This is a genomic window from Archangium violaceum (assembly GCF_016859125.1).
GTDB lineage: Bacteria > Myxococcota > Myxococcia > Myxococcales > Myxococcaceae > Archangium > Archangium violaceum_A.
The window spans coordinates 7,060,656-7,118,326 of record NZ_CP069338.1 but is presented as its reverse complement, the minus strand read 5'-3'; the positions used below and the strand labels follow the sequence as shown (position 1 = coordinate 7,118,326).

Sequence of the window (57,671 nt, the reverse complement as noted above, 5' to 3'; positions counted from 1 at the left end):
GGGATCCCTCCGCACGCCCACCACCGACTGGGAGGACGCGGACCTGCGGACCGACGGCTCCGAGCTGGCCCCCGCCCGCATCTCACGCGACATCACCGGAGCCCGGCTCGCCGCGGAGGGAGGAGGCACCGCCTTCCCGGCACTGGAGGGAGGGGGACCGAGCGCGGGAGGACGTGGAGGAGTGAGCCGTACCGGACGCTCGATGAGACCCCGGGCCGCGAGCCGCTCCAGGTCCGTGACGATGTCCGTGCGGCCACCGTCGCCCCGGGTCGTCGGCCTGGCGCGCTCCTCGCGCACCCACTTCGTCACGATCTGCCCGAACTCACCGCGGTGCTTCTCCACCAGACGCGATGCGAACTCGGCGGACTGGGCCACGCTCGCGCGCGCCAACCGGTGCACCCCGGCACCACGGATGGCGGCGGCCAGATTCTCCAGGCCCCCATACTGCGCGAGCTGCGCCCGGGCCTCGTCCTCGGCGAGCTTGCGCGGGGCATTGGCCGTCACGGCCCGCGTGGCGAGCTGGCGCAGGTGGGGCGGGAGCACCACGAAGGCCGGCTCCCGCTCGGCGTCCGGCACGCCCGCCAGCGCCGGCCCCAACACGCGCGCGCCCAACCGGTCACACACGGTGAGCAGCTCACGCGTCTGCAACAACAGCACGTCGGTGAACTTGAAGGGCACGTGCGACGAGGCGTCGCGGGAGAGCCGCTCCTCCAGCTTCCAGCGCACGATGTCCAGCACCTGCGGCCGCACCTCGCGCGTGAGCTTCACCCGGCCCGTGGACGGCAGGTGGGAGCGCACCGCGTCCGCCAGGGGCGCCGGCAGCGCGCGCAGCACCACCTCCACCAGGGCGGCACGCTCGCGCTTGAGCAACCCCGCCAACCGCTCCGGGTCCGCGCTCCACAGCTGCCCGCGCCGATCCTTCACCAGCCGCTTGATCTCCTGGACCAGCAGCGGGATGCGCTTCTCGCGCGGAATCTGGAGGATCTCCTGGGCACGGTGTTGGAGCAGCTCCGCCTCGTCCTCGGGCAGATGCTCCAGCGCGGCGACGCCCTCCTGGCCACCGAAGGTGATGGCGGTCAGGAGCATCATCGTCTGTCGCTTGCTCAGCGAGGTGAAGAACTGTTCCAACGGTCACCCCGCGGGTGGACAGCGTTCCAGGGAAACGACGAACGAAGCGAGCATCACTCCCGCTTCGGGCGGGCCCGGGCCGTGGCGGCGGCTCCACCACCGCCCCGGAGCATCGGCCACACCGCCAGACCGATGGAGGCCAGGATGAGCAGCACGGCCACCGCCGCCATCATGCGGAACTGACCCACGCTGGAGGCCGTCATGCGCATGCCGAACACGTCCTTCAGCATGCTCTCCGAGCCCTCCTCCTCATCGGGCGCCAGCGCCGGCGTCAGCAGCACCGTCACCGCCTCCGGCTTCAACTCCGGCACCGCGGTGGAGACGAACAGCTGCACGTCCTCGCGCTTGATGGGCGGCTCGCTCTTCGGCCCCGGCCGGTACTTGATGAACACCGACGCGGAGGGCCTCGGCTTGTCCTCCGGCTGGGTGAGATCGTTGTTCTCCGGGATCATCACGATGGCCTGGGCCTCCAGCACACCGTCGATCTTGTTCAACGCGTTGGAGACCTCACCACCGAGCGCCTTGAGCAACATGGCGCGCTCCTCGGTGGCGGTGGGGACCATGCCGCCCTTGGCGAAGTGGCTCAGGCCCTTCTCCATCGGACGAGGCAGCGAGTACGCGCGCAGCAGCTCCGCGGCCTGGGCGGCATCGGCCTTGGGCACCTGGATGCGGAACTTCAGCTCGTTGCCGCCTTCCTCCTTCAACTTCGTGGCGGCGATGCCTTTCTTGCTGAGCAGGACGTAGATCTCATTGGCGTCCTGCTCGGACAGGTCGTGCTGCAGGTCGATGGTGCAGCCAGTCCCCATCGCCAGAGCGAGAAGGGCGGCGAGCGCGTACGGTCGGAGCGTCATGGGCGCGCCTAGCTTAGATGCGCGGCGTCGGTCCCAACAAGGCCCAACCCCGACACAGCCCGGAAAACGAGGAAGGGCGTCCCCTCGCGATGGAGGAGACGCCCTTCGAAGAGCCGGCCGAGCCTGGCTGCTCGCTACACCTGGGTCTTCAGGGTGTCCTTGAGACCGCTGGTGGCCTTCTCGACGACCTTGCTCGTCAGGTCCAGCTCCTGCGTGTACTTGTACATGCCGGCCTGGAGCGACAGGAGCTCGGCGTTGGAGAACGTCTTCCCGGAAGCGCCGGCCTGGATGAGCTTCTCCATGTTGACCTGGCCCTTCTCCAGCTCGCTGACCACATGGCCCAGCATGCTGCCCGTCTTGCTGGCCTCCTGCTTGCCGGTGACGGCCTCGGCGCCGCGCGCGGTGGCGGGCTCCTGACCAGAGGTGTTCACCTTGTTGAGCGCCGCCTTGTCCGTCTTGTTGACGGCCTCGGCCTGACGGACCTGATCAGCACGCTGCGTGGCCTGCGCCTGCTGCACCTGCTCCGGACCGCCAACACCCTGCGCCTTGTTAGCGAGGGCCGCGTCGAACTTCGAGGCCCCCTGCTTGTTGACCTGCTGCGCGCCCTGATCCTGCAACTTCTGCTGGGCGATCTGCGCCGCCGAGACGCCGGCCATCGGACCCGCCATGTGACTGCCTCCTTGAATTCTCAGGGGAGGACGATTCCTCCTCGTTCAACAGTTCCTTGAGCCGTTCGATCGCCCGCGCGTGCAGACGCGACGCCCAGCTCTTCGACTGCCCGATTTCCGCCCCCGCCTCTTCCAGCGTCTTGCCCTGGAAGTAGTAGCCCTGCAGAAGCCGGCGCTCCTTCTCCGGCAGCTTCTCGATGGCCGCCCTCACCCGCCCCCGCTGCTGCTCGAGCTCCAGCCGTTGATCCACCGGCAGGGACTCGTCCGAGAAGCCCAGCGACTCCGAACCTTCGAGGCTGGTCGCGAACACCATCGCCAGCCCCGCCACCGCGTTGGAAATCTCCATGACATCATCGTCAATGGACCCTCCGCGGTTGCCTCCTCCCTGCTCGCGATCCGAAAGATTTCCCAAATACGCCGTCGCACGCTCGCCCATGTAGGCGGAACGCGCATCTCCACCCTTGAGCACCCCCATCTTGCGCAGACCATCGTAGATGGCGCCCTTGATGCGGTAGTGGGCAAAGGTGAGGAAGTTGGCCCCGACCTTGGGATCGAAGCGCTCCGCCGCCTCCAGCAGACCAATCTGGCCGTAGGCGATGAGCTCATCGAGCTCGAGCTGGGCGGAGAACTGCCTGCGCACGGTCGACGCGAGCGACCGGACGTAGGGGCCGTACTTCTCCAGGAGGACCTTCTTGTCTTCGCCGAGAGCCAAGAGCGACGCTCACTCGGCCTTCGACCACAACCGCTCGAGGGCCTGATTCAAACGAGGGTCATCCTGCAGGGCGTCGGCGATCTTGGTGGTCAAGGCCGCCGACTTCATCCTCAGCTTCTCCTTGAGCACCTCGGCGACGAGCTTGCGCGTCGCCTCGTCCTTGCTCTTGAAGTCGCCGTTCTTCAGTTGCTTGGCGATGGCGAGCGCCTGGGCGGTGACGGGCTCCATCGCCTGGGGTCCCTGAACGTTGCCGGAACCCACCTGACCCGACGGTCCCACCAGTCCGGCGGTGCGATCCACGCCTCCGCCAAACGTCGCCGCCCCTGCCTTGCCGGCTGGCGCCTTACCGGCGGCGCCCTTGGCGCCTCCGGCGCGTCCCTTTCCGCCCCCTCGTCCGACTCCACCGACCGACATCGGCATCTCCTCCTATCAAGGCATCCTACTTCTTTGACGCGGGCGGTGGCAGGGCCCCCGCCTCCTTCGCGTCGATGAGCGCCCGGGCCAGCCGCGCCCCATCCCCATCCGGATCCAGCTCGATGGCGGCCTTCAACTCCTTCATGGCCTCGGGAACCTTCCCCATGAACAACAGGGCCTCGCCCACATGGGCGCGTGGCAACCCGGAGTTGGGGGAGAGTCGCTGGGCGGCCCGGTAGGCCTGCAACGCCTTGTCATGCCGGCCCTGGGCGAACTCGAGCGAACCGAGCGCCAACTGAGGCACCTCGCTCCTGGGCATCAGCACCGCCGCCCCCGCGAAGACTTCACGCGCCTTGTCGAACTGGCCCATGTCGAGCCAGAGGTAACCCGCCTCCAGGAGGATCATCGCCTCACGTCTGGCGAGCGGAACGAGGCTGCCCGAGATCTCCGAAGTCTCCGCCATGTGACGTCTGCTTCCTTTCCCGGCCCGGACCTGGCCCGGGGAGGACGCGACCTCGTCCTCTCCCGGGGGGCCGGACCCATGAAACCACCAGCGCCCGAGCGCTAGCGGATGTTGCCGATGGAGTTCTTCGCCGAGTCGTGCCGCGTCTTCAGCACGTTGGAGATGGTGGTGAACACCTGGTTCTCCTTCTGCATGGAGACCTGCAGACCCAGCAGCTTCTTCTGCTCGGCGAACATGCTCTGCATCTCGCCGTTGAACTCGGTGCCAACGCCGCTGCTGGTGGCCCCGGTGTTGATGGAGCCGTTGTTGGAGACGGGCGAACCACCCAGGGTGGAGATGCCACCCGCGCTGTTGAGCGTGGTGCTCATGGGCGCGCCGCCCGTGGACAGGGCCGCGCCGTAGTAGGGCGCCGCGCCGGAGCCGGAGGTGTTGCCGAAGGTGGTGAGCGAGGACACCGCCGCGGACACCACGGAGCCGCCGGGCACCATGTTGGCCACCACGCCCACGCCGCCGGCCACCGCGTTGGCCGCCGTGCCCACACCGGACTGCACGCGGGCCGAGAAGCTCGTGTCCGGGGTCACGCGCGCCGTCGTCAGGTTGGTGGACATCCGGGGCATGTTCAGGTTGCTGTCGATCTTCATGGTTCCTCTCCAGGCGATGGAACGGCCAAGGTCTCGGAGCACGGGGTCCTGCGCTCCATTTGCTGAATTATCGGTGATCGCCCGGCACAGTTGCGTGTGATCCGTCGGAAAGCGTACCAGAACCAAAAAGGCCCGTCATTTCCGGCCCTTGGCCTCGGCCACCAGTCGCTCGCGCGTCTCCAGGAGCACGCCGAGCAACTCCTCGGCGCGGGAGATGGCCGCATGGATCTTCTTGGCGTGCTCCGCCTTGGGGCCCTTGAGGTTGGCGAGCTCGTTCTTCACCGGGGTGAAGAGGGAGCGGACCTCCTCGGCGGTGGCGGTCTCGATGAAGGACTCGATGGCGGGGAAGGACGGGGTGGGCAGGGGCTCTGCGACGGGCGCGGGCTGCTGCTTGGACGGCGGGCGCATGGTGGAAGACGACTCCTGTCAGTGCCGGCGCCAGGGCCGGCGCGGTCGGGCGACTCGACGGTAGGGGAAAAGCCCCACCCGGTTCAAGCCGCTTGCCCACCAGGCATGGCGGCGCTCCAGGAAGAGACGCCCGGGGAGGGAACAGGCGCGCGCGTTTCTCATTCACTCCCTGTCCGCGACGGCAGGCGCACCTAGGTTTTTCCCTGCGGAGGGCACGGCCATGGGGGGCACGGCCACCGCCTACAGGAGATACATCCATGACCAAGAAGATTGTGGGGCTGTTCGCGTCCGTGGCGCTGGTGAGCTCTGGCCTGGCTCTGGCCAACGACGACAAGAGCAAGAGCCAGCAGACCCAGAGCAGCCAGCAGATGGGCGGCGGCGCCACGGGTGGCTCTGGAAGCCAGCAGGGCCAGATGGGCGAGAAGCAGATTACCGGCACCGTGGTGAAGAGCGGCTCCAACAAGCTCAGCCTGCGGACCGATAACGGCATCATCGACTTCAAGGTCGACAAGCAGACCCGGTTCCAGGATCCCAACGTCAAGCAGCTGCGCGACATCAATGAGGGCCAGCAGGTCCGCACCAGCTTCACCGTGGAGAAGGACAGCAACGTCGCCAAGAGCATCTCGCTGGACACCAGCATGGGCGGCAGCGGCCTGGACTCGGACACGGGCATCAACCAGGACATGGGCGGCTCGGGCCTGGACCAGGGCGTCGACAAGGACATGGGCGGCGCGGGTGACGTGGGCGGCGACGTGGGCGGCTCCGGCTCCATGGGGGGTGACGTGGGCGGCACCTCCGGCGACCAGGGCGGTATCCACTGAGCCGACATAGATCCCCCGCTGGGGACGCATCCAACGCTCGCGGCATCGACACCGATGCCGCGAGCTTCTCGTGACGGGCACGGCGAACCGGGAGCCGGCCCACCGGGTAGGACATCAGTCCATTCAGTATTGACTGAACATACTGATGAAAGTAGACGAGTGCGCGACTCCTGGTCCGGGGTGGAGCAGCGCATGCGTCGGGATGGTGTGAGCGCCGAGGAGGAGCGGTTCATCGAGTCGATGGGCCTGTTCTTCGAGCGCCAGGGCATACCGCGTATCGGCGGGCGCATCCTCGGACTGCTGTTGTTGGCCGAAAAGCCGCTGGCGCTGGGCGAACTCGCCGAGCTGCTGCGGGTGAGCCCGGCCTCTGTATCCACCAACATCCGCCAGTTGCAGGCCGGTGGCCTCGTGGAGCCCGCCAGCATCCCCGGGGACCGGCGGCACTACTACGTCTTCAACAGCGCGGGTTGGGACCACCGGCTCGAGGTGGCGATCTCCGCCATGGACGTCCTGGGACAGCTCTGCCAGGACGCGCTCGGTCAGCCTGGGCTGAAGGGACGCCACAAGCTGCGCGAGGCGGTGGAGTTCTGTGACTTCTACCGCCAGGAGATGTCCGGTGCCGCCGAGCGATGGCGCGCCCGCTTCGCCCGCAGGCCCGGCACCCAGACGCCTTCCCCTACCCCGTCCGCGCGCCAGCGCCGGAACGCCACCCGCTAGCCTCCTCCCTTCTTCCGGTTCGCAGAAAGGACCGTCCCCGCAATGAGCCAGCTCTCCGCTGTTACCGGTGGCGCCATGCCCATCGTCTCCCTGACCGACGTCACCAAGACCTACACCCTGGGTAAGGTGGAGGTGCCCGCGCTCCGGGGCGTGACGCTGGACGTGTTCCCGGGGGAGTTCATCTCCATCGCGGGCCCGTCCGGCAGCGGCAAGACGACGGCCCTCAACCTCATTGGCTGCGTGGACACGGCAACCTCGGGCATCGTGAAGGTGGACGGGCAGGACACCAAGCAGCTCTCCGAGCGGCAGCTCACCCACCTGCGGCTGCACACCATCGGGTTCATCTTCCAGAGCTTCAACCTGGTCCCGGTGCTCAGCGTCTTCCAGAACGTGGAGTTCCCCCTGCTGCTGCAGCGCAAGCTGAGCACGGACGAGCGCCGCCAGCGGGTGATGACGCTGCTCGAGCAGGTGGGCCTGGAGAAGCACGCGAAGCACCGCCCCAACGAGCTGTCCGGCGGCCAGCGTCAGCGCGTGGCGGTGGCGCGCGCGCTCGTCACCCGGCCCAAGCTGGTGCTCGCCGACGAGCCCACCGCCAACCTCGACTCCGTCACCGGCCAGAACATCATCGACCTGATGAAGGAGCTCAACCGCAAGGAGGGCACCACCTTCATCTTCTCCACCCATGACGCCAAGGTGATGAACCACGCCAACGCGGTGGTGCGGCTGGCGGACGGGAAGATCCTCGATCGCATCACCCCGGCCGAGGCCCAGAAGGCCATGGCCTCGGGCGCGGAGGGGCACTAGATGGGACAGCTCTCGCTGCCGATGCGGGTGGCCTCACCCTGGACGAGCCGATACATGATGTCGTGAACCCCAAGGAGGACCCATGCATCGCAGCCGACTCTGTGCCCTCGTCATTGACTGCAAGACAGACGACCTCGACGCGGCAACGGCCTTCTGGAGCAAGGCCTTCGGCAAGCCCGCCGCGCCACCTTCTCCGGACAATGGAAACTACCGCGAGCTCACGGTGGGGGAGGACGAGCCGATGATCCTCCTCCAGAAGGTGGACCATCCGAGCCGTGTCCATCTGGACATCGAGACCGATGACATCGAGGCCGAGGTGAAGCGGCTCGAGGCGCTCGGCGCGAAGCGGGTGGAGTTCGTCAAACGCTGGTGGGTCATGGAGGCGCCAACGGGGCATCGCTTCTGTGTCGTCCGCCCCCAGCGTGGGCCGCTGGAGTCCCGCGTCAACACGTGGAACGACGAGGGCTGAACGAACTTCTGGCATTGCTCCAGAGTGGGACCGTGGCGACACTGGGCTCGTCACGTGCCCTTCTGGAGAGACGCTCATGGCCATCGATGATGTGCAGCGCCCATCCGCGCAGGAGTTGCTGTCCCTCCCCCGCCTCGCGCCGCTCGTCCCCATGCTCTACGTGGCCTGGACGGACGGAGAGCTGACACCCGATGAGATTCGCGCCCTGGGCGCCGCGGCCCGCTCGCAGCGCTGGTTGGACCTGCGCTCCAACGCGGTGCTGGCCCACTGGTTGGACCCCCAGAACCCGCCCAGCCCCAGCGCCCTGGCCCAGGTGGGCGAGCACATCCGCCGCACCGCCGAGCGCCTCTCCCACAGCGGCCAGAAGAGCCTGGTGGAGCTGGGTGCGCAGCTCGCCGAGGTGATTGGCGGCAAGGACGCCCTGCCCGCCCCCATGCCCGAGCTGGCCCGGGACCTGGCCCCCCTGGAGTCGGCGATCGGCATTCCCGGCGCCGAGGCCGTGCGCACGCTCGTCCCCGGCCCCAGGCTCCGCCTCGTCGAACCGGCCGAGCCCCGCTCCTTCAGCGTGGACGCGATGCGCGCCGTGCTGGAGCGCACGTATTCCGCCGAGCGCGCCAGCGTCCGCGAGTGGCTGGCCGATCCCCTCTTCCGCTACGAGGACGAGCGGAACACGGACGCCTATCGCGCCCGGGTCCTGGAGTGGCTGAAGCACCTGGCCGGACGCGGACTGGGCAGGCTCGCGTACCCGGACGACCTCACGAAGGTGGACCTGGGCCGCTTCATCGCCGCCTTCGAGACGCTGGCCTTCTTCGACCTGAGCCTCGTGGTGAAGGCGGGTGTGCACTTCGGCCTCTTCGGCGGGAGCATCTACTTCCTGGGCACCGAGCGGCACCACCGGGAGTACCTGCCCCGGGTGGCCTCGGTGGAGCTCCCCGGCTGCTTCGCCATGAGCGAGCTGGGCCACGGCTCCAACGTGCGGGACGTGGAGACGCTGGCCCGCTACGACGCGGAGCGCGGTGAGTTCGTGGTGCACACCCCCTCGGACGCGGCGCGAAAGGAGTGGATCGGCAACGCGGCCCTGCACGCGCGCATGGCCACGGTGTTCGCGCAGCTCGAGGTGAAGGGCGAGCGCCACGGCGTCCACGCGCTGCTCGTTCCCCTCCGGGACGAGGAGGGCCGGTTGATGCCCGGGGTGCGCGTGGAGGACTGCGGCCTGAAGATGGGGCTGAACGGCGTGGACAACGGGCGGCTGTGGTTCGACGGCGTGCGCGTCCCTCGGGAGAACCTGCTGGACCGCTTCTCGCGAGTGAGCCCCGAGGGCGAGTACACCAGTGCCATCCCCGGTGTCGCCAAGCGTTTCTTCACCATGCTGGGCACGCTGGTGGCGGGCCGGGTGAGCGTGGCGTGCGCGGCGCTGAGCGCGGCCAAGAGCGGGTTGACCATCGCCGTGAAGTACGGAGACGAGCGCCGGCAGTTCGGCCCGGCCGGCGCGGAGGAGGTGCGGCTGCTGGACTACCAGGCCCACCAACTCCGGCTGCTTCGCCCGCTGGCCACCACGTACGCGCTGGATTTCGCGATGAAGCACCTGGTGAAGCGCTACGTGGGGCGGACGGAGGCGGACGCGATGGAGGTGGAGGCGCTGGCCGCGGGCCTCAAGGCCTATGCCTCCTGGCACACCACGCGGACGCTCCAGGTGGCGCGCGAGGCGTGCGGGGGCCAGGGTTACCTCGTGGCCAACCGGCTGCCCTCGCTCAAGGCGGACACGGACGTCTTCGCCACCTTCGAGGGCGACAACACGGTGCTGATGCAGCTGGTGGCCAAGAGCCTGCTCACCGGCTACCGGCAGCAGTTCGAGGATGACCGCATCTTCACGGTGATGCGGCTCATCATGGACCGGGCGGCGGGCGCGCTCATGGATCGCAACCCCTTCACGGTGCGGCGCACGGGCAGCGAGCACCTGCGCGACGGGGACTTCCAGCTGCGCGCGCTGCGCTTCCGGGAGTCGGATCTGCTGGCCTCGGCGGCGCGCCGGCTGCGCAAGCGGCTGAGCGCGGGAGTGGACTCGTTCGAGGCGTTCAACCAATGCCAGGACCACCTGCTGGCGCTCGCGCACGCGCACGTGGAGCGCGTGGTGTTGGAGCAGTTCGTCCTGGGCGTCGCCGAGGTGGAGGATCCGGCGCTCAAGGCGGTGCTCGGACGGCTCTGCGACCTGTACGGCCTGGGGTGCCTGCAGGACGCGAGCGGCTGGTTCGTGGAGAACGACCACATCGAGGGCGCGAAGGCCAAGGCCATCCGCAAGGAGGTGACGCGGCTGTGCGCCGAGCTCCGGCCCAACGCGGTGGCGCTCACGGAGGCCTTTGGCATCCCGGACTCGTGCCTGGCGGCGCCCATCGCACTGGGCAGGCCCTCACCCTGAGGCATGCCGAGGCACGCGGCGGGTTGCTCGCCCTGGAGACGAGCAACCAGGGGCTCTTCGGCTCCCGGGTGCCGGTTCGTCCTCCGGTGGACACGTTTCCAGGGATGAATGGTTGGCTCACACTCTCCCTGTCCCTGTTGCTCGGCCAGACGACGCCCACGTCCGCCGCCCCCACGGAGGCGGCGGCGGAACGCGCCGTCCAGGAGGCCGAGCTGAACGAGCTCCGTGCCGAGCTCGAGCTCCTGCAAGCCCAGATGGAGGCCCAACGGCAGGAAACCCAGGGCCGCATCCAGTCACTGGAGCAGGAACAAGCCCTCGAGGATGCCCGGGCCGAGGAGTTGGAGTTGCTCCGGCGAGAGCAACTGGAGAGCCTCTCACGCGGTTACGACTGGCTCATCACCGTGGATCAACTGCTGGAGGTCGGTGACTTCGACATCGGCCCCGCCGTCACCTCCGCGCTGCGGGAGATCTCCAGCGCCCGCGCCACCGCCGCCGAGAGAGGCAGCGGAGATACCGTCCTCCTCATCGAGAGCGCCCTCAACCGGCTCGCCACCATCGATGACCTCGTGGGGCAGCGCAACATCTACCCGGCCCGCCGGCAGCTGGAGACCGCCGGCTTCGAGTTGAGGCGCGCCTGGCAGCTCGGCCTCGAGCGCTCAGGCACCACGCTCGTCAATCAGTAGTAGTGCGGCGTGACGGATACCGGAGGGCTCGCCGGCTTCGCGATGAGGTAGCCCTGCACGAAGTCCACCCCGTGCTCGCGCACCCACCGCAGCTCCTCCGGGGTCTCGATGCCCTCGGCCACCGTGAGGATGCCCAGCTTCTGCGCCAGCTCCAGCAGCTTCTCCGTGATGGACGCCTTGTAGGGGTCCTGGTGGATGCCGCGGACGAGCTCCATGTCCAGCTTCATGATGTCCGGGCGGAGCTGGTGGATGAGGTTCAGCGACGAGTACCCCGCTCCCAGGTCATCCAGCGCCACCCGGAAGCCCGCCTGCCGGTAGTAGGCGATGAGCGACTTCAGGTGGTTGGCATTGGGGGCGTGGTCCGACTCGATGATCTCGAACACCACGTTCCCCGGCGGGATGCCATGCTCGGAGATGGCGGCCACCGTGGAGCGCAGGCAGAACGCCGGATCATAGATGGCCGTGGGCGTGAAGTTGATGAAGAGCGGCACCTTCAGCCCCAGGCGCGAGGCCTCACGCACCGCCGACAGCCGCGCCGCCAGATCCAGCTGGAAGAGCAGATCCGCGTCGCGAGCCAGCGTCAGCATCTTCCCCGGGAACACCAACGACCCATCCGGCTCCAGACCGCGCAGCAGCGCCTCGTAGGCGTACACCTGGCGCGTGTCCTTCGCGTGAACGATGGGCTGGTAGTGGCTGGTGACACGCTTCTCGGCCAGCATGTCCACCAACCACCCGGCCCGGGTCATGGTGAAGAGCTGCGGCAACGAGCCCACCCGTGGGAAGTCGCCCAGCCCCGGCTCCCCGTCACCCTGGAGGAAGAGCGCGCGCGTGGAGCGGGACTCCTCGCCCGTCAGCGCGCCCATGACGTCGGCGACGAGGGCGCTCAGCTGCGAGCTCCGCAGCCGCACCGCCACGCACTGGGACTCCGGGATGGCCTGGTGCTCGCGCCCGGCGTCTCCCAACAGCCGGACCAGCTTTCCGTAACTGTGGCCCAGGGGCATCCAGAGAAAGAGGCGGCCAGGCCCCTCCAGCTCCAGCTTCTCCGGAAGGGACTGGCACCGCTCACACGACTTCGACACGCTCTGGCTCATGCAGACTCACTCACGGCTCTCGGAAGACGAGCAGTCCACGCGACGTCTCGGTGGCGTAGATGAACCCGTCTCCGGGTACCACCACGCCATTGAGACCATCGAGGAACGCCTGTCCCCGTCCTGAATCCGTCTCCCGCCAGGTATTGTAGTAGGCTAGCTGCCGGGGTGTACTGGGGTTGGACATCTCGAGGATGCGCAGGCCATCCTGGTTGTGAGCCACGTACAACTTGGAGCCCACCAAGGTCAAACCACCCACCGTGGTCTCCGGCCCCATCTCGAATCGGCCCACTTCCGAGATATGCTGGGGGTCCGTCACATCCAGCGCGCGGAGCATCGACCCCCATCCCTCGCTGGACTCGAAGGCGATCAGCCGCTCGTCAATCTGGCCCACCGCCACCGGGCGGCTGGTGGCGTTGTCGTATTTGAAGCTCCCCAACGACACCGGCTTCTTCGCGTCCGTCACGTCCGCCACCGCCAGCCCGTACCGCCAGTGGCCGAGGTAGAGCCGGTTGTTCACGACCACGCCCTCGACGGGGATCTGCCCCATGCCGACGACGCTGTCCTCCACGAAGTAGCGCGACTGCAGCGAGGGCTGCGTGGGCGTCGAGATGTCGTAGATGTACACCTCGGCGTTGGGCGACGGCGACACCAGGTAGAGCCGGTCCTGGTCCAGGATCAGCCCCCACCCCTGCACGCTGGGCCTCGGGAGCGCGGTGAGCCGCTTGGGCGCCTCCGGTCTGGTCACGTCATAGACGAGCAGTCCCTCGTTGTAGCTCGAGACGTAGAGCACCGAGCCCTTCACCCGGGCCCGGTACCAGATGTCGTTCGTCGGGGAGATCTCCGCCACCTTCTCCGGGTGGGCCGGGTCCTTCACGTTGTAGATGAAGAGGCCGCTCGACAGCGCCGTCACGTAGGCGAACCCGTCCGCCACGAAGACGTCCGTGGGCTGACCGCGGGGAAGGGCCGTCTCCGACACGAGCTCCACGCCAGACGCCTGCTGCTCACCCTCCGCCCACTTGACATGGGCCGCCTCGAAGGTGCCCCGCATGTCGGCCTCGCCATTCACGCACCGCCGGAACTCCCCCTTCACCCGGTCGGGCGAGAGCGCCTGACAACCCGCGAGCGCGAAGCGCACCGGCGTGGGCGTCGACGCGGTCTGGAAGTCACTGGCCAGGAAGAAGGTGTCGCCCTCCACCGTGCTCACCGTGAGCGGAGTCCCCAGGAGCAGCGGCTTGTCCTGCAGGAAGCGGATGGACCCCTGCGTGTCGACCCCCTCCAGGGTGATGTTCAGGTTCCAGATGCCTTCCCCCTTGACGGAGGTGAATCCCGACCGATCACAGGCGGACAAGTCGAAGGCCTCGGGCTCGCAGTCGTGCTTCTCTTCCTCCGTGCGCGTGCACCCGGAGGCCGTGAGGAGCAGGACTCCCGTTGTGGCTACCAGTAAACGGTTCATACGCCATCCATACCGGGCACCGGGACGAGACGAAAGCCCCGGCTCACCCAACACCCCGAGCGGCGGCGACGTGCACCGCTGAGCAATCGTACAGAAGCGCCCGCCTGCCCACTCGTTAATATGGGGGGGCCTGCCTAGGTTCGCTCCGTCCCTCGTCTCCCCACCCGGGAGGTCGCCCCTGTGAATCGACGTCTATTGATCGCCACGCTGCTCACCTTCGTGCTTCCTGAAGCGGCCCTGGCCCAGGTCTATGTGATCCCTCGCCGGGCCTACCGGGCGCCGGTGCACACCTATGAATTCGATTGGCGGCACCTGGACATCCTGGTCGGCCCCGAGGCCGAGGGGGTCGCCGCCCCACCCGCCCACCGGGCCCACCAGCAGACGCCTGGCGCCCCGGGTGGACCCACCCCCGCGTCTCCGCAGATGCGCTCGCCGGGAGTCCCCACCGCCGAGGCGCCGAAAGCTTCCCCGCAGGAGCAGGGGACGGGCGGCAGCCCGGTGGAGACCGTCGAGCCGGGCAACCCCACGCGCGTGGTGGACAGGACGGATGGCGGCACGCCGGACCCGATCACCTCGGGAAGCTCGCTCTACGTGCCCATCGCCCTGTCGGCGGATGGAGGCACACCGGACGCGGGCCCCAGGTACGCCCAGTCCCTGGGCGACAAGAGCGGAGGCGTGCGCTTCTACTTCTACGAGAACGAGCGGAACGTGGCCCAGTACGCCGCGCCCCAGCTCGAGGACACCTACCGGTACCTCGTGGACCGCTTCAAGTTCGTCCCCACGCAGACGTTCCCGTACATCCTCTACAGCAGCTACCAGGAGTTCCTGCAGACCAACATCACCGCGGTGTCCGAGGGCACGCTGGGTGTCACCAGCACCCAGGGCCACCTGGAGCTGACCCTGCCCTACCTGGGTGACCACCGGCAGTTCGGGGAGATCAGCTCCCACGAAATGGCCCACCAGTTCACCATCCAGAAGGTCCGCTTCCTCGCCGAACAGGCCAAGGTGGCGGGGGATCCGCTCAATGCCATCCCCCTCTGGTTCATCGAGGGTCTGGCCGAGTTCTACGCCAAGGGCGGTCTGGATCCCGAGGGAGAGATGATGGTGAGGGATCTGCTCATCAACCCGGATCTGATGCGCGGCTACGCCTTCCTCGACTTCTGGTCGCCCGGGCCCTACGGCTTCGTGTGGATCTACAAGATGGGCCAGGCCCGCTGCCATTTCCTCGAGGAGACGTACGGGGCGGGCTTCATCCAGAAGGTGTTGGACAACTCCCCCAAGCTCGTCTCCGGCACGGGCATGACGCCCAACCTCCAGTTCGAGGGGCTGCTGGAGATGCTCACCGGGGATGATCCGCAGAAGCTCGCCGCGAAGTTCGAGAACTGGCTGAAGCAGCGCTCCTACCGTACCTACCTCAAGGCCGAGCAGTACACGCCCAGCCTGGAGCTGCTGAGCGAGCGCAGGGGCGTCGTCACCGCGCTCAACAGCTCCAACGACGGCCGGGTGATCATGTACCGGAGCATCATCCCGGAGACGGGCCAGAGCCAGCTCATCCTGGTGGACCCCCGCGCGCCCAACGACAGCGTGAAGGTGCAGGGCGACGGCGTGCCGGGCTACGAGTCGCTGCACCCCATCTTCGGGCGCAACTTCGCCCTCACGGACTCCCGGCTGGCCTTCGTGGCCGAGTCCATGGCGCGTGACATCATCTACGTCCAGGACTACAAGCACGACGCGAAGTCCATCTCACTGGGCGGGGCGCTGCCGGCGATGGGCCGCAGCCCCTACGTGAACAACCCCTCCGGACTGCGCAAGGATCCGCCATTCCGGGTGGACTTCGACCTGGGCAAGCGCGAGGCCTACAGGCTCGCCGACCACGGACTGATCGCCGCGTACTCGCCGGCCTTCTCTCCGGATGGCAAGCAGCTGGCCTTCATCGGCCTGAGCGAGGCGGGCACGCGTGACGTGTACGTGCTGCCGCTCGATCGGGGGCTCGACGTGGAGCCGACGCAGATCACCCATGACGTGTACGCCGAGCGCAGCCTCGCCTGGGGTCCGGCGGGCATCGTCTTCACCTCGGACGCCACCTCGCACGGCTACTACAACCTCTTCCGCGTGAAGCCGGAGGATCCCAGCAAGGTGGAGCGGCTCACCACCGAGGCGCGCGATCACGCGGATCCCACGGTGCTGGCGGACGGCCGCCTCTTCTTCGTGGCCTTCGAGAACAGCCGCTCGGACCTGCACGAGTACACCGGCGGCGGAGCCATCGTGCGGCGAACGGACGTATCCACCGGTCTCTTCGAGCCGAGCCCCGGCCCGGATGGCAACCTGTGGCTGCTCTACCATCTGTCCGGAGAGCGCAAGCCGGCCCTGCTGCGCTCGCAGCAACTGCTGAGCTTCGAGGTGTCCCAGGTGTCGAAGGAGCTGGCGGGACCGCCCAGCCCCCTGCCCCAACGCTCGCTGCAGGGCGCCGAGGCCTACAGGCCCTTCGCCCTGGAGAACATCGACCTGGGGCCCATCATGGGCTTCGCCGGCGGCGGTGGCGGTGGCTTCTACGGCCAGGTCTTCGCCTCGGCGATGGATCGGCTGCGCAACCACGCCATGCTGCTGCAGGTGGCGGTGTACGGCTCGTTCGATCTGACCGACGGCTACCTGCTCTACCTCAACCAGGCACAGCGCACGACGTGGGGCATGGGTCTCTTCCAGTCCCTGCGCTTCCGCGTGGACCAGTCCCTGCGCGAGGCCGCCGCCGGCAGCAACCTGCCCTACTACCTGCTCATCTCCGGCGAGCGCTTCTTCGGCGCCACCGGCATCGCACGCTACCCGCTGAGCACCTTCACCTTCCTGGAGGCCAACCTCAGCATCGGCGGCTCCTCGTACTTCCTGGATCCGACGACCTCCTTCTACCTCAACCTGCCGGAGATCAACGGCGTGGGAGACCTCTACACCCAGTGGCGCCAGAACCAGCCCGGCCTGCGCTTCCAGACGGAAGGCTCCGTGGCCTTTGGCTACAACACCCTGCGCTACCACTACACGGGTGTGCCCATCTCCGGCACCTCGTTCATGAGCGAGCTCACCACCGGCGTGCAGCCCTTCCACGGCGAGGTCTTCGGCAACGTGCGCCTGGACGCCGAGCGCTACTTCCCCGTCCCGCTGGGCAGCACCCACATCATGCTGCGCGGCGGAGTGGGCACCTCCTTCGGCGGACGCTTCACCCGCTCCTATTACCTCTCCAGCTTCGACACCATCCGAGGCGTGCCGTTCGGCAACGAGGAGTGGCTGCTGGGCCAGCACTACCTGTACTCCACGCTCGAGCTGCGCGTGCCCCTGGATGCGCTCATCCGCGTCGCCTTCCTCAACACCCTCATGGGCGTGGCGGGCTTCGACCTCGGTGGCGTGGGGGGCTCGGCCCGGGACATCTGGAACCGCCGCGTGCTCGATGCGGCCGTGGGCATCAACCTCGGCCTCGGCCCCCTCCTGCTGCGCCTGCACTTCGCCTACCCGTTCGACATCAACGCGCCCGCGGGCAGGCCGGCCAACGAGTGGGTGACCCAGTTCTCCATCGGCATGGCCGGACTCGAGGGGTACCTGTTCAAACAGCCTGGCTCGGCCAGGAAGAAGAAGGAGGCGCCCCAGCCGCCCGTGACGCTCGGCGGAATGGGGATGCGCGTGGGCGGCGCGAACTGACGGGTTCGGCCTGAAGTCACCGAGACCCCCACCCCGTCCCTCCCGAGGGAACGCGGTGGGGGTTTCTCATGTCAGGACTGGGCGGCCACCAGGGCGGCGTTGGCTCGCGCCAGGGGGCCTCCCTCGTGCGGAATCCGCTCGAAGTCGCCTCGCAGCGCCTTGAGGGCGAACTTCTCCAGATCGATCTCCTTGCGCGTCCGCACGCCCAGCGCCCGCACCAGTTCCGACAGCGGGCCGAAGCCGAAGAGGCCATGCTGCAGCAGCAGTCCCGCCGCCACTCCGCTCACGATCTTCCACCCCCGACCGTCCTTCGCCGCCAGCACCAGCCCGAGCACCGAGACCGCCGACGCCGCCACCGTCACCACCCGGTTCAGGTCCCACTCGTGCTCCAGCTTCCGCAGGTACTCGCTGATGGCCGGGCGATCCATCTGCTCCGCCATCGCCTGGACACACTTCTCCACCCGCGCATCAATCTTCCGGTTCACTCCGTCCGGCGTGTGCGAGCGCACCGAATCGGTCGACATCCGGTTCCAGGATTCCATCGCGACTCACCTCCACTCTGGCTGGCCCGCTTCGACCACAGGCCATCTGTCCGAAGCTAGGGATGGGTGCGCATACGGGTGAGGACATGCAGGCGGGCCCGGCCGTCCGCCCGTCCCCATCCCACCCCTGCGCGGCGCGCGGTCGGATGCCTAGCTTTCCCGGTGTGAATCGTCTTCCGAGCCTCCTGCTCGTCTGCCTCCTCTCCGGCACGGCGTGCATTCATCGCGAGCATCCCCAGAAGCTGCGCATCCACGAGGACCTGCCGGGTTCGGGGCCGGGGCTCTCGCTCGCCCTCTATCAGTCCGTGGGCGTGGGACTGCGGCCGGGTCACGAGGTGCGGCTGGTCCAGGACGAACGCATCCTCGCCACGCTCGAAGAGGAGAGCCGCCAGGCGCGCGAGTCGCTCCACCTGCTCGTCTCCAGCTGGCAACCGGGCGAGGCCTCGGAGCGTCTCGTCCGCGCGCTCTCCGAGCGCCAGCCGGGCGTGGTCTGCCGCGTCCTGGTGGATCCACTCCACAGTCCGGGCTTCCAGGACGAGGTCCAGCCGCGGCTCGTCGAGGCGGGCTGTGAGGTGCGCGACTTCCGTCCCTTCGTCGGAGAGGAGGTGGTGTTCGCCGACGAGCGGCTGAAGGCGCGCAACCATCGCCAGCTCGTCGTGCGCGACGGCCGCAGCGGCCTCACCGGAGGCTCCGGCGTGGGACCGGCCTGGCGTGGCGAGCAGGGGCCCAGGGACGCATGGCGGGACACCTACGTCCACGTGGAGGGTCCGGCCGTGCGACAGCTGCAACAGGCCTTCGCCAGGGACTGGCTGGAGGCGGGCGGAGGGCTGCTCCCGGAGTCGGCCTTCCCCTCGCTCGAGCCCCGGGGCGAAGCGCGCGCGGGTTTCGTCGCGAGCACCGGCTCGCCCTCGCTCAGCCACTCCGAGCGGATGGTGCAGGTGCTCATGGCCACCGCCCGGCGCCGCCTGTGGCTCACCAATGCCTGCTTCATCCCCACCGCCGCCACGGTGGACACGCTCATCCGCAAGGCCCAGGAGGGCGTGGATGTCCGCGTCCTGGTGCCCGGCCGCCAGCCCGAGGGCAGCCGTGGAGTCCTCGCCGCGCAGCGCGCCACCTATGAGCGCCTGCTCGAGAATGGCGTACGGCTCTGGGAGTACCAGAACGCGCCCCTGCACGCGCGCACCCTCGTGGTGGACGAGCAACTGGCGGCCGTGGGCTCCAACAACCTGGAGCCCAACTCGAACGCGCTGCTCGAGGAGGGGGCCCTCGTCGTCGAGGATGCATCGCTCGCCCAGGAGCTCGCCGCCAGCTTCGAGAAGGATCTGACGTACGCGGTGGAGATCCGCCGGGACGAGTGGCGGGAGCGTGGGCTGTTCCAACGCCTCCGCATCCGGCTCCCCCCGTCGACCACCGGGTGCCGCTGAGCGGGTACCGCGACGCCCAGGCCGGACACCGGCAGCCCCTCCCAGGAGAGTCCTCTTCCCACCGGGCGGGCCCGTACCATCGGGCAGTGAACGGAGCGGCCCAGGTGGGTCAGGCATCCGCCTTGCTCGGACGAAGCGCGATGAGAATCGCGCGTTTGATCTGCACCCTCTGTGTTGCCTTGTCGTTCGCCTGCGAATCCCAGGGCACGGCTCCGTCCAAGGTGAACGATGGGCAGACCCCCATCTCGGACGAAGACGTCACCCCGCCCGAGCCAGCTCCCACGACGGAGCAACCACCGCGGCCCGAGCCCCCCACGCAACAACCTCCCCAGCAGCCCGACCCTCCTCCCCTGGAGCCCGAGGAGCAGCGGACCTTCGTCCTGCCCCCGGTGCAGGAGTCCCTGCAGGAGTACGAGCTGATCCTGCCTCCGGGGGTGCTGGAGAAGTTCCTCGCCGATAAGTACACGCCGGAGCAGGACGCCGTCTTCCGCCACAATGGCGTGAACCATCCGGTGAAGGTGCGCCTGCGCGGGGCCTCGGCCCGAGACTTCCCCAAGAAGAGCTGGAACGTGAGCTTCGAGGACGGCGTGCGCTTCGAGGGACGCACCTCGCTCAACCTCGTCGCCGAGTACCAGGACGCGTCGATGCTGGCGGAGAAGCTCGCCTATGATCTGCTGGCGGCCATGCGCGTACCGGCACCCCGCGCGAAATACGTGCGGCTGAGAATCAACGGCCACTACGAGGGTGTCTTCCTGGACATCGAGCAGGTCAACAAGTCCTTCCTGCGCGCCCACGACTTCGCGGACCGGGACGCCACCATCTACCGCGCCGGGTGGAAGGATACCGAGCTCAAGCTGCGCACCTGGAAGGTGCCCTACCAGGGCGACTGGCAGCAGAAGACGAACGAGAAGACGCCCCACGACGACGCGCTCGACGAGGTGCTGTACATCATCAACCGCACGCCCGAGCCGGAGCTGCCCGACGCGCTCGCCCGGCACCTGGAATTGGAGGCCTACCTGCGCTCCATGGTGATGGACGCGCTCATGGCCAACAACTACATCGAGGACTCGGAGAGCTACTTCATCCACGACGAGGTGACGGACCGCTGGGTGTACGTGGCGTGGGATCTCAACAACGTGGACGCGCGCTGGTGGCACGAGATACCGCTCGTCGAGAATCCGGAGCCCCTCTACAAGCACCCGCTCTTCCCCTTCACCCTGACGGACGGGGTGGTGGCCAACCGATACGAGAACCGGAAGACGGTCCACCCGGGCTACCTGCCCGTCTTCTCCAACCTGGGGACCCGCGTGGTGATGAACCCGGAGCTGCGCGCCCGGCTGGTGGCCCGGATCGACAAGGCCATGAACGAGCTCTTCACCCTCGAGGTGTTGGGAGCCCACATCGACGAGCTGCACGCGCTCCTGGCCCCGCACATGGCCGATGACCCGTACATGGACCTCGCGAAGTTCCAGGCGGGCCGCGCCTGGATGAGGGACTTCGTCCGCCTGCGGCGCGCGTTCGTCCTGAAGGAACTGGAGCGCTACCGCACGAGCAGGCCCGGGCTGGTACTGGAGGCACTGGATGCCCGTGAGGGTTGGGTGGAGCTGGGCAACCGCGGTGACGCGCCCGTGGCACTCGGCGGGATGGTGCTGACCACGAACCTGCGGCGGAGCATCCCCGCGCTGCTGAGTCCCGAGATACCGGCGGAGCCACCCGCGCAGACGCCAACGTATGGCCCACCCCAGGGGGTCGTGCTCTCGGAGCGCACACTGAGGCCGGGCGAGCGCGTGCGCTTCACCGCCTCCGAGCTGGGCCTCACCTTCACGCCTGATGGGGAGATCGGCGTCTTCGATGGCCAGTCGGTGGTGGGAATGAAGGACGTCCTCTTCTACGGGACGCTCCCAGCCGGGAAGCACTACGAGCGCGCCGGGGATGGAGCCTGGGAGGTGCGCTGAGCCAGTCGAAGAGAGTCCCTACAGGTGCTGCCGGAGGTCGCGACGGAGAGAGGAAGCCCTCACGCGCGGCGGCTCAGCGTGGCGCTCCGGAAACCGATTGCAGCACCGCCTCCGCGCAGGCCTTGCCGCCCCGGACGGCGCCCTCCTGACTGCCGAAGAAGGAGGAGCGTCACCGAGAAGCCCTCGTCCACGAGGTACTTCGCGCACGTCAACCCCGCCAGCCCTCCGCCCGCGATCACGACCCGCTTCGCCATACCGTTCCCTTCTCTAGGCCCGCCGTGGGACCAGTGGTTTGTGAGGAACGGAGGGAACCGCCACGCCCCGGGGCCGGGTGTCCTCGCGACCCGCCCGCACCAGCAACCAACCCACGACCACCAACAGGACGCCGAGGAGGAGGAAGCCCACGTCCCAGGCGAGCTGCCCCGCGCCGGGGTGGACATGGTGGATGCCGAGCAGATGGTGGTCGATGAGCCCTTCCACCAGGTTGAAGACCCCCCATCCGATGGAGAGGGAGCCGACGAAGGTGCGAGTCGACCAGGGCACCTCGGGGCGCTGCCCCGCGCGCCACAGAAGACCAATGCCAATCACCGTCATGAGCCAGGTGAAGGCGTGGAAGAGGCCGTCCCAGACCATGTTGATCTTCATCGAGACCAGGTCCGTGGGTGGCAACCGGGACGAAAGCATGTTGTGCCACTGGAGCAATTGGTGCAGCAGGATGCCGTCGACGAAGCCGCCCAGGCCCGTACCGATCAGCACCCCCGCCGAGATGATCGCTCCCTGATGCCGTGGAGTCTCCGCCATGGTCTTCCCCTCCGCCGCGGTCACGTTTCGGCTCCTGGCTCGTTCCTGTCTCGTGCGGCGACCGCGTCGCGTGGCGGCAGCCCCACCCGATACAGCAGCGCGCTGAGGGAGCCGATGAGAAGGAACGGCACGGTCATCGTCACCAGCAGGCTCCAGAAGTCCTCGCCCAGCACCGAGGCCCTCACCACCTGAGCGGTGGTGCAATCCGGGCAGGCGAACGCTGCCGTTGTCACCAGCGAGCCCGCCAACGCGGCGAAGGAATGGAACCGACTGTGCCTCATCGAACGACCCCCGGATCGATGCTCCGCAGCGAGGGTAAGCACGGCAAAGAAGAGGAACAGGAGACGAGGGAACCAGACAGCCAGGGGAGGGATGGAACGCCAGGTCCATCGAACGGGACTCCGGATGCGAGGCGCTGGATGGAGAGAGCGCGCAAGTGCGCCAAAGGACTAGATCCGGCGTACGGCAAGGAGGCGGCAAAGAGGCGGCGCGACTCCCATTCGCAGGAAGGAACCTCCCATGCGTCGCTCGATGTCCGCCCTCCTCCCTCCTCCTCGTCGTCATCTCCACCGGCTGCGTGAGCACGACGGTGATTCGCTCCGAGCCCAGCGGTGCCACGATCAAGTCCCGCTCCGGCGAGGTCCTCGGCAGGACGCCGTACGAGTACAGCGATTCAGCCACCGTCAATCACACCGAGAGCTTCGTCCTCGAGCTGGAGGGCTACAGGTCCGAGTACGTCACCATCCGGCGAGACCAGTGGAACGGAGCGCGCACCGCGGGCGGCATCATCGGCGGGCTGCTCGTGTTCCCCGTCTTCGCCACCCTGTTCTGGGCCACCGACTACAAGGACGGCTACTACGTGGAGCTGAGGGAGGAGCCGGAGCAGTCGCGGGACGAGGCGCCACGGGCGTCCGGCCTTGCGGCTCCCGAGCGCCAGCGCACCTCGCATCGCTGAACCCCTTCACCCCCAGGCTCCTCACCGGCGCTCGCGGACCTCCAATGTCCTGCGAGCGCTGAGCCCCCGGTCGTCCGAGACGAGGATCTCATGGGTACCCACCGAGGGCGCCCACCACACCCGCTCGTCCGCTCGCGCCGAGGCCAGGAAGACCCCATCCACGAACCACGTCAGCTCCCGGTCCCCTTCGGCCTCGGCCTCCAGTGGGACCTCCTGTTGGTCCGCCGGGACGCCCGGGATGAGGAGCGCCACCTGCCCCTGTCCGGGCGAGAGGATCTCCGGAGCCCGCTGTACACCCCCGGGCTCGCAGCCAGGCGCGGGAGCGGGAGGCTGGGGCAGCAGGCGGTGTTGCTCGGCGAGCCAGCGCCGGATGCTCGCCGGCCAGGAGAGGTACACGCGCGACTCCGTCTGTCGCCCGGCCCGGCACGAGGGGGTCACCGCCAGCCCCGTCTTCACGTCCACCTCCACCCGCTGGTGGTACGGGCAGGTCTCGGTGGGCACGTGGCTGCGCTTCGCGAAAACGAAGCGCCGCTGGGTACAGGCGTCCGTCGGCAGGTAGCCCGAATAGGCGCATACCTCCACCTGGGTGAGCTCCGAGGGCACCACCGCGTCCACGTCCTCGAGCCGACCCCGGGGCCCCAGTCCCTCCAGGATGTCGAAGAGGAGCGGCCCCGCCGCCTCCGCGCCCACGAGGTGCACGCTGGGGGTGTTGTCGAAGTTGCCCACCCACACCACCGCGGTGTGCCGGGGCCCCGAGCCCGCCGCCCACGCGTCCCGGTGACCGAAGCTCGTGCCCGTCTTCCAGTGCACCCGGGGGGGCAGGCCCGTCAGCCTGCGACGCGCCGGGAAGTCCGGCCGATCCCTCAGCGACAGCGCGCGCCGGGTGAGCCACGCCGCTCCGGGAGAGAAGATCGTCTGGGCGCCCGCCTCGGGCCGCCCTTCGTCCAGCAGCTTCAGCGGGCGGGCGTGGCCGTCCTCGGCGATGGCCAGATAGACCCCCGCCAATTCCAGCGGCGTGAGCTCGATGCCTCCTACCGACGCGGACAGCCCGTAATGGCCCGGATCCGGGTGCAGGCTCGTGACGCCCGCCAGCCGCAACGCCCCCAGGAAGCGCTCCACCCCGAGCCGCTGCAACAACTTCACGAAGGGCAGGTTGAGCGACTGGGAGAGCGCGTCCTCCAGCCGCACCAGCCCCTGGAAGCGTCCGTCGAAGTTGCGCGGCGCGTAGGTGCCGTAGAAGGTGGGGATGTCCGGCACCAGCTGCTCCGGCCCGGCGATTCCCTGATCGATGGCCAGTGCATGGATGAGCGGCTTGAGCGCCGAGCCCGGCGAGCGCGTCGTCGCGAACCCCGGAATCTGCCCGCCATGCGCGGTGTCGAAGAAGTCGAAGTTACCCACCAGCGCGATCACCTCCGCGCGCTCGCGGTCCACAACCACCGCCGCCCCGTTGTGGATGCCCTTCGCGCCCAGCTCCGGCGCGGCCTCCCGCATCATCCGCTCCACCAGTCGTTGAGAGCCCGCCTCCAACGTCGTGCGCAGCCTCCCCCGTCCGGGCCGTTGGGCGCGCAGCCACACCGCCGCGTGCGGCGCTTCACGAGGAAAGGGCGTGAGTTGGGAGGGCACCGCCGTGGCACGCACCTCCGCCAGCGCCGCCTCCGGTGACACCCGCGCCCCCCGTGGCCCGAGCCGCAGAGCCTGCTCGTCGAAGAGCCGCTGCGCCACCTCGTCCCGCGCCAGCTTCAGCCGCGCCGCGTTCTGCGGCGAGGGGTAGCGCCGGTTGGGGTTCTGCGGCACCGCCAGCAGCGTCGCCATCTCCGCCGGACTCAGGTGCGTCGCCCGGTGCCCGAAGTACGCCAGTGACGCCGCCTCCACCCCTTCCACGTTCCGCCCGTAGGGAACGAACTGCAGGTAGGCCGCGAGGATCTCCTTCTTGGACAGCCGCACCTCCAGCTGCACGGCTCGTAGGGACTCGATGACCTTGGACGTGAGGGTACGCGGCCGGGGCTCCAGCACCCGCACCAGCTGCATGGTCAGCGTGGACGCCCCGGACACCCGCCGGCCTCGCAGCACGTTCGTCACCGCCGCGCGAACCACCGCGAGGGGGTCCACGCCCGGGTGCCAGAAGAAGCGCTTGTCCTCCAACGCCAGCAGCGCCTGGACGTAGGCCGGATCCACCTCCTCCACCACCGTGGGCACCCGCCACCGCTCGTCCGGCGCCAGGAAGACATGCGCCGGCGAACCGTCCCGGTACTCCACGACAACCGAGTGTGACTGCGAGAGTCGCTCGGGCAGGGGCACCCACCAGACCGCGGCGAGAGCGACGAGCGTGAGGCCCAGAAGGACGAGGGCGCCCTGGAGGAGCCTCTTCCTGGAGAGAAGAAGTGACGGCATGGGAATCCGGTTTCCGGCCAGACCTTACCAGCTCCGCCGAACGGGGAACGCTCGCGGAGCCATCCTGCCCGGTATGATGGGACCGTGCCTTCCGCCCCCGTGGAACCGACCCCGCGCATACTGCTCGTCGAGGATGATGAACGCCTGGCCAGTCTGGTCCAGACGTTCCTGCGGAGTCAGGGCTTCGAGGTCAGCCGGGTAGGAGACGGCCAGGAGGCGATCAACGCCATCCGGAACGAGCCGCCCGATTGCGTCATCCTGGACATCCTGCTGCCAGGAATGGATGGCATCGAGGTCTGCCGGCGGGTGCGGCCGACGTATCCCGGTTGGATCCTCATGCTCACCGCCCAGGATGAGGACATCAACGAGGTCGTCGCCCTGGACACCGGCGCGGACGACTACCTGACCAAGCCCGTGCGCCCGCACGTCCTGCTCTCCCGCCTGCGTGCACTGCTGCGGCGGGCGAGCCGCGGAATCCCGAAGGTGTCCGAACCTTCCCTCGGCGAGGGCAAGGTGATCGCCACCCAGGAACTGCGCATCGATGGCGACCGCCGCACGGTGAGCCGCGCCGGGGAACCGATCGTGCTGACCGATGCGGAGTTCGATCTGCTGTGGCTCCTGGCCAGCCGCGCTCCCGCCATCCTCACCCGCGACGACATCCTCTCGGAGCTGCGCGGAATCGAGCACGACGGCCTGGACCGCTCCATCGACATGCGCATTTCCAAACTGCGCAGGAAGCTGGGAGATGATCAGCCACCGCATCAGCTCATCAAGACCGTGCGAGGCCGGGGCTACCTCTTCGCCAGGAGCTGAGGCGCCGCCGTCACCATGAGTCCTCCTGCCCGCTCGTTCCGCCGCCCGTTCCATCTCATGAGCAGCCTGTTCGCGCGCATGTACATCGGGATCATCGTGGCGCTCGTGCTGGCCGCCGCCGTGATGGGCATCATGGCCACCCAGCGGTTGACCTCGAAGGGGCCGGACGAAGCACAGGCCGAGCAACAGGCCGAGGACTCCGCCCGGGAGTTCGAGCAACTCAACCAGGGCCTGCACTGGCTCCTCGAGAATCAGCTCCGCTCCCAGCCTCGCGAGCGCTGGGCGGCCATCGTCGACGAATGGCGGACCCACTTCAGCCACCCCATCTCGCTGCGGTCGAAGGCCGAGGTGTTCGCCCAGGAGCTCCCGAAGCGCACCCGGGAGCGCCTGCTCTCGGGCCAACCCACGGCCTGGATGAGACCGCCCGGGCTCACCGGCGAGCGGGTGGACCTGCTCCTGCCCCTGCCGGACTCGGAGCTCGTGCTGGTCCAGGAGGTGCTGTTCGGTCCCCCTCGGGAGCTGGTGCTGGAGTTCCTCGCGCAGGAGCTGGCCATCCTGTTGCTGGTCCTGGGCCTGGCGGTGCTCGTGCTCACCTTCCCCCTCTACCGCCACGTCACACGGCTGGCCGCCACCACGAACGCCTTCGGTCGCGGAGAGCTCGGGGCCCGGGCCGACACCCGAGCGCCGGAGCCCATCGGACATCTGGCCCGCACGTTCAATGACATGGCGGAGCGGATCCACCGCATGACCCAGGAGCAGCAGGCCAGTCTGCAGGCCATCTCCCACGAGCTGCGCACCCCCATCGCCCGGCTGCACTTCGCTCTCGACATGGCCCGGCATGCGCGAGGCCAGAGCGAGTGGGGGTCTCAGCTGGCTGACATGGGCAAGGACGTGGAGGAGCTCGATGCCCTGGTGGAAGAGCTCCTCACCTACACCCGCCTGCACCGGGACGCGCCCCCCCTGGAGTGGGAGTCCATCGAGCTGGTGGCCCTGGTGACGGAGCTGATCCAGCAGCTCGCGCTGTTCGCGCCCCACCTCCGAATCCAGCTCGTCGCCGATAGTCCGATGGAGTGCCAGGGCTCACCCCGCTACCTGCGCCGGGCCATCAGCAACCTCATCCGCAACGCCCAACGTCACGCCCGCGCGGAGATACGGGTCCAGTTGGAGAGGAACGACTCGAGCTATTCCGTGCTCGTCGACGATGATGGCCCCGGCATCCCGCCTCGAGACAGGGAACGCATCTTCCTGCCCTTCACCCGCCTGGATGACAGCCGCAACCGCAAGACGGGTGGTCACGGACTGGGGCTGGCCATCGTCCACCGCATCATGCAGGCGCACCAGGGAAGCGCCCGTGTAGCGGATGCGCCCCTGGGCGGCGCACGCATCATCCTGTCCTGGCCCCAGCGCTGAGCGCACAGCTCGGAGGCCCGGAGCGCCGGCTCATCTGTTCACGTTGCCGTTGTACAGATTCCCGCCGCCAATCCTGACATCGCCGGAGGCCGTCGTGCCCGTGGTCGCGCTCGTCGCATACACCACGTATCCCGGAGCATCATCCAGGTCGACGGTGTTGTTCTGGAACCTGTTGTTGACGCCCGTCGCATAACCGCTGCCGTGCGTACGGACCTGGAAGGCGTCCACCACGGAGGCATTCCCGTTCCGGTAGCCTTCGTTGTACCGGATGAGGGTGTTGACGCCCTTAACGTCCACGAAGCTGTCAGCGCTGTTGGCCCCGGAGATACCCGTCCCGTCGAAGGTGCAGTACTCCACGACGGTCCCGTCCGCGCCTTCCTTGATGTCGATATGCTCCGCGGTGATGCCACCGGCGAAGTTCGTGTATCGAATGACATTTCCCACGACGACGTGCTCATAGGGCGAGCTGGCATCGGAACCGACATAAGCGCCTTCGCCGTATCCCGGCTGGTAGTTGCCCGTGTCGTGGATCTTCGAGTGCTCCAACGTGTTGTAGGAGCTGCCATCACGGAAATGGACGCCTTCGTCCCCGATGAGGTGAACCTCGACGTGGCTCAGCACATTGTGGTTTCCGTTGTCGATGATGATTCCCTTCTGCGCGTTCGTGATGATGAGGTCCCGGATCTGCCAGTAGTCCCCGGTCAGATGGATGCCGTAGGAGCCATCGTTGACCGCGACGCCCTTCAGGATGGCCGGATTGCTCGGATCGCAGCTCTTCAGGGTGATGGGGCTGGAAGCCGTGCCGCTCCTGCCCGAGTAGAACAGCCCCTGGCCGCCCGGATCTCCGCTCGTGGACCGGTTGCCGGTATAGGTGCCCGAGGCAATGACCAGGGTGCTGCCCGGTGCGGCGTTCTTCATCGCGTTCTGGATGTCGGCGGTCGTCGCCAGCGCATTCGCACAGGAAGTCGTGCCGCCGCTCGTCGTCGCGAGGGCCGTGTTGCTGCCACTGGAGACATTGCCCGCCGCGTCCCTGGCCTTCAGTTGATAACTGTAGGTCGTCGAGGCCGTCAGGCCGGTATCGCTCGTCGAAGTGCCGCTGACGCTCTTCAGGAATGCGCCGTTCCGGTAGACGTCATAGCCAGTCACCCCGACGTTGTCCGTGGAGGCGCTCCAGCTCAGGTTGATCTGACTGCTGGACACCCCGGTGGCCGTCAGATTCGCGGGCGTCGAGGGGGGCTGGGTGTCTCCGCCCGAGCCGCCATTCGCAGTAATCTCCAACTGTGGAGGGTTCGAGGCGTTCTCGCTGCTGTTCAGCGTGGTGTATTTGCCCACGCTCTCCTGCAGCACGAAAGAGACCGTGCCGTCTCCGCTCGCCTGGGCGCTCACGTAGGACGTCACATCGATTTCGTTGTACTTCGCGGTCGTGTTGATCGACACGCTGCCCACCTGGCTTCCCACGGCCGGCTTGTTGGCCCAGGTGATGGCCGACTCCGTCCAATTGTCCGTCGTCTCGTAGGCCACCAGGGTCGTGGCCGACGACGCGCTGCCGTACACCTTCAACCTGGCGCTCGTCACGCCAGAGACGCCGCTCACATTGAACTTCAAGTAGCCATGACGGCTCGTGCCCGGATCGGTCTTCAAGTACACCGACGTGCTCGAACCGTAATTGGAGGATGAATTGCTCTCGTGGACGTAGGAGTCATCCGACGGAGTCACGACGGTGAGGGCCTGCCGCGTCGTGCCCGAGCGCTCCTCCGGCCCACCCGGGTCCACTCCGCAGGCCACGAGCGTGGCGGCCATCCCCGCGAGCGCCAACCGCCGACCCCTCATCCGCAGGACTTCCTCTCGACGCGTGTCCATGGCTCCGGTCCCTTCCGTGAGGGCTCTCCCTCCCAGCCTGACGGACGGGACCACGGGCGTGAGAGGAACGAGCGTTCCGGCCTCGCCTTATAAACAGGTTTTCCGGTTCTGACGAGGACCCTGATTCCAGGGTCCCCAGGACGGCCGCCTCCGCGGTGACGCCACGACTACAGCAGGAAGTCCTTCCAGGGACCGGAGACCTCGACCGAGCCTCCCGCCTCGCGCGCCCAGATGCGGGGGTCGTACATCGCCTCCGCCTCGACCGGCGGCAGCGTGAACTTCCCGGACGTCACCGCGCGCACCGCGTAGACCACCGTCTTCGTCTCGCCCGCCTCCAGGCTTCCGAAGACCTCCATCCGGTCGTCCCGGATGTTCACGTAGTCCGCGCTCCACGGCTCCGCGTTGGAGATCCACTCCACCGCGCCCCCGCGCCCGAGCCGCGCGTTCTCGATCTCCCAACCCGCCGGCAGCCGGTCCACCAGCGCGATGTTCTGGATGCGCTCGCGCGAGGTGTTCTTGATCTTCACCTCCACGTAGACGAGGTCCGCCAGGCCCACGGACCCGCCCCGCACATCGAGCACGTCGCCCGCGAGGTTGCGGTAGCGGCGCTCCAGGGAGAGTCCCTCGCCGCCCGTGCGGTACTGGCCACCCGAACGCACCCCCTCGCTCGCGAGCACCAGGTAGAGCTTGCCCTCGCCCTTCTCCGGGACATTCAGGGTCAGGCCCTTGCGCTCGCTCGCGCGCACCAGCGCCCACGTCCGGTCGGAGGCGCGCTGCTTGACGCCCTCCCGCGTCGCGACCTCCTTGCCATCCGCCGTCAGCACCGCCGGAGCGAACTTCGAGGCAGCTCCCGCCACGCGCTTGCCCAGGCCGGTGATGCCCCAGACCAACTCCTGCGTGGTGTAGTAGCTGCTGCGCTCCTGCTTGAGGGCCTCGGCCACCCGCTGCGCGAGCGGCTCGCCCGCCGGGTCATCCCCGAACAGATCCTGGAACGTGCTCAGCATGAAGCCACGCCGGCGCCGGTCCGAGTAGAAGGACCAACCGTTCCACCGCTCCTCCACCACCGCCGAGACATCCGGGTTGCGCAGGTCCTTCTCGTAGCGGCGGTCTCCGGCCTGGTACAGCGCGGCCTTGAGCATGAACTCCTGCTCCGCCCGCTGACCGTTGCTCCAGAACTTCTGGCTCCCGAGCTGGTCGATGAGCTTCTGCACCCGCGCCTTGTGACCCTTGCCGGCCATGGCCAGCACGTAGTGCATGTAGGCCTCGGAGCCATCGTTGTAGGAACCCTGACCCGAGCGGCCCTCGCGGCGCGTCACCTGCTGGTTCATCCAGTCAATCGCGGTGTCGATGCGGTCCTGCGGCACCGCGTACTTGCGCTTCTGCGCGTCCAGCAGCATGTGCGTGGCGTAGGCCGTGCCCCACTCCACCGGCTCGGTGGCGCCCGGCCAGTAGCCGAAGCCGCCCGAGGGCGTCTGCATGGAGAGCACCCGGTTCACGCCCGACATCACCATGCCCTCTATCTTGGCGTTGGCCGTGAGCGTCGGGTCCACGCTGTCCACGAGCTCGGAGACGTAGAGCAATGGGCGGGTGGAGGACGTCGTCTGCTCGATGCAGCCGTGCGGGTACTGCACCAGGTACGAGAGGTGCTGGAAGGACTCGGCGTAGGGGTTCGTGGTCACCCAGAACGTCGAGCGCTCACTGGTGGGCAGCCAGCCCTGCAGGTACGGCGACAGGTCCAACGTGCCAGCGGCCAGCTCGATCCGCTGCACCTTGCGCTCGCGCGGACCCGAGGGGAGGAAGGGCACGTCGAGCTGCTCGAAGGAGGTGTGTCCGCCGCCCTCCGCCGTCACCTTGAGGCGAGCCGCGCCCACGGCCTGCACCGCCTTCGCCTGGAAGACGAGCGTGGCCGCCTTGCCCTCCTCCAGCCGCACCTTGCCCTCGCTCTTGCCGAGCAGTTGCAGCGGCGAGGCCATGGACGCGGGCATCGCCATGCCCGGCACCGGGAGGTTCTCCGCGGTGAGGGACACCTTCACGTCCTGCGCCTTGCCGGAGAGGTTGGTCACGAAGACGGGGATTTGAATCTCATCCCCCTGGCTGAGGAAGCGGGGCAGCGTGGTCTGCAACACGAGCGGATCCCGCACCAGCACCTGCGCGCTGGCGTGGCCGATGCGCCTGGGGCCGCTCGTCACCGCCATCACCCGCACCGCGCCGCGGTACTGCGGCAGCTTGAAGGGGACGCGCAGCTTGCCGTTGGCGGGCACCGGCAGCACGCCACTCCAGAGGGCCACCGGCTTCACCGGCTGCACGCGGCCCGAGGCATCGCCCCCGCCACCACCACCCGTGGAGCGGCTGGCGCCAGCGGGAGGAATCAGCAGCGTCCACCCGAGCGTCTCGTACGTCTGCACGCCCAGGGCCCGCCGGGTGAAGAGCTCCGCGAGCGGGTCCGGGCTCTTGAAGCGTGTGAGCGAGAGGACGCCCTCGTCCACCACCGCCACCGTCGCGAAGGTGCCCGCCTCCACCGAGCCCAGCTCCAGGTCCACCGTGAGGGTGTCATTGGAGCGAACCTCCTTGGGCACGTTCAGGGTGACGGCCTGCGTGAAGTCCACCGGCTCCAACGTCATGCTGGCCACACCGAAGGCCCGGTCCGGCATGAAGGCCTGGGCGGACTCGAGGTGCGGATCCTTCACCAGGAACGTGCTGACGTAGACGTTGGGCGCGAAGGCCGAGGGCTTGAAGGTCCACGTCACCTCGCCCGGCTCCACCGCCTTCCACTCGGCGGCCTGCACCCCATCCGTCTCGGCGGTGAAGAGCATGCGGCCACGGTAGGGCGCCTTCACCTTCACGGTGATGGAGTCCCCCACCTTCGCCGAGCGCGGCAGCTCCACCGAGAGGGACGTGGGCCGCGCCGGCCGGGGCGTCTGGTCCACCTGCGCGGAGGACGCGTCCGACCAGTAGTAGCGGCCGTGGCCCTCGAGCTGCAGATCCGTCTGCGCCGCGCCGGACTTCACCCGCACCAGGTAGCCCGCGGCGTCCGAGGACGGCGTCACCTGGAAGGAGAACTTCCCGCCCTCGGGCTTGACGGTGGTACGGCCCTCGCGCACGGGACGCAGGTGGCGCTGGTAGCGCTCCTCGCCCGAGCCCTCGTCGTAGAAGTAGCCGTACTCCTCGTCCAGGCGCAGGTACTCCACGTCGAGCGGTTTGACGGCCTTTCCATAGGGGGCGCCCTGCCAATCCACCACCACGCCGGAGACGGTGAAGGGCTGGTTCGCCTTCACCTTGTCCACGTTGGCCTGGAGGCCCACGTAGTACGCCTCCGGGTGCACCGGCACGGTGGCCTCGCCCAGCGTGGAGCGGCCACTGCCGGCCTCGAAGACGCTGGCCTGCGCCACCAGCTTCGCCGGACCCTTGAAGCCGCCCGCGTCCTGCTGCGCCGGGCAGCGCACCGACGTGCGGCCCTTCGCGTCCAGCTCGGCATTCACCTGCCCCAACACGGTGGCCTTCGCGTCCGAGCCCTCCGGACGCCACACCCCGTAGGCGTACTGCGCGTTGTCCTTCGGGCGGAAGACGGACGGCTCCAGCCGGCACGTCACCTCCACCGGGCTGTTCTCCGCCGAGCCCCCGAAGAGGTACGCGGCCTCCACCGTCAGCGGAACCTCCTCGCCCTGCACGTAGCCGGACTTCTCGGCACGGGCCGTCACCTTCATGCGCTCGGGGACGAACTCCTCCACGTTGAGACCGTACGAGGCCACCTGCTTGCCGGCTACGCTCAGCACCACGTGGTAGGCGCCCGTGTCCTGGTAGGCCTCGAAGGGCACGTCCAGCGACACCAGGCCCGCCTCGTTCGTCTTCAGCGTCACCTTCTTCAGGTCGCGCTCGCGCGGGTCCACCACCTTCAGCTCCACGGGCATCCCCACCGGCGGCGCCATGTCGTCCTGGCCGCGCAGCACCGCCACCACGTGCGCGGTGTCACCCGGGCGGTACACGCCCCGGTCCGTGTAGACGGAGGCACGGTAGGGCTTGTCCGAGCGGTACGGCTCGCCCTGCACGTCCGAGTTGGCGATCTCCGTCTTCAGCTCGTTGTACTTGAGGTAGGTGAACTCATCGCCCTTGCGAGCGAGCAGGGCGAAGGGCTCGGCGGTGTCCACCCCCGGCGCGGGGACCGTCAGCTTGCACCCGTCGGCGCCCCCGGTGGTGCAGCGGGCCACCACCTGGCCGCTCTTCTTCACCAGGGAGACCTCGACACCCGACAGCGGCTCGGTGCTCTCCATGCCGAGCGCCCACACGAACACCTCCTCCTTCGCCTCCGAACCCCGGGGCGCCAGGCCGCGCTTGGCCACCAGGCTCAGGTCCGTGAGGAGGATGCGCGAGGCGGACGACTTGTAGCTGCCCGAGGCGGTGATCTCCACGAGCCCCCGGGTGCTCGCGGGCACGAGGCTGCCCACGTCCAACCAGGTGGTGGCCAGCGTGTCCTGCGCGCCCTTCAGGGCCAGCGTCTTGCGCAGCAGCACGTTGGAGGTGCGCTCGTCGGCGGCCTCCTGGCCGTCATTGCTCATCCAGAAGAGGAGGTTCTCCTGGGGCACGTGCCGCACCACGAGCTCCACCGAGTCCAGGTTGAGGTGGTTGAGAGGCAGGTTGCGCCAGGCGCTGCGTGGCAGGTAGCGGCCGGTGGAGCCGAAGCTGATCTGCGGGCTGCGCGCGGAGATGGAGAAGGACTTCTCGTAGGTGGACAGCAGCGTGCCGCCCTTGGACGAGGTGGCGCCCGCGTCGATGCGCATGGAATAGGAGCCACGCTTGAAGTCACCGAAGACGCGGAAGCCCCAGCGCGAGGGCGACACGGAGAACTTCACCGGCGGGTTGAAGTGAAGGGTGTCCGCGGCGGAGTCCTCATCGAGGCTGCAGCGCTCGCCACCTTCTCCATAGTAGTAGTCGTAATCCTCCTCGCCCTCCGGGTGGCTGGGCGCCGCGTCACCTTCCACCTCGCGGCAGCGGACCTCGATGTAGTGACCGGAGGCGCCCTCCTGCGCGTAGGCGTTGGTGATGTCGAGACGCTTGCCCACGTGCAGCGCGAAGGAGCCCTCCCCCGCCGCGGCAGTGCCCCCATTGCGGCCGGTCGAGGCCAGGCCCTGCTTGAGGGTGAACTTCACCTCGGCGCCCGGACGGAGGCTCGCGCCCCCCAGGGCCGCGGTGACGCTGTGACGGTCCGTGGGGTGGGAGCGCAGCTTCACGTCGGACAGCGCCTTGCCATCCACGGAGAAGGAAGCGAAGCGGCGCACGTTGGCCACGTCCACCGGGCCGGAGAAGACCAGGTCCACCTCCACCTTGCCCTTGCGCACGTCCATCTGCCGGGGCGACAGGCGCAGGAAGGCGAACTCGGGCGTGGTGAAGGTGCGGCTCCATCCTCCCGCGGCCTGGGGCTTCACCACGGTGCCGTCAGCCAGCTCGAGCGCGTCGAGCGAGACGGTGTACTCGGTCTTGAAGGCGAAGCTCTCGCGCGGGGTGAAGACGAGCGTGGAGCCGCCGCGGAAGCTCAGCGAGCCCGGCACGTTCGGAGACACCGTGAAGACGGTGCCCTTCTTCACCTCCTGGTTCTCGGGCGCCACCGAGCGGGGGAACTCCAGCACCACCTCGCGCGGCACCATGCCTTCGGGGCCGATCTCGTGGATGACGGGGGCGAGGGAGTCCGCCGAGGCCGGGGTACTCGGGGTGCTCGTTCCAGATGGACCGCTGCCGCTGGCCGGGGCTCCCGAGATGGGGGCCGGACCAGACGGCGCCGGGGTGCTCTTGGATTCGTCCTTGTTGCAGCCGGCGATCGCGCCCACCAGTAGCGCCGCCAACAACCAGCGCGCCCTGGCCGTGCGGAACGGCTTCGGCGTTGGAACGGACTGCGGACCCATGATTCCTCCGAGGAAAAGACTCGGGTTGTTCACGCGGCGTGCCGGAGGTCCGGACGCCGAGCTGGAGGGGAGTTGTGGTTGGAAGTAAGGCCCGATCGCGTCCCCCCACGCGGTCGGGCGCCCACACGGTGGCTAGCGAGCCGCAGCCCGTCTCCGGTCCGGGTGGGACCTTGGAATTGGCCGGAGACGCTAGGGCGGCTCGTGGTCGCGGGTCAACGATGCTCGGCGTCCAGGTCCCATTGCTCCGGCGAGAACATGCACACGCCATTGCCCGCGTCGTCGGTGCTCACGCAGAACCGGGTCCCACACGGGTAGGGACGCAGCAACGAGCAGCGCAGGCGGCAGTGGCCGTGGAAGCAGACGGAGTCCTCTGGACAGCTCGCGGCGCCTTCGTGTCCACAGGTCTGGACGCACGACCTCCAGGCCTGCCCCTTCAAGGATAGGAACGGCTCCGTCACACACACCTCTCCGTCGGAGCAGGGTTCACCGTCCTGGCATGAGCGTCCCTGCACCTTCAGGCACACCGACGCGCCGCCCTCCAGTTGGAGGCACTCCTGGCCCTCGGGGCACGCGCGGCCCTCGCACGTGGGCTGGCACACGGGCCCATCGGGGTCGCCGCGGGCACAGAAGAAGCCCTCCGGACACGTCCCCTCCTGCCCGGGAACACACTGCCGGCCGCACCAGCCGGAACCGGCGCAAACGAGTCCCTCCCCGCAGGCCCACTCCCGCAGGGCCGCCTGAGGAAAGCGGAGGCACCGCTCCCCCTCCTTTCGCGTGCCCTCGAGAGCACATGCGCGGAGAGCCATCCTCTGCCGCCCTCGCATGGGAATGGACCGGCAGGCCGTCTGGGTCGGGCACCAGGAGTCCGACTCGCAATCACTGGCCGTACACCACCGTTGCTGATAGCGCGGGTCATGGAAACACACGAACGGGGGATCGCACTGTTCGTCACCCAGGCAGGGCTGGAGGAGGGTGGGCCGCTCGCGGGCCTCCCCGGGAGACACCCATGGAACGAAGCGCCACCCCTCGACCACCCGCTCCGGGGGCGCCCGGCTCCACAGGACGACGAGTCCCACCAACGGGAGGACCAGCAGCGCCACGGCGGCGAACACCAGCAGGGCCCGCCCCTTCTTCCGCCCGACCTTCCGCAGCATGCGCGCCATGCTACCCGCGCGGTGGGCCCGGCGCACGAGTTCACCCGCCAATACCGGGAGCACCGTGCGGTAACGTGCGCTCATGCCATCACAGAGATGCGGCTCTCACCCCAGCGGCGCCGGGCTGCGGTTTCAGGTCCTGGACCGGAGTTGGAGCCGCCCTGTGACTCAGCGCGCCCGACCCACCGAGAGACTCAGGATGTGGGTGCTATCTCCACTGCTCATGCTGAGCGTCAGCGTTGGCAGCAGCGGTTGTTTCGATGCAGGCGACTGCACGCCAGCGGATAACACCCATAGCTGCTGCGTGAAGAACCACCCCATGAACCCGGGGGCCTGCGACGCCATCGAAGGAATGGAAGGCGTGACCTTCCGGGTCGTCAAATCCACCGCGAAAACACCGATACCTGGTGGGAAGGTCGCGCTCACGGCCGCTGCTGCACTGGTGCTGAATGATATCGATTCCTTCCGAGCGGCTCGGGCGGACATCGAAAAGCTCCTGGAGGAGTGCGCACGCCACGCGGAAGAGGAGATCAACCGGAAGCGGTTGGGAGGAAAGAAGCCGGGAAAAAGCGACTGTGGCCAGGAAGTCGGAAAGAAACCCAACGGGGATCCAATAACCCAGGCGATGATCTGGGGATTGGAAAAACACAAGGCGGCGCGACGTCGTCATCCACGCAGGTGACCCATTGCAACCCTGGGCCATCTATGACTTCAAGTTTCCCTGCCCGGAGAGCAACCTCCCCACGTGGAGCAGGTATCCCAAGGGACATCCGTATCAAGGGCGCACTCAAGGGGAAATGTACCGGCGATCCCTGGGACGCTCTCCTTCTCGTGTGACGCCCTTGGACGGAGTCATTCCGGATTCCATATGGTGAGCGAACGATATCCAAGGCTCAGACAAACCTCGCCTGATGGTCGATTGCTGGTGCGAGAGGGCATCATTCTCTGTTTCTTCATGCGGCGTCCGCACGAAGAACTGTCGGCGGCCGTCACACGCGCTCTAGACCTCTATCTCGATGCCGCGGGGCACGAGAAGCCGGGCTGGTACGTGGACATGGGAGGCGACCACGACCCCGAGGAATACAAGGGCTGGGCGGGGGGCATGCTGCCTCTGGATGAAAGACTCTGGGCGAAGGTTCGAGACGAACTGAACTCTCGGCATAGCTGCATCCTACGCTTGGAGGAGCACGAGAATCAGGTAGGTGGGTTTCACTTCGAATACCACGGTAGGCCGCGTGAAGACCTCGACCTGCCGGATTTCGTCAGCGCGGTGTCCTTCTGGTTACCCACGGAGTATCTGGAGCAACAGGGTCCCGACCGCGTCAAGGCCCTGGCCGTGGCGCTCGCACGAGAACTCCCCCTTACCTCTGGCTATGCCAGCCTTGCCTTCAACTCTCTCTTGGAGAGCAAGCCGGTGATGCAGTTCATTCGCGAGCACTGCTTCCTCCATCCTGGAATGGACGTACATCACATCGGCACCACATCCACGAACCTGGGTGATCGGGTGCGGGGCGCCTACTGGCTGAACTTCTACGGGCAGCCCTTGGTCGATCGAATCGGAGGCGAGGTAGGGCTTCGAAAGTGGCTGACTCTTCCAGAGGTGTCCACCGAAGAGTTGGGCGCCCAGAAGGTTCTGGTATCGCTGGGGAAATGGCCTGAATCGGGAGATGTGGATCAAAAGAGAGAGATGAAGCCGTATCGCGCCCTGGCTCGGGTGCTGGAACCCTACTTGTACGAGGAGCCCGGTACCCAAGATGCCGTACGACGCTGGCAGCGCCGCTTCCTCGACTGACCGCACCACCTTGAAAGTCACCCCATTGGCCTGTCCCATGGGGTAGAGTATCCGGGCCCGGAGCCCTTCCGCCCATGATCCTCGCCATCGCGGGCTTCGCCCGTTTTCCCCCTGAACTGCTCGTCGTCCTCGTGGCCTCGCTGCTGCTCTGGCACCCGGTGCATCGGCTCCTCCTGCGCCTCACGGTCTGGTGCTTCGGATGGGGCGCCTTCCGCGCGGCCCTCGCCCTCACCCGTGTCCTGGAGTGCCTCCCCCTCGCGGCCTGGATGAGAGCCTTTCTGTGGCGGGAGGAGTTCTACGCATACTCGGCGCTCGGCCACACGGAAACGGCCGTCGCGGGCGCCCGCCGGCTCGCGGTCCATGCGAAGGCGGACAGTTGTCTGTCTTGCGCCAACTGCGCCATCAATATCTTCATCAACGCGGGCCTCTACCTGGAGGCACTCGACATCGAGCGGGGCTGGCAGGGGCCGTCCAACCCCCCGGACCCCTCCGCGGCGCGCGAGTGGGCCCTGGTGCGGTTCAACCTCGTCGAGGCCGTCTACAACCTCGGGAGCTGGGAGGCCGCCAGCGCGCGTCTGTCCAACCTGGAGGAGGTGGCTCGTGGGGATGCCTTCCTGTGGAACTTCTTCCCCATCCAACGCGCGTGGATCCTCGCCCACACCGGACGCGGAGAGGACGCGCTCAGCGCCCTCGCCCAGGTGGACTGGCGGCGCTTGCCCCGGCTGTACCGGAGCGAGGCGCATTTCGCCCTCGCCGCCTCGCTGCTGGCGGTGCACCGGTACGAGGAGGCTCGGCGGGAAGCACGCACGGGGTTGAAGCACGCTCGCCGGGTGTCGAGCACTCGCAACGGGCTGTTCCTGCTCGGGCGCATCACCCTGGCGGCGGGGCACCCGGAAGAGGCCCTGCGCTTCTTCGAGGCTGGCGCCACGCACCCCTACCAGGGTCAGGGAGGAGATGGCTTGCTCGCCTGGGGGGATTGCCTCGCGCGACTTGGCCGTCATGACGAGGCCCGGGAGGCCTGGCGGCTCGTCCTCACACGAGACAAACAGAGCGGTGCGGCCTCGCGGGCGGCCTCGCGGCTCGGGCTCCACGGACCGGTTTCTTCCAACGACGGCCTCCGCTCCGCCCGGTGATGGGCAAGCCGGGTCCTCGCGAGCCGCGCTAAGGTGCGCGGCCGATGCCTCTGCCCATCCGGCTGGTGCTGCTACGCCCGCGCAACGCGGAGAACCTGGGTGCCGCCGCCCGGGCCATGAAGAACTGCGGGCTGTCCGAGTGGACCTGGGTCCACCCCGAGGCCGAGGATCTCGCCCCCGCGCGCCGGCTCGCCGTCCACGCAGAGGACGTGCTGGAGGCCTCGGGCCGCGCGGACTCGCTCGATGCCGCCGTGGCGGACTGTGTCTGGGTGGTGGGCACCAGCTCGCGCAAGGTGGAGGGCAAGCGGCGGCTGTCTCCCCGCGCCGTGGCGGAGGAGATGGTGCAGCGCGCCGCCCAGGGGCCCGTGGCCCTCGTCTTCGGTGACGAGCGCAGCGGGCTCACCAATGCCGAGGTCGAGCGCTGTCACGACCTGTCCGCTGTCCCCACCGCGCCCGAGCAGCCCTCCATCAACCTCGCCCAGGCCGTGCTGCTGTACGCCTACGAAATCCGCATGGCCACCCTGGCCGCCTCGCCTCCTCCGGCCGCTCCCCTCCCCGTGGCCGCCACGGACACGGAGCTGACCCTCGTGGAGTCCGCTCTCGAGGACGCGCTCGTGGCCGGTGGGTTCCTCGTGGATGCGGATTCGCGCGGGCGCACCGGGCTGCGGGACCTGTTCGCTCCGCTGCGCCGCTCCCGGCTCACTCGCAAGGAGGCGAAGCTGTGGCTCGCCGCCCTGCACACGTTGGCCAAGCGGCTGCGCTCGGGGCACAGGGGGAGATGACCCTCACCCCGGCCCTCTCCCAGAGGGAGAGGGAGGCTCAGCGCCCCAGCAGCCGCTTCATCAGCTTCGGGTCGTCCGGCAGCAGCCCCGACTTCGGCAGCCTCTTGAGCAGCTCCTTCCAGCGCGCGTCCGCCTTGTACGTCTTCTGGAGCAGCGGCAGCGCCTCGTCCACCTTCCCCACGTTGACGAGCGACACCGCGTGCCAGAACACCATCTCCGCGTTGCCCGGCACCAGCGCCTCCGCCGCCGAGTAGGCCTTCAGCGCCCCCTCCGTGTCGTTGCGCTCGATGGCCAGGTCCCCCTCGTTCATCAGGTTGTAGGCGCGCTGCAGCGTCACCAGCCGGCGCAGCTCCTTCAGCGGCACGGGGTGGTCATCCACCCGCAGGTCGAACTTGCGGTCCATCCAGGGCCGTCCCGAGGCCTTCCCCGACACCACGATGAGCCCCGCCGACTGCTTGCCCCGAATGTCTCCGCCCTGCGCCTCCGCCGCCTCGAGCGCCGCCAGCATCCGCTCGGCCAGGTCTCCCTTCGTCTCCCGGAAGGCCCTGGCCATCGCCGGCCACACGGTGTCATTCTCCATCATGTTGGCCTGCACCGAGAAGTTCTCGCCCACGATGTGGCCCGCGGCCGCCACGCACTTGTCTCCCGTGTGCGCCGCCACCCGGCCCTTCGCGTCGATCATCGCCACCTGCCGCACCTGGCTCGCGGAGTCCGCGGCCAGCAGTCCAGCGAGTGCCTCGGGGGCGCCGCGGCCCACCCGCATCAACTCCAGGCCGAGCTTCCCGTAGGACGGATCCACGAAGGACTGGGTGGCCACGGCGCCCACGCCCGCCTCCGCCCAGGGCACCGTCGCACCCACCGAGAACCAGTGCGACTGCACCGCCACGCCCATCTCTCCCGTCTCGGGATCCCTCGCGACGATGGAATAGGTGTGGACGGGCCGCTTGGGCGGCGGGGCCGGGGTGGGAACGGGTTCGGCGGCGAGCGCCGGCAGGGCGAGCAGGGTGAGCAACAGGATGGAACGCACCATGGATCCTCCAGGAAACGGAGCGGGAAGCCTGGGCGAGCGGGCATCCAGCCGCAAGCGCTCTCCGTCCCCCGACCGTCCAGCGGGCGACCTGGAAGCCACCCCAGTGATGTGCGCTCCAGGTCCCTACCTTCCTTGAAGATTCCACCCTGGAGGAGCGAAACCATGCGGCACATGCCCTACGAGCGGATGTCCCTCGGCGACACGGCGGATGACACCCCGGAGAACCGCCCCAACCGAGAAGCTCCCGCGGAGAAGGAGAACGGTCCCAGGCGCACGCCCAACGCCGCCGAGGGCACCGAGCGTGAGGAGCGGCGGGTCCCCCAGGGGGAGCCCGGCCCGACGCCCGGCTCGGCCGAGGGTGGTGCGTTCGACGAACCCTCGCGGCACTGACTCGCGGCCGTTACAGTGGCCCGGAGCATGCCCCGCAAGCCACCTCCCCCCCGTCGGCCCTCGCCCTCCCCTTCCAAGCACGCCCACTCCGGGCGATGGGAGGGCAAGGCCAAGCCGGATTGGCTTTCACGCGCGCTCGCGCGGGCCGGGGTGCTGCCGAAGGAAGAGGCGGAGGACGCCATCCAGGCCGGCCGTGTCACGGTGAACGGCAAGGTGGTGAAGCACCCCCTCGCCCCCGTGCCCCCGGGAGCCAGCCTGCGTCTGGATGGCGTGCCCGTCTCGCTCGAGGCACCCACCCGGGTGCTGGCCTTCCACAAGCCGGCGGAACTGCTCACCTCCACGGTGGGTCAGCACGGGGTGGGCACCGTCTACGAGGTGCTCCTGCCCCAGCTGCCGCCGGAGCTGGCCGGCTTCACCTGGCACGCGGTGGGCCGGCTGGACCGGGGCACCACCGGGCTGCTCCTCTTCACCAATGATGACAAGCTCGTCACGCACGTGACATCCCCCGAGACACACCTCACGAAGCGCTACGTGGCCACGGTGTTCAGCGAGGCGGACGAGGCGAAGGTGGAGCCGTTGCGTCACGGCGTGCAATTGGAGGACGGTCCGGCCCGGCCCGCGAAGGTCCGGCTGCGTGATGCGCACACCGTGGAGGTGACCGTCACCGAGGGCCGCAACCACCAGGTGAAGCGGATGCTGGGCGCGGTGGGGCTGCCGGTGCGCGCCCTGCACCGCGAGGCGGTGGGTGGGGTGGAGCTGGACGTGCCCGAGGGCGCCTTCCGGCTCCTCACCGACACCGAAATCACCGAGGGGCTGCGTTTCGCACTGCCCCCCGTGCGTGTCACGACTTCATGACTGCCGCTTCAAGCCGCCCACGGTGAGCCCCGCCGCGCGCGGCGCCACCCGGTTGATGTCATCGGCGCGGGCGCGGGCCGGCTCCGGCGCCTGGGCGGGATTGCGCGGACCCACACCCGTCGCGGGAGGGGAAGCCCCACCGGCGGTGCTCCGTCCCGGGGCCCCCCCGAGCAGCTGCTGGATGCGCTCCCAGCGCACCTTCTCCTCGGCCATGAGGCGCGTCAGCTCCTCGCGGGCGCGGGCATCCGTCAGCTCTCCGGCCGCGGCGGCGACCCTCTCCAGGAAGGGCATCAAGTAGCCGATGTCCCTGTCGAAACCAGCGGGCTTCGCCATGTGCATCCTCCTCGGGAGGGGGAACGGGCCCTTCCACCCCTCGAGCCTGCCGGACGGCCGTCCGGGCGTCGCCCCCCACCTCTACCTCCGTAATTCCCCGGAGTGACAGAAGTATTCGGGGACCTTCATGGTTATGAACGGCAAGTGTAGGCAGGGCACCTCCAGCAGCCCAGCAGCCTGGGGGGCTTCCCCTCGGGGCTAAGAGGGAGTAGACGGCTCCCCGGCTCCATGCCGATTTGGCTGGAAACTTCAAGCAGCGGGAAGTAAGGGCGCCCCCTGCCCTGTTCTCGCAGGACTTCAATCAGCAGAAGGACCGACTCTCGTGGCCACCCAAGTTCCCATCGAAAAGGTTCGTAACATCGGTATCTCCGCCCATATCGACTCGGGCAAGACGACGCTCTCCGAGCGCATCCTCTTCTATACGGGCCGCATCCACGAGATCCACGAGGTGCGTGGCAAGGATGGCGTTGGCGCGAAGATGGACTCGATGGACCTGGAGCGTGAGAAGGGCATCACGATCCAGTCTGCCGCCACGTACGCGATGTGGGGCGAGTACAACATCAACCTGATCGACACCCCGGGACACGTCGACTTCACCATCGAGGTGGAGCGCTCCCTGCGCGTGCTCGACGGCGCCATCCTCGTCCTCTGCTCCGTGTCCGGCGTTCAGTCCCAGTCCATCACGGTGGACCGGCAGATGAAGCGCTACAAGGTTCCCCGCATCGCGTTCGTCAACAAGATGGACCGCGCGGGCGCCAACTACGAGCGCGTGGCCGCCCAGCTCAAGGAGAAGCTGAGCCACCACCCCGTGCGCCTCCAGGTTCCGATCGGCGCCGAGGACCGCTTCCAGGGTCTGGTCGACCTCATCCAGATGAAGGCCTTCTACTTCGACGGTGAGAGCGGCGAGAAGATCCGCGAGGAGGAGATCCCCGCCGACCTGGCCGAGAAGGCCAAGGCCGACCGCCAGGAGATGATCGAGAAGATCGCCGAGGTGGACGACGAGCTGGGCGAGCTGTTCCTGGCTGACGCCGCCATCACCAACGAGCAGATCATGGCCGCCATCCGCCGCGCGACGATCGCGCTGAAGATGACGCCCGTCATGTGCGGCTCCGCCTACAAGAACAAGGGCGTGCAGCTGCTGCTCAACGCCATCTGCTCGTTCCTCCCCAACCCCTCCGAGGTCACCAACGAGGCGCTGGACCAGAAGAACGCCGAGGCGAAGGTCGTCCTCGAGTCCAACCCGGACAAGCCCTTCGTGGGCCTGGCGTTCAAGCTGGAGGACGGCCGCTACGGTCAGCTGACCTACATGCGCGTCTACCAGGGCAAGGTGAGCAAGGGTGACTTCATCGTCAACCAGGCCAACCAGAAGAAGGTCAAGGTCCCGCGCATCGTTCGCATGCACTCGAACGAGATGAACGACATCAACGAGGCGCGTGCCGGCGACATCATCGCCCTGTTCGGCGTCGAGTGCGCCTCCGGCGACACGTTCACCGACGGCACCGTGAGCTACACGATGACGTCCATGTTCGTGCCGGACGCGGTGATCTCGCTCGCCGTGGCGCCGAAGAACCGCGACGCCCAGGCCAACTTCTCCAAGGCCCTCAACCGCTTCACCAAGGAGGATCCGACCTTCCGCGTGAACCGTGACGAGGAGTCCGGCCAGACGATCATCCGCGGCATGGGTGAGCTGCACCTGGAGATCTACATCGAGCGCATGAAGCGCGAGTACAACTGCGAGGTGGTGGCCGGTAAGCCGCAGGTGGCCTACCGCGAGACGATCTCCCAGAAGGGCGAGTTCGCCTACACGCACAAGAAGCAGACCGGTGGTTCCGGTCAGTTCGCGCGCGTGTGCGGCTACCTCGAGCCCCTGCCGGCCGACGCCGTGCAGCAGTACGAGTTCGTGGACGACATCGTGGGCGGCTCCATCCCCCGCGAGTTCATCCCCGCGTGCGACAAGGGCTTCCAGGAGGCCATCAAGAAGGGCTCGCTCATCGGCTTCCCCGTGGTGGGTGTGCGCGTGGTCATCAACGACGGCGCGTTCCACGCGGTTGACTCGTCCGAGCAGGCGTTCAAGACCGCCGCCATCATGGGCTTCCGCGAGGGCTACGCGGCCGCCAAGCCCATCATCCTCGAGCCGATGATGAAGGTGGAGGTCCAGGCTCCCGAGGACTTCCAGGGCTCGGTGGTGGGTCAGATCAACCAGCGCCGTGGCACCATCCTCGAGTCCAGCACGGCCGAGGGTTACGTGACGGTGGTGGCCGAGGTGCCGCTGAACACCATGTTCGGCTACTCCACGGACCTCCGCTCGGCCACCCAGGGCAAGGGCGAGTTCACCATGGAGTTCGCCAAGTACTCGCCGGTGCCGCGCAACGAGGCCGAGGCCCTGATGGCGCAGTACAAGGAGAGGCTGGCCGCCGAGCAGGCCGCGCGCAAGTAATGCCGCGCTGCACGGCCTGACAGTTCCAGGCTGTTGAAGGAAGGCGCCTCCCCCGGGGGCGCCTTCGCTTTTTTCGGGCCCGGCGGTTCATTCCCGCGCGGGCCCTCCGGGGACTACCCCCACAACGAGAATCCATGACTTTTGAAGATCTGAAGCTCGCCGAGCCCCTGCTGCGCGCCGTGAAGGCCGAGGGCTACACCGCTCCCACGCCCATCCAGGCCCAGGCCATCCCGCACGTGCTCGCGGGCAAGGACGTGCTCGGCTGCGCTCAGACGGGTACCGGCAAGACGGCGGCGTTCACGCTGCCCATCCTCCAGCGGCTCTCCGTGGGCCGCCCGCCGCCGCCCGCCCGTGGGCGCCCCATCCGCTCGCTCATCCTCAGCCCCACGCGTGAGCTGGCCGCCCAGATTGGCGACAGCATTCGCGCCTATGGGCGATTCACCGGCCTCACCAGCGCCGTCATCTTCGGCGGCGTGGGCCAGAACGCCCAGGAGCAGGCCCTCAAGCAGGGCGTGGACATCCTCGTGGCCACGCCGGGCCGCCTGTTGGATCTGATGGACCAGGGCTTCGTGTCCTACAAGGCGCTCGAGGTGTTCGTCCTCGACGAGGCGGACCGGATGCTGGACATGGGCTTCATTCATGACGTGAAGCGCGTCATCGCGAAGCTGCCCACGCAGCGGCAGACGCTGTTCTTCTCGGCCACCATGCCGCCGGAGATCCAGGGCCTGGCCAACAGCATCCTGAAGAACCCGGTGCGGGTCGAGGTGGCGCCGGTGGCCACCACGGCGGAGACCATCGATCAGCGGCTGTACTTCGTGGAGAAGGAGCAGAAGCGAGGCCTCCTCGTCCACCTGCTGCAGACGGACAAGGCCATCGAGCGGGTGCTCGTCTTCACGCGCACCAAGCATGGGGCGAACCGCGTGGCGAAGCAGCTGGAGACGGCGGGTATCGGCGCCGCCCCCATCCACGGCAACAAGAGCCAGAACGCGCGCGAGCGGGCGCTGGCGGACTTCAAGTCCGGCGCCTGCCGGGTGCTCGTGGCCACGGACATCGCGGCGCGCGGCATCGACATCGACGGCATCACCCACGTCATCAACTTCGATCTGCCCAACGTGCCCGAGACGTACGTGCACCGCATCGGCCGCACGGGCCGGGCGGGCGCCGCGGGCATCGCCCTCTCCTTCTGCGACACCGAGGAGCGCGCGTACCTGAAGGACATCGAGCGCACCATCCGTCGGCGCGTGCCGGTGGTGGAGGCCCATCCGCACCGCTCCAACCAGCCGGCCCCCGCGGCTGGAGCGCTCGAGCCCGCTCCGGCGGCCCGGCCCCAGCAGGGCCCCCGTTCGCAGCAGGGCCCCCGTGCGCCGCAAGGACAGCAGGGGCAGCAGGCCCGGGGCGAGCGCCGCGAGGGCCTCGGAGGACGCCGCCGGCGCGGCGGTGGTGGGCGCGGTGGCAACGGGCGTAGTGGCAACCCCGGAGGCTCCAGGGGCCAGGAGTCGGCCCGTCCGCCCCGGAGCGACCGCCCGGCCAGCCAGCAGGCCCCGGCTTCCCAGGCGGCCCGTCCCGCCCCGGCGGCACCGCCCGCCGTTTCCCAGAGGCCTCGCGCCCCCAAGTGGCTGTAAAGAAGCAGCCGTGACGAGCACCTCCGTACCGCATTCGAGGCAACCGTGACCCTGCTCCGCGCCGCCGACGTCCAACTCTCCTTCGGCAGCCGTACCGTCTTCCAGGGCCTGACGCTCACCATTGAAGAGGGTGAGCGCGTGGGCCTCGTGGGAGTGAACGGCTCCGGCAAGTCCTCGCTGATGAAGATATTGGCGGGGGTGGCGCGCGCGGACGCGGGGGAGCTGCAGCTCCGCCGGGGAGCACGCGTCACCTACCTGCCACAGGAGCCCGAGTTCGCTCCAGGTGCCACGGTGGCCTCGGAGTTGAGCGTGGCCCAGGGGCCGCTGAGGGAAGCGCTGGCCGCGCAGGCCGAGCTCACCCGGCGCATGGAGTCCACGCCCACCCAGGGCCAGGAAAAGCTGATGGAGCAGCTCGCGGCGCTGTCCGACCGCATCGAGCAGCTCGGCGGCTGGGACACGGAGCACCACGCGAAGACGCTGCTGGACCGGCTGGGCGTGAAGGACTGGGACCGGCCGGTGGCGGAGCTCTCCGGCGGTCTACGCAAGCGGGTGGCCATCGCCCGCGCGCTGCTGACGCGGCCGGACATGCTGATGCTGGACGAGCCCACCAACCACCTGGACGCGGACACGGTGGACTGGCTCGAGGAGGAGCTGGACAATCTGCCCGGCTCCCTGCTGCTGGTGACACACGATCGCTACTTCCTGGACGGGCTGGTGGACCGCATCGTGGAGATCCAGCCGGGCGCGGGCGTCATCTCGTACCCTGGCAACTACGAGGCGTACGTGGAGCAGAAGCTGGTGGCCCAGGAGAACGCGGCCATCGCCCAGCACAAGCGCGAGCGCTGGATTGCCCAGGAAGTGGCGTGGCTGCGCAAGGGCCCGGAGGCGCGGCGCACCAAGAGCAAGGCGCGCATCGATCGGGCGCGCAAGTTGATGGAGGAGAAGGGCTTCCAGCGTCCGAAGGTGGCGGGACTGCAGGTGATGCAGGCGCCCCGACTGGGCCATACGGTCATCGAGGCCGAGGACGTCCACAAGTCCTACGGCGAGCGGAACGTTCTGAAGGGCGTGAACCTGCTGCTCCAGCGCGGCGAGCGCGTGGGCCTGGTGGGACCCAACGGCGTGGGGAAGACGACCTTCCTGCGTGTGCTGCTCGGAGAGCTGCCGCCGGACTCCGGCAAGGTGGTCATCGGGAAGAACACGAAGGTGTCGTACTACGACCAGACGCGCGCCTCGCTGGACCCGGAGCAGACGGTGTACGAGGCGGCCTCGCCGCGCGGGGATGACTGGGTGGAGCTGGGAGATCAACGGGTGGCGCTGCGCGACTACCTGGACGACCTGCTCTTCCCCGTGCCCATGCAGCGGATGAAGGTGAAGGCACTGTCGGGCGGCGAGCGCAACCGGTTGCTGCTCGCAAGGCTCTTCCTGGAGGGCGCCAACGTCCTCGTGCTGGACGAGCCAACGAACGATCTGGACATCGTCACGCTGAACATCCTCGAGGGGCTGCTGCTGAACTTCACCGGCAGCGTGCTGCTGGTGACGCACGACCGGTACTTCCTGGACAAGGTGGCCACGTCCATCCTGGCCTTCGAGGGCGACGGGAAGGTCACGCGGTACGAAGGCAACTTCGCGATGTACCGGCGGCTGAAGGAGCAGGCCCAGGCACGCGCCGCGGCGGCTCCCGCGCCCACGACGAAGAAGGCCGAGCCGGCGCCCGTGGCCGAGCCGAAGCAGGCGCGCAAGCCGGGGAAGCTCTCGTACAAGGAGCAGCGCGAGCTGGACGGAATGGAGGCGGCGATCGAGGCCGCGGAGACGCGCAAGGCGGAGCTGGAAGCACAGCTCGTGGACCCCAGCGTCTACTCCAACGGAACGAAGGCGGCCGAGGTGCAGAAGAACCTGGACGCGGCGGCGGCGGAGGTGGATCGCCTCTACGCGCGTTGGCAGGAGCTGCAGAACCTGGCCGCCGGAGCCGCCTGAATCCCAGAGACCCCCACTGTGAAAACATCCCCTCTCCCTCCGGGAGAGGGACGGGGTGAGGGTATCCCGCCCCCATCTGAGGTCCCATGATTCGTCTCGACAACATCAGCAAGCAGCACGGGCAGCAGATCCTCTTCGTGGAGGCGTCTGCTCAGCTCAACAAGGGAGAGAAGGTCGGTCTGGTCGGTCCGAACGGAGCGGGCAAGTCCACCCTCTTCAAGATGATCGTCCAGCGGGAGCACCCGGACGAGGGCCAGGTGTCCATCGATCGCGGCGTGACGGTCGGCTATTTCGACCAGGACGTGGGCGAGATGGCGGGCAAGACGGCGGTGGCCGAGGCGATGGACGGTGCGGGGCCGGTGTCCGAGGTGGCTGCGGAGCTGAAGCAGCTCGAGGCGGCCATGGCGGATCCAGAGCGCATGGACGAGATGGAGAAGCTCGTGGAGCGCTTTGGCGTGGTGCAGGGGCGCTACGAGGAGCTGGGCGGGTACGCGCTGGAGGGACGGGCGAGGGAGATCCTCGCGGGCCTCGGCTTCACCGAGGAGATGATGGACGGGGACGTGGGGGCGCTGTCGGGCGGGTGGAAGATGCGCGTGGCGCTCGCGCGCATCCTGCTGATGCGTCCGGACGTGATGCTGCTGGACGAGCCCAGCAACCACCTGGACCTCGAGTCGCTCATCTGGCTGGAGACGTTCCTCAAGGGCTTCGAGGGCGCGCTGCTGATGACGAGCCACGATCGCGAGTTCATGAACCGCATCGTGACGAAGATCATCGAGATCGACGGCGGCGAGCTGACGACGTACACGGGCGACTACAACTTCTACGAGCAGCAGCGTGCGCTGAACGACAAGCACCAGCAGGCACAGTACGAGCGCCAGCAGGCGATGCTCGCCAAGGAGCTGAAGTTCATCGAGCGCTTCAAGGCGCGCGCCTCGCACGCGGCCCAGGTGCAGAGCCGGGTGAAGAAGCTCGAGAAGATCGAGAAGGTGGAGCCGCCGAAGCGCCGGCAGACGCTGGTGTTCGAGTTCGAGCAGGCCCCGCGCTCGGGGGACGACGTGGCGAAGCTGGAGCGGGTGGTGAAGGGCTACGGCAAGCGCCGCATCTACAACGGCCTGGACTTCCTGGTGCGGCGCGGCGAGCGCTGGTGCGTGATGGGCGTGAACGGCGCGGGCAAGTCCACGCTGCTCAAGCTGATCGCGGGCGAGTCGCAGCCGGACGATGGCGCGGTGTCGCTCGGCGGCAGCGTGAAGATGGGCTACTTCGCGCAGCACGCCATGGAGCTGCTGAAGCCGGATCAGACGGTCTACGACTCGCTGGTGGACAAGTTCCCGCGTGCCTCGCAGGGCTCGCTGCGGGCGCTGGCGGGGTGCTTCGGCTTCTCGGGCGATGAAATCGAGAAGAAGTGCAAGGTGCTCTCCGGAGGAGAGAAGGCGCGGCTGGTGCTGGCGCAGATGCTCTACGATCCGCCCAACTTCCTGGTGCTGGACGAGCCCACCAACCACCTGGACATGGCGACGAAGCAGATGCTGATCACGGCGTTGGCCAACTACGAGGGCACGATGCTGTTCGTGAGCCACGACCGGCACTTCCTGGCGGCGCTGTCCAACCGGGTACTGGAACTGACGCCCGAGGGCGTCCACCAGTACGGCGGAGGCTACACGGAGTACGTGGCACGCACGGGCCAAGAGGCTCCCGGCCTGCGCAGCTAGCCAGGCCCCTCCCCATTCCCATCCCGCTCCCTCCCTCCCTCTCCCTCCGGGAGAGGGTCGGGGTGAGGGTACGCGTCCCCATCCCAGGATACCCGGGACCTTCCCGGTTTTGACAGCCCGGGTCGCGCGGTCCGATGCTCTCCGTAAAGGAGCATCCATGAGCACCACGCGACCATCCTCCGAACCCTACGACGTCATCATCGTTGGCGGGCGCCCCGCGGGAGCCACCCTGGCCATGCGTCTGGGCCGCCATGGCATGCGCGTGCTGATCGTCGATCGGGCGAACTTCCCCAGCGCGCCGCCGGTGTCGGTGCCGTTCCTCATGAACAGCGCCATGAGCCTGCTCGACGAGCTCGAGGTGCCCGAGTCCGAGTACGCACACGACGCGCCGCGCCTGCGGCACTTCTTCGTCGAGTACAAGGACTACTTCCGCGCCCACTGCACCATCGCCGAGGTGGGTGGCCGCGACTACATCTACACCGTCGATCGCGCACGGCTCGACGGCTGCCTCTGGAATCACCTCTCCCGCTTCGACTCGGTCACCCGGCTCGAGGGCGCGCATGTCAACGCGCTCGAGCGTGACGCCTCCGGGCGGATCTCCGGGATCAAGGTTCGCCTCGAGGACGGAACGGAGCAGGTCATCGCGGGCCGCTGCGTCGTCGGCGCCGATGGTCGCTACAGTCTGGTCGCACGCGAGGCCGGCGCGCGCGTCACCGAGCAGCGCACGGATGTCGATACCTCGTCGCTGTATGCCTACTGGTCCGGATACGCGCCCTACGACGCCGAGCCCACGGGCATCCAGATCCACACCGCCGGGGACGGGTTCTCCCTGATCGTCATGCCGACCACCGAGGGCCGTGCGGGCGTCGTCTTCCAGGGGCGCTCCGACCGCTTCCTGGTCACCGGTGATGCCCAGGCCTATTACCTCGAGGGCCTCCGCCGGTATCCGGCGATCTGGCGGCGCCTGGCCCACGCCACGCAGGTCTCTTCCATCCGCGGCATCAAGCGGATCGGCAACCTGTACCGTCAGGCGGGCGGTCCCGGATGGGTGCTCGTCGGTGACGCCTTCCACCAGAAGGACACCATCGATGCACAGGGCATCTATGACGCCCTGCTCGAGAGCAAGCTGCTCGCGGCCGCGCTCGTCGACTGGAAGCAGGGGGCCGTCAGCTGGGAAGAAGCCATCGCGCGCTACGAGCGGGAAGCGCTCTCCGCCACCCGCGCCATGTTCCACGCCACGCTCGACCGGGTGAAGCGGGAGATCTACACCGAGCTGCCCCCCTGGGCCGCCAGGAGCGTGCTCCGGTGGATGATGACCGACGGCGAATACATGCGGCGCTTCTCGCTCCTGCTCGCCCGCCGCATCGCCCCCGAGGGGTGGGCCCCGCCCAACGTCCTTCTCGGGGCGTTGGCTCGCGGCATCACGAACGACCTGCGCCGGCTCGTCCCCGGCGCGCGCGGTTGATGGTGAACACAGACACAGCACGCGATTGACAGGGCTCTCCGTTCCTTGTTATTGCACCTGCGTTCGTCTGGAGAATCACGTGTCCTGTCCTGTCACCCGAATGCCGATGTCCATGGAGGCCATGCTCATGCGTGGCCCGGGCATGCGCGCGTTCGCGGGAGGATGGGCTTCCAGCCGTTTCTAGCTGACCTCTCCCAGTGAAGAGCCGCGGGTGCCCGGGTTTCCGACCTGACACCGTCCGCGGCTCGGCTACGTCCTGAGGACACCTCTGACGTCCGCCTTTCGCCGTGGGCCGCGGTTCCCCACCCACGCAGTTCCTCGAAAGGCAGGACCCCTTGAGCAATGCCTCTCTTCACGGCTCCGAGAGCCGTGCATGGCGTGTCTATAAATTCGGCGGCTCCTCTCTCGGAACACCCGGACGGCTGCCGCGTGTCCTCTCCCTCATCACCGACGCGCAGCGCCCGCTCGCGGTCGTGGTGTCCGCGCTCGGCGACACCACGGATTGGTTGATCTCCGCGGCCCGAGCCGCCGCGAGCGGAGATACAGCCGGCACGAGCGTGGAGCTGACGCGCGTCCGGAACCTCGCGAGGTCGATCGCGAGCACGGTCCTCGAGGGCCCCGCCCTCTCCGCGCACGAGGCCACGGTGGAGCAACTCCTGGCGCCCATCGAGCGGCTCCTCACGGGCGTGGAGCTGACCCGGGAGTGCACACCCGCCACGCTCGACGAGGTGATGTCCGTGGGAGAGCGCATCTCCTCCGAGCTGGTCGCGCGGGCCCTGACGACCCGGGGAGTCCCCGCCCGCGCCGTGGACGCCCGCACCTTCCTCGTCACGGACGAGACCGCCGGCTCGGCCCGGGTCGACATCGACGCGAGCCGCGCGAAGCTCTCGCCGCTCGTGTCCGGGTGGGAAGGCGTGGTGCCCGTCATCACGGGGTTCATCGCCCGCTCGCACCAGGGGCGGACCACCACGCTGGGCCGCAATGGCTCCGACTACACCGCGACACTGCTCTCGTGGCTCCTCGGTGCCCCCCAGGTCACGGTGTGGACGGACGTGCCCGGAGTCATGACGGCCGACCCGGCCCTGGTTCGCGACGCCTACCCCGTGCCGCGCATGACCTACGCGGAGGCGCTCGAGCTGGCCCACTTCGGCACCCGGATGTTCCACCCCCGCACGATGATTCCGCTGCTCGAGAGCGGAGCGGCCCTGCACATCCGCAGCACCACCGAGCCCGAGGCGCCGGGCACGTGCATCGATGCCGAGGGCAATCCGGATCCCCACCGGCCCACCAGCGTGACGAGCCTGGAGCGTCTGGCCCTGCTCCACGTCGAGTCGCTGCGTCCCACGCTCAGCGAGCCGCTCGGGCTGCGCGTGTTGCAGGCGCTCGAGGCGGCGCAGGTCACGGTGTGGGGAGGGACCCTGTCCGCGCAGGCGCCGTCCATCTCCCTGGTGGTGCCCCAGGCCCAGGCCCAGCGGGCGCATGCCGTGCTCGAGGCCGCGCTGCGCGGTGAGCGCGACCGGCACGAGGTCCGCGTTCCGCCGCCCCATGCGCCGGTGACGCTGGTCACCCTGGTCGCCGAGTCCATGGGCCACCGGCCGAATGTGGCGGGCCGGTTCTTCCACGCGCTCGGGAACGTGGGCGTGAACGTGCGTGCCATCCTCCAGGGCGCGAGCTCCCGCAGCGTGTCGTGCGCCGTGGACGCCGAGGACACGGCCGTGGCGGTGCGCACCGTGCACAGCGCCTTCAACCTCAACGAGACGGAGATCAACGTCCTCCTCGTCGGCAAGGGAACGGTGGGCGGACGGTTGCTCGTCCAGCTCGCGCAGAACGCGAAGGCGCTCGCGGCCCGGCACGGCGTGGCCCTGCGGCTGGTGGGGCTGGTGGACAGCCGCCGCGCGCTCTTCGACCCCGCGGGTGTGCCTCCCGCCGAGGCGCTCGCGAGGCTCGCCAAGGTCTCCCCGAGCCACGAGTCTCCTCCGGACGTGGGGCCGCTGCTCGAGCGGCTGTCCCGCCTGTCCGTCCCCGTGCTGGTGGATTGCACCGCGGCGGACGGAATGGATGTCCTCTACGCCGAGGCCTTCCGACGAGGCATCCACGTGGTGGCGGCCAACAAGAAACCGCTCGCTCGCCCCTGGAAGGAGAGCGCGGCGCTGCACACCCTCTCCCGTGAGCAGTTCCGCGCCTGGCACTACGAGACCACCGTGGGCGCGAGCCTCCCGGTCATCGAGACGCTGAAGAACCTGGTGCGCACCGGCGACCGGGTGGAGCGCATCGAGGGATGCTTCTCCGGCTCGCTCGGCTACGTCTGCCATGCGTTGATGGACGGAGTCCCCCTGTCCCAGGCGGTGCGGACGGCTCGCGCGAACGGCTACACCGAGCCCCACCCCCGCGATGACCTGTCGGGCCTGGACGTGGCACGCAAGGCCCTCATCCTCGCCCGCGAGCTGGGCCTGGAGCTCGACCTGGAGGACGTCACCGTGGAGCCGCTCGTCCCGCGCGAGCACCTCGACGTGGACGAGCCGGAAGCCTTCCTGCGTTCGCTGACGTCGCTGGACCCGGACGTGAGCGCCCAGGTGGCCCGCTACCGTTCCGCGGGCAGGAGCCTGCGCTACCTGGCGCAGATCCTCCCCCATGCCCCCGGAGGCCCTCGCGTGAAGGTGGGCCCGGTGGCGGTGGACGCGGCCCACCCGGCCACCGGGCTGAAGGGCGCCGAGGCGATGGTGTCCTTCTTCACGGAGCGCTACCGCGAGTACCCGCTCATCGTCCGCGGCGCGGGCGCGGGAGGTGATGTCACGGCCGCTGGTGTGCTCGCCGACATCCTCCGCCTCGCCCAGAACGTCCGGGGGCGCAGATGAGCTCCGCTCCCCTCCCCTCCCGTCACTCCACCTCCAGCACCACGGGTCTCCAGAACATGAAGATTGAAAGCCACCTGGCGCAGATTGGTTCCGTGTCGGACACCGTGACGGGCGCGGTCAGCCTCCCCATCCATCACGCCACCGCCTTCCGGCATCCATGCCTGGGACAGAGCACGGGCTTCGACTACGCGCGCACGAAGAGCCCCACGCGGTCCGTCCTGGAGGACGCGATCGCGCACCTCGAGTCGGGTGACGCCGGCTTCGCCTGCAGCTCCGGCATGGCCGCGCTCCAGGTCGTCTTCTCCCTGTTCAGCCAGGGAGCCCACCTGCTCGTCTCGCTCGACCTGTATGGGGGAACGTACCGGTTGCTGGAGAAGGTCCTCTCCCGCTTCGGGATCTCCGCGACCTACGTCGACACCAACGATCTGGACGCGCTCGAGGCGAACCTCCGGCCCAACACGAAGGCGGTGTTGATCGAAACGCCCACCAACCCGCTGATGAAGATCACCGACCTCGAGAAGGTCTGCCGCTGGGCCCGCTCCCGCGAGCTGCTCTCCATCGTGGACAACACGCTGCTGACCCCCTTCTTCCAGCGCCCCATCGAGCTGGGAGCGGACATCGTCGTCCACAGCGCCTCCAAGTACCTCGGTGGGCACAATGACGTCCTCGCGGGCCTCATCGTGACCCGGCACAAGGCGCTGTCCGAGCAGGTCGCGTTCCTGCACAACTCCATCGGGGCCGTGCTGGGACCGCAGGACAGCTGGCTGCTCATGCGGGGAATGAAGACGCTCGCGTTGAGGATGGAGCGCCACCAGGAGAACGCGCTCCGCATCGCCACGTGGCTGGCAGCCCATCCGCTCGTCGAGCAGGTCTTCCACCCGGGCTTCGAGACCCATCCCGGCTACGCCATCCAGCGGCGGCAGGCCTCGGGCAACACGGGCATCTTCTCCTTCAAGTTGAAGGATGCCCGGCTCGTCGAACCGCTCCTGCGCCACGTGCGGCTGATTGCCTTCGCGGAGAGCCTCGGCGGAGTGGAGTCCCTGATGACGTACCCGGCGGTGCAGACCCATGCGGACATCCCGGAGGAGATCCGCCGCCGCGTGGGCGTGGACGATCGTCTGCTCCGGTACTCGGTGGGAATCGAGCACGTGGAGGATCTGATCGCGGATCTCTCCCAGGCACTCGACGCGGCTCGCCAGTGAGGCAACCCATGCGCCAACCCAGAGACATCCAACGCCGTCACCCCGGCCGGAAGCTGGCCACCCGCGTGCTCCACTCCGCCTCGAGCGTGGACGCGCATACCGGCGCCTCCAGCATCCCGCTGTACCAGGCCTCCACCTTCCACCACGCCTCGCTGGAGCACCCTCCCGAGTACGACTACTCGCGCTCCGGCAACCCGACCCGCCAGGCGCTCGAGGACACCATCGCCGAGCTCGAGGGAGGAGCCCGGGGCTTCGCCTTCTCCTCGGGGATGGCGGCGATCTCCACCGCCTTCATGCTGCTCTCCCACGGCGACCACGTCCTCTGTAGCGAGGACGTGTATGGCGGAACGTACCGCCTGCTGACGACGATCCTCGGCCGGATGGGCATCGAGACGACCTTCGTCGACATGACCGACCTGGACCAGCTCGAGGCCGCGCGAAGGCCGAACACCCGGGCCGTGTTCCTGGAGACGCCTTCCAATCCGACCCTGAAGATCACCGACATCGCCGCCGTGGCGGAGTGGGCCAGGAAGCACGGCCTGCTGACGATGCTGGACAACACCTTCATGACGCCCTGCCTCCAGCGGCCGATCGAGCTGGGCATCGACATCGTGCTCCACAGCGCGACCAAGTTCCTGTGCGGTCACAGCGACGTGCTGGCGGGGCTCGCGGTGGTGGCCAACGAGAAGCTGGGCCATCAGCTCAAGCATCTCCAGAACGCCCTGGGCAGCGTGCTGGGAGTCCAGGACGCGTGGCTGCTGATGCGCGGAATGAAGACGCTCACGGCCCGGATGGAGTGCGCCGAGCGGAACGCACGACGTCTGGCGGACTGGCTGTCCCGACACCCGGCGGTGTCTCGGGTGTACTACCCCGGACTGCCGGGCCACCCCGGACGGGACATCCACGAGCGGCAGGCACACGGCTACGGAGCCATCGTGTCCTTCGATGTCGGCACGGGTGCTCGCGCGAAACAGGTGCTCGAGCGGGTCACCCTTCCCCTGGTGGCGGTCAGCCTCGGGGCGGTGGAGAGCATCCTGTCCTACCCGGCCATGATGTCCCATGCGGCCATGCCCCGCGAGGTCCGGCTCCAGCGAGGAATCGGCGATGGGCTGCTGCGCTACTCCGTGGGCCTGGAGGCCATCGAGGACATCCTCGAAGACCTCGATCAGGCCCTCGACGAGGAGGTCAGAGCAGCTTGCCGGGATTGAGGAGGCCGAGCGGATCCACCGCGGCCTTGATGGCGAGGTGGAGCCGGTGGGTCTCGGGGCCCAGCTGGCTCGCGATGAACGGGCGCTTGAGCGAGCCGACCCCGTGCTCACCGGTGATCGTCCCGCCCATATCGAGCACCACGCGCAGGATGTCGTCGAACGCCGCCCGGGCTCGCGCCACCGCGTCCGCGTCGTTCTGGTCGAAGACGAGCGTGGGGTGCATGTTCCCGTCCCCCGCGTGTCCGAATGTGCCGATGAGCAC

General features: G+C 68.4%; 47 protein-coding genes (2 of these 47 cut by a window edge). 26 read left to right on the top strand and 21 right to left on the bottom strand.

Annotation, left to right across the window (positions count from 1 at the left end; genetic code table 11):
• From JQX13_RS30495 to JQX13_RS30460, 8 genes are all read right to left on the bottom strand, one after another.
• Positions 1-1,128: the 5' portion of a hypothetical protein gene (locus JQX13_RS30495; protein ID WP_203402993.1), read on the bottom strand. It extends 453 nt beyond the left edge of the window; the window shows 1,128 of its 1,581 coding nt (coding positions 1-1,128); the start codon lies at positions 1,126-1,128; its stop codon lies beyond the left edge, outside the window.
• Positions 1,129-1,181: 53 nt separating this feature from the next.
• Positions 1,182-1,979 (bottom strand): type III secretion protein, encoded by a 798-nt coding sequence (locus JQX13_RS30490; protein ID WP_203402992.1) that lies wholly within the window; start codon positions 1,977-1,979, stop codon positions 1,182-1,184.
• 134 nt (positions 1,980-2,113) lie between these two features.
• Positions 2,114-2,647 carry an ATP-dependent helicase HrpB gene (locus tag JQX13_RS30485; RefSeq protein ID WP_239013948.1) on the bottom strand — a complete coding sequence of 178 codons (534 nt, stop codon included), beginning with the start codon at positions 2,645-2,647 and terminating at the stop codon, positions 2,114-2,116.
• Positions 2,529-3,359 carry a sigma-70 family RNA polymerase sigma factor gene (locus tag JQX13_RS30480; protein WP_203402991.1) on the bottom strand — a complete coding sequence of 277 codons (831 nt, stop codon included), beginning with the start codon at positions 3,357-3,359 and terminating at the stop codon, positions 2,529-2,531. Before JQX13_RS30480 ends, JQX13_RS30485 begins: the two co-directional genes overlap by 119 nt.
• A gap of 9 nt (positions 3,360-3,368) precedes the next feature.
• On the bottom strand, positions 3,369-3,773 hold the full coding sequence (locus JQX13_RS30475) for a hypothetical protein (RefSeq protein ID WP_203402990.1): 405 nt from the start codon (positions 3,771-3,773) through the stop codon (positions 3,369-3,371).
• A 25-nt stretch (positions 3,774-3,798) separates the two neighbouring features.
• A complete protein-coding gene (locus JQX13_RS30470; protein ID WP_203402989.1) occupies positions 3,799-4,236 on the bottom strand; it encodes a tetratricopeptide repeat protein in 438 nt (145 codons plus the stop codon).
• Between the two features lie 101 nt (positions 4,237-4,337).
• Positions 4,338-4,877 (bottom strand): hypothetical protein, encoded by a 540-nt coding sequence (locus JQX13_RS30465; RefSeq protein WP_203402988.1) that lies wholly within the window; start codon positions 4,875-4,877, stop codon positions 4,338-4,340.
• A 135-nt stretch (positions 4,878-5,012) separates the two neighbouring features.
• Positions 5,013-5,285 (bottom strand): hypothetical protein, encoded by a 273-nt coding sequence (locus tag JQX13_RS30460; protein WP_203402987.1) that lies wholly within the window; start codon positions 5,283-5,285, stop codon positions 5,013-5,015.
• Positions 5,286-5,542: 257 nt separating this feature from the next.
• Between JQX13_RS30460 and JQX13_RS30455 the strand changes: the two genes are divergently transcribed.
• The 6 genes from JQX13_RS30455 to JQX13_RS30430 all read left to right on the top strand — a co-directional run bounded on the left by JQX13_RS30455 (position 5,543) and on the right by JQX13_RS30430 (position 11,195).
• Entirely contained in the window at positions 5,543-6,106 is a 564-nt protein-coding gene (locus JQX13_RS30455) for a hypothetical protein (RefSeq protein WP_203402986.1), read from the top strand.
• Positions 6,107-6,298: 192 nt separating this feature from the next.
• Positions 6,299-6,823 carry a MarR family transcriptional regulator gene (locus JQX13_RS30450; protein WP_203402985.1) on the top strand — a complete coding sequence of 175 codons (525 nt, stop codon included), beginning with the start codon at positions 6,299-6,301 and terminating at the stop codon, positions 6,821-6,823.
• A gap of 75 nt (positions 6,824-6,898) precedes the next feature.
• Entirely contained in the window at positions 6,899-7,627 is a 729-nt protein-coding gene (locus JQX13_RS30445) for an ABC transporter ATP-binding protein (RefSeq protein ID WP_203412274.1), read from the top strand.
• Between the two features lie 82 nt (positions 7,628-7,709).
• A complete protein-coding gene (locus JQX13_RS30440; protein WP_203402984.1) occupies positions 7,710-8,096 on the top strand; it encodes a VOC family protein in 387 nt (128 codons plus the stop codon).
• Between the two features lie 76 nt (positions 8,097-8,172).
• Positions 8,173-10,512 (top strand): acyl-CoA dehydrogenase, encoded by a 2,340-nt coding sequence (locus tag JQX13_RS30435; RefSeq protein WP_203402983.1) that lies wholly within the window; start codon positions 8,173-8,175, stop codon positions 10,510-10,512.
• 23 nt (positions 10,513-10,535) lie between these two features.
• The gene (locus JQX13_RS30430; protein WP_203402982.1) at positions 10,536-11,195 is read left to right on the top strand and encodes an OmpH family outer membrane protein; all 660 of its coding nucleotides are present in this window, start codon (positions 10,536-10,538) and stop codon (positions 11,193-11,195) included.
• Here the strand turns inward: JQX13_RS30430 and JQX13_RS30425 are convergent.
• Entirely contained in the window at positions 11,189-12,286 is a 1,098-nt protein-coding gene (locus JQX13_RS30425) for an EAL domain-containing protein (protein WP_203402981.1), read from the bottom strand. The two genes, JQX13_RS30430 and JQX13_RS30425, sit on opposite strands and share 7 nt — an antisense overlap.
• Positions 12,287-12,296: 10 nt before the next feature.
• A complete protein-coding gene (locus JQX13_RS30420; protein ID WP_203402980.1) occupies positions 12,297-13,739 on the bottom strand; it encodes an LVIVD repeat-containing protein in 1,443 nt (480 codons plus the stop codon).
• A gap of 180 nt (positions 13,740-13,919) precedes the next feature.
• Here JQX13_RS30420 and JQX13_RS30415 point away from each other — a divergent pair, with 180 nt between their 5' ends.
• Positions 13,920-17,423 (top strand): PD40 domain-containing protein, encoded by a 3,504-nt coding sequence (locus JQX13_RS30415; RefSeq protein ID WP_203402979.1) that lies wholly within the window; start codon positions 13,920-13,922, stop codon positions 17,421-17,423.
• Between the two features lie 71 nt (positions 17,424-17,494).
• On the opposite strand, the gene JQX13_RS30410 is transcribed toward JQX13_RS30415, so the two are convergent.
• Positions 17,495-17,965 (bottom strand): DUF2892 domain-containing protein, encoded by a 471-nt coding sequence (locus JQX13_RS30410; protein WP_203402978.1) that lies wholly within the window; start codon positions 17,963-17,965, stop codon positions 17,495-17,497.
• A gap of 164 nt (positions 17,966-18,129) precedes the next feature.
• Here JQX13_RS30410 and JQX13_RS30405 point away from each other — a divergent pair, with 164 nt between their 5' ends.
• Both JQX13_RS30405 and JQX13_RS30400 read left to right on the top strand, forming a co-directional pair.
• Positions 18,130-19,389, top strand: a complete 1,260-nt coding sequence (locus JQX13_RS30405; protein ID WP_203402977.1) for a phospholipase D-like domain-containing protein — start codon at positions 18,130-18,132, stop codon at positions 19,387-19,389.
• Between the two features lie 140 nt (positions 19,390-19,529).
• Positions 19,530-21,344 (top strand): CotH kinase family protein, encoded by a 1,815-nt coding sequence (locus tag JQX13_RS30400; protein ID WP_203402976.1) that lies wholly within the window; start codon positions 19,530-19,532, stop codon positions 21,342-21,344.
• A gap of 59 nt (positions 21,345-21,403) precedes the next feature.
• Here the strand turns inward: JQX13_RS30400 and JQX13_RS30395 are convergent, their stop codons facing one another.
• Genes JQX13_RS30395 through JQX13_RS30385 form a run of 3 tightly spaced genes read right to left on the bottom strand, consistent with a single transcriptional unit; the run spans position 21,404 to position 22,426 of the window.
• Positions 21,404-21,598 carry an NAD(P)-binding protein gene (locus tag JQX13_RS30395; protein WP_203402975.1) on the bottom strand — a complete coding sequence of 65 codons (195 nt, stop codon included), beginning with the start codon at positions 21,596-21,598 and terminating at the stop codon, positions 21,404-21,406.
• Positions 21,599-21,611: 13 nt separating this feature from the next.
• A complete protein-coding gene (locus tag JQX13_RS30390; protein ID WP_203402974.1) occupies positions 21,612-22,145 on the bottom strand; it encodes a DUF2243 domain-containing protein in 534 nt (177 codons plus the stop codon).
• Positions 22,146-22,165: 20 nt separating this feature from the next.
• Complete coding sequence (locus JQX13_RS30385) at positions 22,166-22,426, bottom strand: hypothetical protein (protein ID WP_203402973.1); 261 nt, start codon at positions 22,424-22,426, stop codon at positions 22,166-22,168.
• Between the two features lie 308 nt (positions 22,427-22,734).
• Between JQX13_RS30385 and JQX13_RS30380 the strand changes: the two genes are divergently transcribed.
• Positions 22,735-23,100 carry a hypothetical protein gene (locus JQX13_RS30380; RefSeq protein ID WP_239013947.1) on the top strand — a complete coding sequence of 122 codons (366 nt, stop codon included), beginning with the start codon at positions 22,735-22,737 and terminating at the stop codon, positions 23,098-23,100.
• 21 nt (positions 23,101-23,121) lie between these two features.
• Here the strand turns inward: JQX13_RS30380 and pbpC are convergent, their stop codons facing one another.
• A complete protein-coding gene (gene pbpC / locus JQX13_RS30375) occupies positions 23,122-25,491 on the bottom strand; it encodes a penicillin-binding protein 1C (RefSeq protein WP_203402972.1) in 2,370 nt (789 codons plus the stop codon).
• 84 nt (positions 25,492-25,575) lie between these two features.
• Here pbpC and JQX13_RS30370 point away from each other — a divergent pair, with 84 nt between their 5' ends.
• Together JQX13_RS30370 and JQX13_RS30365 are read left to right on the top strand one after the other, a co-directional pair.
• Complete coding sequence (locus tag JQX13_RS30370; RefSeq protein WP_275424876.1) at positions 25,576-26,304, top strand: response regulator transcription factor; 729 nt, start codon at positions 25,576-25,578, stop codon at positions 26,302-26,304.
• A 15-nt stretch (positions 26,305-26,319) separates the two neighbouring features.
• Complete coding sequence (locus tag JQX13_RS30365) at positions 26,320-27,714, top strand: ATP-binding protein (RefSeq protein ID WP_203402971.1); 1,395 nt, start codon at positions 26,320-26,322, stop codon at positions 27,712-27,714.
• A 30-nt stretch (positions 27,715-27,744) separates the two neighbouring features.
• On the opposite strand, the gene JQX13_RS30360 is transcribed toward JQX13_RS30365, so the two are convergent.
• From JQX13_RS30360 to JQX13_RS30350, 3 genes are all read right to left on the bottom strand, one after another.
• On the bottom strand, positions 27,745-29,514 hold the full coding sequence (locus JQX13_RS30360) for a DUF7594 domain-containing protein (RefSeq protein WP_239013946.1): 1,770 nt from the start codon (positions 29,512-29,514) through the stop codon (positions 27,745-27,747).
• A gap of 227 nt (positions 29,515-29,741) precedes the next feature.
• On the bottom strand, positions 29,742-35,468 hold the full coding sequence (locus tag JQX13_RS30355; protein ID WP_203402970.1) for an Ig-like domain-containing alpha-2-macroglobulin family protein: 5,727 nt from the start codon (positions 35,466-35,468) through the stop codon (positions 29,742-29,744).
• A gap of 212 nt (positions 35,469-35,680) precedes the next feature.
• Positions 35,681-36,706: a hypothetical protein gene (locus JQX13_RS30350; RefSeq protein ID WP_203402969.1), complete on the bottom strand. Its 1,026-nt coding sequence runs from the start codon at positions 36,704-36,706 to the stop codon at positions 35,681-35,683.
• Between the two features lie 139 nt (positions 36,707-36,845).
• On the opposite strand from JQX13_RS30350, the gene JQX13_RS30345 reads away from it, so the two are divergent.
• From JQX13_RS30345 to JQX13_RS30330, 4 genes are all read left to right on the top strand, one after another.
• Positions 36,846-37,304 carry a hypothetical protein gene (locus JQX13_RS30345; protein ID WP_203402968.1) on the top strand — a complete coding sequence of 153 codons (459 nt, stop codon included), beginning with the start codon at positions 36,846-36,848 and terminating at the stop codon, positions 37,302-37,304.
• Between the two features lie 243 nt (positions 37,305-37,547).
• Positions 37,548-38,414: a type VI immunity family protein gene (locus tag JQX13_RS30340; RefSeq protein WP_239015378.1), complete on the top strand. Its 867-nt coding sequence runs from the start codon at positions 37,548-37,550 to the stop codon at positions 38,412-38,414.
• A 74-nt stretch (positions 38,415-38,488) separates the two neighbouring features.
• Complete coding sequence (locus JQX13_RS30335; RefSeq protein ID WP_203402967.1) at positions 38,489-39,547, top strand: tetratricopeptide repeat protein; 1,059 nt, start codon at positions 38,489-38,491, stop codon at positions 39,545-39,547.
• 44 nt (positions 39,548-39,591) lie between these two features.
• Positions 39,592-40,329: an RNA methyltransferase gene (locus JQX13_RS30330; RefSeq protein WP_203402966.1), complete on the top strand. Its 738-nt coding sequence runs from the start codon at positions 39,592-39,594 to the stop codon at positions 40,327-40,329.
• 37 nt (positions 40,330-40,366) lie between these two features.
• Here JQX13_RS30330 and JQX13_RS30325 read toward each other — a convergent pair whose 3' ends face one another.
• Positions 40,367-41,359 (bottom strand): DUF1028 domain-containing protein, encoded by a 993-nt coding sequence (locus JQX13_RS30325; protein WP_203402965.1) that lies wholly within the window; start codon positions 41,357-41,359, stop codon positions 40,367-40,369.
• A gap of 162 nt (positions 41,360-41,521) precedes the next feature.
• On the opposite strand from JQX13_RS30325, the gene JQX13_RS30320 reads away from it, so the two are divergent.
• Both JQX13_RS30320 and JQX13_RS30315 read left to right on the top strand, forming a co-directional pair.
• A complete protein-coding gene (locus tag JQX13_RS30320) occupies positions 41,522-41,749 on the top strand; it encodes a hypothetical protein (RefSeq protein ID WP_239013945.1) in 228 nt (75 codons plus the stop codon).
• A gap of 27 nt (positions 41,750-41,776) precedes the next feature.
• Entirely contained in the window at positions 41,777-42,604 is an 828-nt protein-coding gene (locus JQX13_RS30315) for a pseudouridine synthase (protein ID WP_203402964.1), read from the top strand.
• On the opposite strand, the gene JQX13_RS30310 is transcribed toward JQX13_RS30315, so the two are convergent.
• Complete coding sequence (locus tag JQX13_RS30310; protein WP_203402963.1) at positions 42,599-42,937, bottom strand: hypothetical protein; 339 nt, start codon at positions 42,935-42,937, stop codon at positions 42,599-42,601. The genes JQX13_RS30315 and JQX13_RS30310 overlap by 6 nt on opposite strands.
• A gap of 322 nt (positions 42,938-43,259) precedes the next feature.
• Between JQX13_RS30310 and fusA the strand changes: the two genes are divergently transcribed.
• The 8 genes from fusA to JQX13_RS30270 all read left to right on the top strand — a co-directional run bounded on the left by fusA (position 43,260) and on the right by JQX13_RS30270 (position 57,409).
• Positions 43,260-45,374 (top strand): elongation factor G, encoded by a 2,115-nt coding sequence (gene fusA, locus JQX13_RS30305; protein WP_203402962.1) that lies wholly within the window; start codon positions 43,260-43,262, stop codon positions 45,372-45,374.
• A 134-nt stretch (positions 45,375-45,508) separates the two neighbouring features.
• On the top strand, positions 45,509-46,996 hold the full coding sequence (locus JQX13_RS30300) for a DEAD/DEAH box helicase (RefSeq protein WP_203402961.1): 1,488 nt from the start codon (positions 45,509-45,511) through the stop codon (positions 46,994-46,996).
• 45 nt (positions 46,997-47,041) lie between these two features.
• Positions 47,042-48,970, top strand: coding sequence for an ABC-F family ATP-binding cassette domain-containing protein (locus tag JQX13_RS30295; RefSeq protein WP_203402960.1), 1,929 nt, complete (start codon positions 47,042-47,044; stop codon positions 48,968-48,970).
• 86 nt (positions 48,971-49,056) lie between these two features.
• Positions 49,057-50,679, top strand: a complete 1,623-nt coding sequence (locus tag JQX13_RS30290; RefSeq protein ID WP_203402959.1) for an ABC-F family ATP-binding cassette domain-containing protein — start codon at positions 49,057-49,059, stop codon at positions 50,677-50,679.
• Positions 50,680-50,836: 157 nt separating this feature from the next.
• Positions 50,837-52,144: an NAD(P)/FAD-dependent oxidoreductase gene (locus tag JQX13_RS30285; protein ID WP_203402958.1), complete on the top strand. Its 1,308-nt coding sequence runs from the start codon at positions 50,837-50,839 to the stop codon at positions 52,142-52,144.
• Positions 52,145-52,479: 335 nt separating this feature from the next.
• A complete protein-coding gene (thrA, locus tag JQX13_RS30280) occupies positions 52,480-54,999 on the top strand; it encodes a bifunctional aspartate kinase/homoserine dehydrogenase I (RefSeq protein ID WP_203402957.1) in 2,520 nt (839 codons plus the stop codon).
• The gene (locus tag JQX13_RS30275; protein ID WP_275424874.1) at positions 54,996-56,201 is read left to right on the top strand and encodes a PLP-dependent transferase; all 1,206 of its coding nucleotides are present in this window, start codon (positions 54,996-54,998) and stop codon (positions 56,199-56,201) included. Before thrA ends, JQX13_RS30275 begins: the two co-directional genes overlap by 4 nt.
• A gap of 8 nt (positions 56,202-56,209) precedes the next feature.
• Positions 56,210-57,409 carry a trans-sulfuration enzyme family protein gene (locus JQX13_RS30270; protein WP_203402956.1) on the top strand — a complete coding sequence of 400 codons (1,200 nt, stop codon included), beginning with the start codon at positions 56,210-56,212 and terminating at the stop codon, positions 57,407-57,409.
• Here JQX13_RS30270 and JQX13_RS30265 read toward each other — a convergent pair.
• Positions 57,387-57,671 carry the 3' portion of an FAD-binding oxidoreductase gene (locus JQX13_RS30265; RefSeq protein ID WP_203402955.1) on the bottom strand. Its footprint extends 1,086 nt past the window's final position, so 285 of the gene's 1,371 nt are visible here — the last part of the coding sequence; the start codon falls outside the window, past its right edge; it ends in the stop codon at positions 57,387-57,389. The genes JQX13_RS30270 and JQX13_RS30265 overlap by 23 nt on opposite strands.

Excerpts from the sequence above, each read along its gene's own strand:
- JQX13_RS30490 (WP_203402992.1), bottom strand. The coding sequence starts at position 1,979 with ATGACGCTCCGACCGTACGCGCTCGCCGCCCTTCTCGCTCTGGCGATG.
- JQX13_RS30485 (WP_239013948.1), bottom strand. The coding sequence starts at position 2,647 with ATGGCGGGTCCGATGGCCGGCGTCTCGGCGGCGCAGATCGCCCAGCAG.
- JQX13_RS30475 (WP_203402990.1), bottom strand. The coding sequence starts at position 3,773 with ATGTCGGTCGGTGGAGTCGGACGAGGGGGCGGAAAGGGACGCGCCGGA.
- JQX13_RS30470 (WP_203402989.1), bottom strand. The coding sequence starts at position 4,236 with ATGGCGGAGACTTCGGAGATCTCGGGCAGCCTCGTTCCGCTCGCCAGA.
- JQX13_RS30465 (WP_203402988.1), bottom strand. The coding sequence starts at position 4,877 with ATGAAGATCGACAGCAACCTGAACATGCCCCGGATGTCCACCAACCTG.
- JQX13_RS30460 (WP_203402987.1), bottom strand. The coding sequence starts at position 5,285 with ATGCGCCCGCCGTCCAAGCAGCAGCCCGCGCCCGTCGCAGAGCCCCTG.
- JQX13_RS30455 (WP_203402986.1), top strand. The coding sequence starts at position 5,543 with ATGACCAAGAAGATTGTGGGGCTGTTCGCGTCCGTGGCGCTGGTGAGC.
- JQX13_RS30450 (WP_203402985.1), top strand. The coding sequence starts at position 6,299 with ATGCGTCGGGATGGTGTGAGCGCCGAGGAGGAGCGGTTCATCGAGTCG.
- JQX13_RS30445 (WP_203412274.1), top strand. The coding sequence starts at position 6,899 with ATGCCCATCGTCTCCCTGACCGACGTCACCAAGACCTACACCCTGGGT.
- JQX13_RS30440 (WP_203402984.1), top strand. The coding sequence starts at position 7,710 with ATGCATCGCAGCCGACTCTGTGCCCTCGTCATTGACTGCAAGACAGAC.
- JQX13_RS30435 (WP_203402983.1), top strand. The coding sequence starts at position 8,173 with ATGGCCATCGATGATGTGCAGCGCCCATCCGCGCAGGAGTTGCTGTCC.
- JQX13_RS30425 (WP_203402981.1), bottom strand. The coding sequence starts at position 12,286 with ATGAGCCAGAGCGTGTCGAAGTCGTGTGAGCGGTGCCAGTCCCTTCCG.
- JQX13_RS30420 (WP_203402980.1), bottom strand. The coding sequence starts at position 13,739 with ATGAACCGTTTACTGGTAGCCACAACGGGAGTCCTGCTCCTCACGGCC.
- JQX13_RS30410 (WP_203402978.1), bottom strand. The coding sequence starts at position 17,965 with ATGGAATCCTGGAACCGGATGTCGACCGATTCGGTGCGCTCGCACACG.
- JQX13_RS30400 (WP_203402976.1), top strand. The coding sequence starts at position 19,530 with ATGAGAATCGCGCGTTTGATCTGCACCCTCTGTGTTGCCTTGTCGTTC.
- JQX13_RS30395 (WP_203402975.1), bottom strand. The coding sequence starts at position 21,598 with ATGGCGAAGCGGGTCGTGATCGCGGGCGGAGGGCTGGCGGGGTTGACG.
- JQX13_RS30390 (WP_203402974.1), bottom strand. The coding sequence starts at position 22,145 with ATGGCGGAGACTCCACGGCATCAGGGAGCGATCATCTCGGCGGGGGTG.
- JQX13_RS30385 (WP_203402973.1), bottom strand. The coding sequence starts at position 22,426 with ATGAGGCACAGTCGGTTCCATTCCTTCGCCGCGTTGGCGGGCTCGCTG.
- pbpC (WP_203402972.1), bottom strand. The coding sequence starts at position 25,491 with ATGCCGTCACTTCTTCTCTCCAGGAAGAGGCTCCTCCAGGGCGCCCTC.
- JQX13_RS30365 (WP_203402971.1), top strand. The coding sequence starts at position 26,320 with ATGAGTCCTCCTGCCCGCTCGTTCCGCCGCCCGTTCCATCTCATGAGC.
- JQX13_RS30360 (WP_239013946.1), bottom strand. The coding sequence starts at position 29,514 with ATGGCCGCCACGCTCGTGGCCTGCGGAGTGGACCCGGGTGGGCCGGAG.
- JQX13_RS30355 (WP_203402970.1), bottom strand. The coding sequence starts at position 35,468 with ATGGGTCCGCAGTCCGTTCCAACGCCGAAGCCGTTCCGCACGGCCAGG.
- JQX13_RS30350 (WP_203402969.1), bottom strand. The coding sequence starts at position 36,706 with ATGAGCGCACGTTACCGCACGGTGCTCCCGGTATTGGCGGGTGAACTC.
- JQX13_RS30345 (WP_203402968.1), top strand. The coding sequence starts at position 36,846 with ATGCTGAGCGTCAGCGTTGGCAGCAGCGGTTGTTTCGATGCAGGCGAC.
- JQX13_RS30335 (WP_203402967.1), top strand. The coding sequence starts at position 38,489 with ATGATCCTCGCCATCGCGGGCTTCGCCCGTTTTCCCCCTGAACTGCTC.
- JQX13_RS30330 (WP_203402966.1), top strand. The coding sequence starts at position 39,592 with ATGCCTCTGCCCATCCGGCTGGTGCTGCTACGCCCGCGCAACGCGGAG.
- JQX13_RS30325 (WP_203402965.1), bottom strand. The coding sequence starts at position 41,359 with ATGGTGCGTTCCATCCTGTTGCTCACCCTGCTCGCCCTGCCGGCGCTC.
- JQX13_RS30320 (WP_239013945.1), top strand. The coding sequence starts at position 41,522 with ATGCGGCACATGCCCTACGAGCGGATGTCCCTCGGCGACACGGCGGAT.
- JQX13_RS30315 (WP_203402964.1), top strand. The coding sequence starts at position 41,777 with ATGCCCCGCAAGCCACCTCCCCCCCGTCGGCCCTCGCCCTCCCCTTCC.
- JQX13_RS30310 (WP_203402963.1), bottom strand. The coding sequence starts at position 42,937 with ATGGCGAAGCCCGCTGGTTTCGACAGGGACATCGGCTACTTGATGCCC.
- JQX13_RS30300 (WP_203402961.1), top strand. The coding sequence starts at position 45,509 with ATGACTTTTGAAGATCTGAAGCTCGCCGAGCCCCTGCTGCGCGCCGTG.
- JQX13_RS30290 (WP_203402959.1), top strand. The coding sequence starts at position 49,057 with ATGATTCGTCTCGACAACATCAGCAAGCAGCACGGGCAGCAGATCCTC.
- JQX13_RS30285 (WP_203402958.1), top strand. The coding sequence starts at position 50,837 with ATGAGCACCACGCGACCATCCTCCGAACCCTACGACGTCATCATCGTT.
- JQX13_RS30275 (WP_275424874.1), top strand. The coding sequence starts at position 54,996 with ATGAGCTCCGCTCCCCTCCCCTCCCGTCACTCCACCTCCAGCACCACG.
- JQX13_RS30270 (WP_203402956.1), top strand. The coding sequence starts at position 56,210 with ATGCGCCAACCCAGAGACATCCAACGCCGTCACCCCGGCCGGAAGCTG.